The organism is Thioalkalivibrio sp. ALJ21, assembly GCF_000378605.1.
Taxonomy (GTDB): domain Bacteria; phylum Pseudomonadota; class Gammaproteobacteria; order Ectothiorhodospirales; family Ectothiorhodospiraceae; genus Thioalkalivibrio.
The window spans coordinates 56,827-114,497 of record NZ_KB905155.1 but is presented as its reverse complement, the minus strand read 5'-3'; the positions used below and the strand labels follow the sequence as shown (position 1 = coordinate 114,497).

At 66.2% G+C, this 57,671-nt stretch carries 49 protein-coding genes and 2 tRNA genes (2 of these 51 only partly in view); 17 read left to right on the top strand and 34 right to left on the bottom strand.

What is annotated here, in order from left to right; translation table 11 throughout:
• The 19 genes from nuoL to rlmE form a co-directional block, all read right to left on the bottom strand.
• A protein-coding gene (gene nuoL, locus F579_RS0100520) for an NADH-quinone oxidoreductase subunit L (RefSeq protein ID WP_019024741.1) crosses the window boundary here: on the bottom strand, nucleotides 1-1,959 show its 5' portion. 51 nt of this gene lie to the left of the window's left edge; only the first 1,959 of its 2,010 coding nucleotides appear in the window; its start codon is at nucleotides 1,957-1,959; its stop codon lies beyond the left edge, outside the window.
• A gap of 6 nt (nucleotides 1,960-1,965) precedes the next feature.
• A complete protein-coding gene (gene nuoK / locus F579_RS0100515) occupies nucleotides 1,966-2,271 on the bottom strand; it encodes an NADH-quinone oxidoreductase subunit NuoK (protein WP_012982131.1) in 306 nt (101 codons plus the stop codon).
• Between the two features lie 102 nt (nucleotides 2,272-2,373).
• Nucleotides 2,374-3,027 carry an NADH-quinone oxidoreductase subunit J gene (locus F579_RS0100510; protein ID WP_012982130.1) on the bottom strand — a complete coding sequence of 218 codons (654 nt, stop codon included), beginning with the start codon at nucleotides 3,025-3,027 and terminating at the stop codon, nucleotides 2,374-2,376.
• Between the two features lie 15 nt (nucleotides 3,028-3,042).
• Nucleotides 3,043-3,531 (bottom strand): NADH-quinone oxidoreductase subunit NuoI, encoded by a 489-nt coding sequence (nuoI, locus tag F579_RS0100505; protein ID WP_012982129.1) that lies wholly within the window; start codon nucleotides 3,529-3,531, stop codon nucleotides 3,043-3,045.
• Between the two features lie 10 nt (nucleotides 3,532-3,541).
• Nucleotides 3,542-4,606 carry an NADH-quinone oxidoreductase subunit NuoH gene (nuoH, locus tag F579_RS0100500; RefSeq protein WP_012982128.1) on the bottom strand — a complete coding sequence of 355 codons (1,065 nt, stop codon included), beginning with the start codon at nucleotides 4,604-4,606 and terminating at the stop codon, nucleotides 3,542-3,544.
• A 13-nt stretch (nucleotides 4,607-4,619) separates the two neighbouring features.
• Nucleotides 4,620-7,016: an NADH-quinone oxidoreductase subunit NuoG gene (gene nuoG, locus F579_RS0100495; RefSeq protein ID WP_019024742.1), complete on the bottom strand. Its 2,397-nt coding sequence runs from the start codon at nucleotides 7,014-7,016 to the stop codon at nucleotides 4,620-4,622.
• A 32-nt stretch (nucleotides 7,017-7,048) separates the two neighbouring features.
• Entirely contained in the window at nucleotides 7,049-8,329 is a 1,281-nt protein-coding gene (gene nuoF / locus F579_RS0100490) for an NADH-quinone oxidoreductase subunit NuoF (RefSeq protein ID WP_012982126.1), read from the bottom strand.
• A 1-nt stretch (nucleotide 8,330) separates the two neighbouring features.
• Nucleotides 8,331-8,861 (bottom strand): NAD(P)H-dependent oxidoreductase subunit E, encoded by a 531-nt coding sequence (gene nuoE / locus F579_RS0100485; protein WP_018141819.1) that lies wholly within the window; start codon nucleotides 8,859-8,861, stop codon nucleotides 8,331-8,333.
• Entirely contained in the window at nucleotides 8,861-10,114 is a 1,254-nt protein-coding gene (locus tag F579_RS0100480; protein WP_018138276.1) for an NADH-quinone oxidoreductase subunit D, read from the bottom strand. The genes nuoE and F579_RS0100480 overlap by 1 nt, the downstream gene beginning before the upstream one ends.
• On the bottom strand, nucleotides 10,107-10,826 hold the full coding sequence (locus F579_RS0100475) for an NADH-quinone oxidoreductase subunit C (protein ID WP_019024743.1): 720 nt from the start codon (nucleotides 10,824-10,826) through the stop codon (nucleotides 10,107-10,109). The genes F579_RS0100480 and F579_RS0100475 overlap by 8 nt, the downstream gene beginning before the upstream one ends.
• A gap of 17 nt (nucleotides 10,827-10,843) precedes the next feature.
• Nucleotides 10,844-11,320: an NADH-quinone oxidoreductase subunit B family protein gene (locus tag F579_RS0100470; RefSeq protein ID WP_012982122.1), complete on the bottom strand. Its 477-nt coding sequence runs from the start codon at nucleotides 11,318-11,320 to the stop codon at nucleotides 10,844-10,846.
• Nucleotides 11,311-11,667 carry an NADH-quinone oxidoreductase subunit A gene (locus F579_RS0100465; protein WP_012982121.1) on the bottom strand — a complete coding sequence of 119 codons (357 nt, stop codon included), beginning with the start codon at nucleotides 11,665-11,667 and terminating at the stop codon, nucleotides 11,311-11,313. The genes F579_RS0100470 and F579_RS0100465 overlap by 10 nt, the downstream gene beginning before the upstream one ends.
• A 264-nt stretch (nucleotides 11,668-11,931) precedes the next feature.
• Nucleotides 11,932-12,016: transfer RNA gene (locus F579_RS0100460), tRNA-Leu, on the bottom strand.
• 26 nt (nucleotides 12,017-12,042) lie between these two features.
• A complete protein-coding gene (secG, locus tag F579_RS0100455) occupies nucleotides 12,043-12,423 on the bottom strand; it encodes a preprotein translocase subunit SecG (protein WP_012982120.1) in 381 nt (126 codons plus the stop codon).
• Complete coding sequence (gene tpiA / locus F579_RS0100450; RefSeq protein WP_019024744.1) at nucleotides 12,420-13,187, bottom strand: triose-phosphate isomerase; 768 nt, start codon at nucleotides 13,185-13,187, stop codon at nucleotides 12,420-12,422. The genes secG and tpiA overlap by 4 nt, the downstream gene beginning before the upstream one ends.
• A 183-nt stretch (nucleotides 13,188-13,370) precedes the next feature.
• Nucleotides 13,371-14,711, bottom strand: a complete 1,341-nt coding sequence (gene glmM, locus F579_RS0100445; protein ID WP_019024745.1) for a phosphoglucosamine mutase — start codon at nucleotides 14,709-14,711, stop codon at nucleotides 13,371-13,373.
• 33 nt (nucleotides 14,712-14,744) lie between these two features.
• Entirely contained in the window at nucleotides 14,745-15,638 is an 894-nt protein-coding gene (gene folP, locus F579_RS0100440) for a dihydropteroate synthase (RefSeq protein WP_019024746.1), read from the bottom strand.
• A gap of 88 nt (nucleotides 15,639-15,726) precedes the next feature.
• Complete coding sequence (ftsH, locus tag F579_RS0100435) at nucleotides 15,727-17,679, bottom strand: ATP-dependent zinc metalloprotease FtsH (RefSeq protein ID WP_019024747.1); 1,953 nt, start codon at nucleotides 17,677-17,679, stop codon at nucleotides 15,727-15,729.
• Nucleotides 17,680-17,724: 45 nt separating this feature from the next.
• Nucleotides 17,725-18,351 (bottom strand): 23S rRNA (uridine(2552)-2'-O)-methyltransferase RlmE, encoded by a 627-nt coding sequence (rlmE, locus tag F579_RS0100430; RefSeq protein ID WP_019024748.1) that lies wholly within the window; start codon nucleotides 18,349-18,351, stop codon nucleotides 17,725-17,727.
• 73 nt (nucleotides 18,352-18,424) lie between these two features.
• On the opposite strand from rlmE, the gene yhbY reads away from it, so the two are divergent.
• The gene (gene yhbY, locus F579_RS0100425; protein ID WP_019024749.1) at nucleotides 18,425-18,724 is read left to right on the top strand and encodes a ribosome assembly RNA-binding protein YhbY; all 300 of its coding nucleotides are present in this window, start codon (nucleotides 18,425-18,427) and stop codon (nucleotides 18,722-18,724) included.
• A 21-nt stretch (nucleotides 18,725-18,745) separates the two neighbouring features.
• Here the strand turns inward: yhbY and greA are convergent, their stop codons facing one another.
• The 5 genes from greA to F579_RS0100400 all read right to left on the bottom strand — a co-directional run bounded on the left by greA (nucleotide 18,746) and on the right by F579_RS0100400 (nucleotide 24,671).
• Entirely contained in the window at nucleotides 18,746-19,225 is a 480-nt protein-coding gene (gene greA, locus F579_RS0100420; protein WP_012982113.1) for a transcription elongation factor GreA, read from the bottom strand.
• The gene (gene carB, locus F579_RS0100415) at nucleotides 19,222-22,455 is read right to left on the bottom strand and encodes a carbamoyl-phosphate synthase large subunit (RefSeq protein WP_019024750.1); all 3,234 of its coding nucleotides are present in this window, start codon (nucleotides 22,453-22,455) and stop codon (nucleotides 19,222-19,224) included. Before carB ends, greA begins: the two co-directional genes overlap by 4 nt.
• A 49-nt stretch (nucleotides 22,456-22,504) precedes the next feature.
• Nucleotides 22,505-23,638, bottom strand: coding sequence for a glutamine-hydrolyzing carbamoyl-phosphate synthase small subunit (gene carA / locus F579_RS0100410; protein ID WP_026301084.1), 1,134 nt, complete (start codon nucleotides 23,636-23,638; stop codon nucleotides 22,505-22,507).
• A 507-nt stretch (nucleotides 23,639-24,145) separates the two neighbouring features.
• Nucleotides 24,146-24,236: transfer RNA gene (locus F579_RS0100405), tRNA-Ser, on the bottom strand.
• Between the two features lie 93 nt (nucleotides 24,237-24,329).
• Nucleotides 24,330-24,671 carry a DUF1820 family protein gene (locus tag F579_RS0100400; protein ID WP_018864959.1) on the bottom strand — a complete coding sequence of 114 codons (342 nt, stop codon included), beginning with the start codon at nucleotides 24,669-24,671 and terminating at the stop codon, nucleotides 24,330-24,332.
• 119 nt (nucleotides 24,672-24,790) lie between these two features.
• On the opposite strand from F579_RS0100400, the gene F579_RS0100395 reads away from it, so the two are divergent.
• The 3 genes from F579_RS0100395 to F579_RS0100385 all read left to right on the top strand — a co-directional run bounded on the left by F579_RS0100395 (nucleotide 24,791) and on the right by F579_RS0100385 (nucleotide 28,951).
• Nucleotides 24,791-25,651, top strand: coding sequence for a diiron oxygenase (locus F579_RS0100395; RefSeq protein ID WP_019024752.1), 861 nt, complete (start codon nucleotides 24,791-24,793; stop codon nucleotides 25,649-25,651).
• 327 nt (nucleotides 25,652-25,978) lie between these two features.
• Complete coding sequence (gene mltF / locus F579_RS0100390; protein ID WP_019024753.1) at nucleotides 25,979-27,550, top strand: membrane-bound lytic murein transglycosylase MltF; 1,572 nt, start codon at nucleotides 25,979-25,981, stop codon at nucleotides 27,548-27,550.
• Between the two features lie 99 nt (nucleotides 27,551-27,649).
• On the top strand, nucleotides 27,650-28,951 hold the full coding sequence (locus tag F579_RS0100385; RefSeq protein WP_019024754.1) for an NRAMP family divalent metal transporter: 1,302 nt from the start codon (nucleotides 27,650-27,652) through the stop codon (nucleotides 28,949-28,951).
• 9 nt (nucleotides 28,952-28,960) lie between these two features.
• Here F579_RS0100385 and F579_RS0100380 read toward each other — a convergent pair whose 3' ends face one another.
• Complete coding sequence (locus F579_RS0100380) at nucleotides 28,961-29,878, bottom strand: NAD(P)-dependent oxidoreductase (RefSeq protein WP_019024755.1); 918 nt, start codon at nucleotides 29,876-29,878, stop codon at nucleotides 28,961-28,963.
• A gap of 493 nt (nucleotides 29,879-30,371) precedes the next feature.
• On the opposite strand from F579_RS0100380, the gene F579_RS0100375 reads away from it, so the two are divergent.
• From F579_RS0100375 to rlmKL, 5 genes are all read left to right on the top strand, one after another.
• Nucleotides 30,372-30,821: a DsrE family protein gene (locus F579_RS0100375; RefSeq protein WP_019024756.1), complete on the top strand. Its 450-nt coding sequence runs from the start codon at nucleotides 30,372-30,374 to the stop codon at nucleotides 30,819-30,821.
• Between the two features lie 301 nt (nucleotides 30,822-31,122).
• Nucleotides 31,123-31,566, top strand: a complete 444-nt coding sequence (locus F579_RS0100370; RefSeq protein ID WP_026301085.1) for a DsrE family protein — start codon at nucleotides 31,123-31,125, stop codon at nucleotides 31,564-31,566.
• Between the two features lie 129 nt (nucleotides 31,567-31,695).
• Nucleotides 31,696-32,601, top strand: coding sequence for an ABC transporter ATP-binding protein (locus tag F579_RS0100365; RefSeq protein ID WP_019024758.1), 906 nt, complete (start codon nucleotides 31,696-31,698; stop codon nucleotides 32,599-32,601).
• Complete coding sequence (locus F579_RS0100360) at nucleotides 32,601-33,389, top strand: ABC transporter permease (RefSeq protein WP_019024759.1); 789 nt, start codon at nucleotides 32,601-32,603, stop codon at nucleotides 33,387-33,389. The genes F579_RS0100365 and F579_RS0100360 overlap by 1 nt, the downstream gene beginning before the upstream one ends.
• Before the next feature lie 50 nt (nucleotides 33,390-33,439).
• Entirely contained in the window at nucleotides 33,440-35,644 is a 2,205-nt protein-coding gene (gene rlmKL, locus F579_RS0100355) for a bifunctional 23S rRNA (guanine(2069)-N(7))-methyltransferase RlmK/23S rRNA (guanine(2445)-N(2))-methyltransferase RlmL (protein ID WP_019024760.1), read from the top strand.
• A gap of 157 nt (nucleotides 35,645-35,801) precedes the next feature.
• On the opposite strand, the gene F579_RS0100350 is transcribed toward rlmKL, so the two are convergent.
• On the bottom strand, nucleotides 35,802-36,125 hold the full coding sequence (locus tag F579_RS0100350) for a c-type cytochrome (protein WP_019024761.1): 324 nt from the start codon (nucleotides 36,123-36,125) through the stop codon (nucleotides 35,802-35,804).
• A gap of 62 nt (nucleotides 36,126-36,187) precedes the next feature.
• Complete coding sequence (locus tag F579_RS0100345; RefSeq protein WP_019024762.1) at nucleotides 36,188-37,549, bottom strand: sulfite oxidase; 1,362 nt, start codon at nucleotides 37,547-37,549, stop codon at nucleotides 36,188-36,190.
• A 195-nt stretch (nucleotides 37,550-37,744) separates the two neighbouring features.
• Here F579_RS0100345 and F579_RS0100340 point away from each other — a divergent pair, with 195 nt between their 5' ends.
• From F579_RS0100340 to F579_RS0100330, 3 genes are all read left to right on the top strand, one after another.
• Complete coding sequence (locus F579_RS0100340) at nucleotides 37,745-38,500, top strand: FKBP-type peptidyl-prolyl cis-trans isomerase (RefSeq protein WP_019024763.1); 756 nt, start codon at nucleotides 37,745-37,747, stop codon at nucleotides 38,498-38,500.
• Nucleotides 38,494-40,035 (top strand): S10 family peptidase, encoded by a 1,542-nt coding sequence (locus F579_RS0100335; RefSeq protein ID WP_019024764.1) that lies wholly within the window; start codon nucleotides 38,494-38,496, stop codon nucleotides 40,033-40,035. The genes F579_RS0100340 and F579_RS0100335 overlap by 7 nt, the downstream gene beginning before the upstream one ends.
• 63 nt (nucleotides 40,036-40,098) lie before the next feature.
• Nucleotides 40,099-41,154, top strand: coding sequence for a GTP-binding protein (locus F579_RS0100330; protein ID WP_019024765.1), 1,056 nt, complete (start codon nucleotides 40,099-40,101; stop codon nucleotides 41,152-41,154).
• Between the two features lie 126 nt (nucleotides 41,155-41,280).
• On the opposite strand, the gene F579_RS0100325 is transcribed toward F579_RS0100330, so the two are convergent.
• The 5 genes from F579_RS0100325 to F579_RS0100305 form a co-directional block, all read right to left on the bottom strand.
• Nucleotides 41,281-42,060: a sulfite exporter TauE/SafE family protein gene (locus F579_RS0100325; RefSeq protein ID WP_019024766.1), complete on the bottom strand. Its 780-nt coding sequence runs from the start codon at nucleotides 42,058-42,060 to the stop codon at nucleotides 41,281-41,283.
• 6 nt (nucleotides 42,061-42,066) lie between these two features.
• Entirely contained in the window at nucleotides 42,067-43,047 is a 981-nt protein-coding gene (locus tag F579_RS0100320) for a M14 family metallopeptidase (protein WP_019024767.1), read from the bottom strand.
• Between the two features lie 76 nt (nucleotides 43,048-43,123).
• Nucleotides 43,124-47,029 (bottom strand): EAL domain-containing protein, encoded by a 3,906-nt coding sequence (locus F579_RS0100315; RefSeq protein WP_019024768.1) that lies wholly within the window; start codon nucleotides 47,027-47,029, stop codon nucleotides 43,124-43,126.
• A gap of 21 nt (nucleotides 47,030-47,050) precedes the next feature.
• Nucleotides 47,051-47,485, bottom strand: a complete 435-nt coding sequence (locus F579_RS0100310; RefSeq protein WP_019024769.1) for a response regulator — start codon at nucleotides 47,483-47,485, stop codon at nucleotides 47,051-47,053.
• A complete protein-coding gene (locus F579_RS0100305; RefSeq protein ID WP_026301086.1) occupies nucleotides 47,482-49,569 on the bottom strand; it encodes a PAS domain S-box protein in 2,088 nt (695 codons plus the stop codon). Before F579_RS0100305 ends, F579_RS0100310 begins: the two co-directional genes overlap by 4 nt.
• Before the next feature lie 267 nt (nucleotides 49,570-49,836).
• On the opposite strand from F579_RS0100305, the gene hisI reads away from it, so the two are divergent.
• From hisI to F579_RS0100280, 5 genes are all read left to right on the top strand, one after another.
• On the top strand, nucleotides 49,837-50,280 hold the full coding sequence (gene hisI / locus F579_RS0100300) for a phosphoribosyl-AMP cyclohydrolase (protein ID WP_026301087.1): 444 nt from the start codon (nucleotides 49,837-49,839) through the stop codon (nucleotides 50,278-50,280).
• Nucleotides 50,277-51,701: a cysteine--tRNA ligase gene (gene cysS / locus F579_RS0100295; protein WP_019024772.1), complete on the top strand. Its 1,425-nt coding sequence runs from the start codon at nucleotides 50,277-50,279 to the stop codon at nucleotides 51,699-51,701. The genes hisI and cysS overlap by 4 nt, the downstream gene beginning before the upstream one ends.
• 2 nt (nucleotides 51,702-51,703) lie before the next feature.
• A complete protein-coding gene (locus F579_RS0100290; RefSeq protein ID WP_019024773.1) occupies nucleotides 51,704-52,360 on the top strand; it encodes a DUF1007 family protein in 657 nt (218 codons plus the stop codon).
• Between the two features lie 89 nt (nucleotides 52,361-52,449).
• Nucleotides 52,450-53,562: a nickel/cobalt transporter gene (locus F579_RS0100285; RefSeq protein WP_019024774.1), complete on the top strand. Its 1,113-nt coding sequence runs from the start codon at nucleotides 52,450-52,452 to the stop codon at nucleotides 53,560-53,562.
• A gap of 80 nt (nucleotides 53,563-53,642) precedes the next feature.
• Entirely contained in the window at nucleotides 53,643-55,451 is a 1,809-nt protein-coding gene (locus F579_RS0100280) for a long-chain fatty acid--CoA ligase (protein ID WP_018174716.1), read from the top strand.
• A 21-nt stretch (nucleotides 55,452-55,472) separates the two neighbouring features.
• Here the strand turns inward: F579_RS0100280 and F579_RS0100275 are convergent, their stop codons facing one another.
• Entirely contained in the window at nucleotides 55,473-56,357 is an 885-nt protein-coding gene (locus F579_RS0100275) for a uroporphyrinogen-III synthase (protein WP_019024775.1), read from the bottom strand.
• Nucleotides 56,354-57,671, bottom strand: partial view of a siroheme synthase CysG gene (gene cysG / locus F579_RS0100270; protein WP_019024776.1) — the 3' portion only. 149 nt of this gene lie beyond the right edge of the window; 1,318 of the gene's 1,467 nt are visible here — the last part of the coding sequence; its start codon lies off the right edge, out of view; the stop codon is at nucleotides 56,354-56,356. Before cysG ends, F579_RS0100275 begins: the two co-directional genes overlap by 4 nt.

Here is a 57,671-nt window from a genome sequence, read left to right as displayed (position 1 = left end):
CGCGTAGTGGTAGAGGAAGCCGGACTGCATGTGGCGGATGCGCGCCGAGATCCAGCCCACCGAGCGCGCGGTGCCATTGACCAGCAGCCCGTCGATGATCAGCGCATCACCATAGCGCCACAGCGCACGGCCCAGACGGACGGTCCCGCCTGCGAAGAACCAGTCGTTGAAGCGGTCGAAGCCGTACTTGTCCTCGAGGACGCGCACACCCAGCTTCAGGCGTTCGGCGATCACGCCCGGCAGCTCGGGCCGCTTCATGTACAGGTACCAGGCCGTGCCCAGACCGGCCATGGCGAGCCAGAACGCGGGCAGCATCAGGCCATGCAGCACGAAGCCGATCACGCCGGTGTAGGTCTCGCCCTTGGTCGCCAGCACATCCTGCTCCGGCAGCACGAACAGGCTGTCGGCAAAGAAGTCGCCGAACAGCATCGGGCCGATGAAGTAGCCGGCCACGACCGACGGGATCGCCAGCAGAATGAGTGGCACGGTCACCACCCACGGCGATTCCTTTGGTTGCAGCGGTCCGTGGTGATGGTCGTCGCCATGCTCGTCGTCGTGTTCATCGCCATGGTCGGGCATGTACTTGTGCGCCTGGTCATAGCGCTCTTCGCCATGGAACACCATGAAGAACATGCGGAACGTGTACAGCGCGGTCACGAACACGCCGGCCAGCACCAGCCAGTAGGCGAATGTCGCCCCCGGGATCTGCGAGTAGCCGACCGCCTCGATGATCGCGTCCTTGGAGAAAAACCCGGAGAAGAACGGGAAGCCGATCAGCGCCAGCGAGCCGATCAGCGCGGTCGCATAGGTGATCGGCATGTGCCGGCGCAGCCCGCCCATCGCGCGCATGTCCTGCAGGTGGTGCATCGCGATGATCACCGAGCCCGCGGCCAGGAAAAGCAGCGCCTTGAAGAAGGCATGCGTCATCAGGTGGAACAGGCCGGCGGCATAGGCGGAGGCGCCCAGCGCCACGGTCATGTAGCCCAGCTGCGACAGCGTCGAATACGCCACCACCCGCTTGATGTCGTTCTGGACGAGCCCGATCAGGCCCATGAAGAACGCGGTGATCGCCCCGATGATCAGGATGAACGACAGCGCCGGGACGGAGAACTCGTACAGCGGCGACATGCGCGCCACCATGAAAATACCCGCGGTCACCATGGTCGCCGCGTGGATCAGCGCGGAGATCGGGGTCGGACCTTCCATGGAGTCCGGGAGCCAAACGTGCAGCGGCACCTGGGCGGATTTGCCCATGGCGCCGATGAACAGGAAGATCAGCGCCAGATCCAGCAGGCCGAAGGTCCAGCCCGGCCAGATGGTTATGGTCGCCTCGCTCATCGACTGACCTTCGGCGAACACATCGGCGTAGTTCAGGCTGCCGGTGTAGAACACCAGCGCGGCGATCCCGATCAGGAACCCGAAGTCTCCCACCCGGTTGACGATGAACGCCTTCATGTTCGCGTAGATCGCGGTCGGGCGCTTGTACCAGAAGCCGATCAGCAGGTAGGAGACCAGGCCGACGGCCTCCCAGCCAAAGAACAACTGCATGAAGTTGTTCGCCATCACCAGCATCAGCATCGAGAAGGTGAACAGCGAGATGTAGGCGAAGAAACGCTGGTAGCCGGGGTCGTCCTGCATGTAGCCAATGGTGTAGATGTGCACCATCAGCGAGACGAAGGTGACGACCAGCATCATCATCGCGGTCAGGTTGTCGACCAGGAACCCGACCTCGAACTGGATGCCGTCGGAGACCATCCAGGTATAGACGGTCTCGTTGTAGACCCCGGCATCACCGAAGACGTGGGCCCAGAAGACCACCACCGACAGGATGAACGAGACCGCCACCCCGAGGATGGTGACGCTGTGCGCCCCGGTACGGCCGATCTGACGCCCGAACAGGCCGGCGATGATCGCGCCGAACAGCGGCGCCAGGACGATAAGTAGATAGATCGTATCCATGGCCCGTTATCCCTTCATTGCGTCCAGATCCTGGACGTTGATGGTTCCGCGATTACGGAACAGCAACACCAGGATGGCGAGGCCGATGGCCGCCTCGGCCGCGGCGACGGTCAGGATGAAGAACACGAACACCTGGCCCGCGAGGTCCTGAAGGAAGAACGAAAAGGCAATGAAATTGATGTTCACCGCGAGCAGCATCAGCTCGATGCACATCAACAGCACGATCACGTTTTTCCGGTTCAGGAAGATCCCGGCCACACTGATCGAAAACAACAGCGCGGCCAGCACCAGGTAGTGCTCTAGCGTAATCATGTTCTAGCCCTGAGTTCTTTCGGGGGCGCACCCGCCCCCGGTGTCCGGGTCCCGACCTCTGGCCGGAATGCCTAGTTACTCGGTTTGCCTATTTCCGGATTGCTATTTCGACGGGTCGTCCTGCTGCCCATCCGCATCGCCGCCCTGGGCACCACGACGCGGTGACTTCTTCTTCTCGGAGGCCATGGAGACCATACGCACCCGGCCTTCGCGCGACACCGCCATCTGCTGGCCCGGGTCAATCGACTTGTTGTCCGGACGCTTGCGCATGGTCAGCGAGATCGCCGCGATGATCGCCACCAGCAGGATCACCGCCGCGATCTCGAACGGATAGACATATTCGGTGTAGAGGATCGCGCCCAGGGCCTCGGTGTTGGCATATTCCGGCCCCGCACGCTCCGGCACATCCATCGTGATGTAGCGGGTGATCACGGCCACCAGCACGGTGGCCATCGCGACCGCGACCACAATCCCCACCGGCAGGTATTCGGTGAACCCCTCGCGCAGCTTGGCCAGATTGATGTCAAGCATCATCACCACGAACAGGAACAGCACCATCACCGCCCCCACGTAGACGAGCACCAGCACGATGCCGAGGAACTCGGCCTCCGCCAGCAGCCAGACCGCGGCCGCCGCGACAAAGCACAGCACCAGAAACAGGGCCGCGTGCACCGGGTTGCGCACACTGATCATCGCCAGGGCGCCGCCCAGCAGGATCGCGCCGAAGAGATAGAAAAGGATCAACTCGAAGGTCATGGGGCGTTCCCTGCGTTACCGGTACGGGGCGTCGATCGCGCGGGCTTCGGCGATCTCTTTCTCGAAGCGGTCACCAATGGCCAGGAGCTTGTCCTTGGTCATGATCTGCTCGCCCCGGTTTTCGAAGTGGTACTCGAAGATGTGCGTCTCGACGATGGAATCGACCGGGCAGGCCTCTTCGCAGAAGCCGCAGAAGATGCACTTGAACAGGTCGATGTCGTAGCGCGTGGTGCGGCGCGTACCGTCCGCGCGCTCCTCGGAATCGATCGTAATCGCCAGCGCCGGGCAGACCGCCTCACACAGCTTGCAGGCGATGCAGCGCTCCTCGCCGTTCGGGTAGCGACGCAGCGCATGCAGGCCACGGAAGCGCGGCGACATCGGGGTCTTCTCGTCCGGATACTGCACGGTGAACTTTCGGCTTAGCAGGTAGCGCCCCGTCAGACGCAGCCCCAGCAGCAGCTCAAAGAACAGAAAACTCTTCAGATAACGGCGCAACGCTTTCATCACGAACTCCTCAGGCGAACCACGGGCCGACGTTGAACGCGACCAGCACGCCCTCGACAAACAGCCAGAGGATGGTCACCGGGATCAGCACCTTCCAGCCCAGACGCATGATCTGGTCATAGCGATAGCGCGGGAAGGTGGCGCGGAACCACAAGAAGGCGAACAAGAACACCGCCGTCTTGAACAGGAACCAGTGGATGCCGTGGTCCAGCAACGCACCGATGACCGGCAGGTCAAAGGCCGCCTGCGGCAGGATGCCCTGGAACGGCGACAACCAACCGCCGAGGAACAGGATCGCGGTCAGGGCCGAGATCAGGATCATGTTCGCGTACTCGGCCAGGAAGAACACGGCGAACGCCATGCCCGAGTACTCGACGTGGAAACCAGCGACGATCTCGGACTCGCCCTCGGCCACGTCGAACGGCGCGCGGTTGGTTTCGGCAATCCCGGAGATGAAATACACAAAGAACAGCGGCAACAGCGGCAGCAGGAACCAGTGGTACATGCTGCCCGACTGCGCCTCGATGATGCCGCCCACGTTCAGCGTGCCGGCAGCCATCAGCACGCCGACCAGGGCAAAGCCCATCGCGATTTCGTAGGAGACCAGCTGCGCGGCCGAACGCAACGAGCCCAGCAGCGCGTACTTCGAGTTCGATGCCCAGCCGGCGATGATGATCCCGTACACACCCAGCGAGGTGAGTGCCAGCAGGTACAGCAGACCGGCGTTCACATCGGCCAGCGCCCCGCCCTCGAAGAACGGGATTACCGCCCAGGCGGCCAGCGCCGGGGCGATGGTCAGCACCGGGGCACTGAGGAACAGGAAGCGGTTGGCATTGGTCGGGAGGATGACCTCTTTGGTCAGCAGCTTCAGCGCATCCGCGATCGGCTGCAGCCATCCGCGCGGCCCGACCCGGTTCGGCCCGACGCGCACATGCGCATAGCCGATCACCTTGCGCTCGGCGAAGGTCGTGTAGGCCACGGCCAGCATCAGCGGGATCACGATCAGCTGAATGCCGATCAGGATCTGCATCACCGTCGGCAGGCTGCTGTAGAAGTTCATCATCCAGTCGAACATGTCTTACGTTCCCTCAGGCACGCGCGAGCGTGACCGTGGCGTTCGGGGCGCCCAACCGGCCCATGGCCGTCGAGCCCGCAAAGGTCACCGCCAGGCCCACCGGCACGGCGTCGTCCAGGATCAGGGTCAGCTCGGTCTCGGCGCCGGCCTGGCGCAGCTTCACGCGCGACCCGGTGTCAAGCCCGCCCGCGGACTCGGGATGCACGATGACGCACTCGGCCAGCTGGCCCTCGGGGCTGCTCTGGAGCGGCTCGGCGCGGCGCACGATGGCATCCGTGCTATAGAGCCCGGCCGCCTGCACGCGATACAGGTCGCCCTGCGCCGGCTCCGGAATGGAAATCTGCACCTTGTTCATGTTGACCGCGGTATCGAAATTGGCATCCGCCAGCAGCCCCTTCAGTTCGTCGCGCACCGCGCGCGAATCGAGGTAGTCCATGCCGCGCTGTTCCAGCAGGTTGCCCAGCACGCGCCAGACCTTCCAGCCGGGACGCACGTCTTCCGGCGCGCGGGCAGCGGCACGGTAACTCTGCCAGCGACCCTCGGCGTTCACGAAGGTCCCGGAATTCTCGAAGCTGGTGGCGACCGGTAGCAGTACATCGGCCACGGCTTCCAGATCGGCATTGGCATAGGCGCTCAGCGCCACTACGAAGCCAGCCTTCTCCAGCGCGGCGCGCAAGGCAACCGGATCGGCCCCGTCACGCCCGGGCTCGATGCCGGCGACCACGAAGGCGTCCCGGCCCTCGGCCAGCATCTCGGCGGCGTTCCGGCCAGCAGCCTCCAGTTCGGCCCCGGCCGGGCCGCGGTGCGGCAGCACACCGGCGAGCCAGGCGCCCGCGGCACTGGCACCGGCCGGCAGGTACCCGAGACGGGCACCGGTGTGCTTGGCGATCCAGCCGGCCAGGGCCCGCAGGGTCGCAAAGGCCGGCCCATGGATCGCGACCTGGCCCAGCAGCACGTGGCCCTGCTCGGCATCCAGCAGCGACTTCGCAATGTGTTCGAACGCGGCCCGCGTATCGGCGTCATCGGCCTCGGCGGCCTTGACGATCTTTTCCAGCTTCTTGGGCAGCGACTTGCCGGCAGCAGCCAGTTGCCCGGCCACGCCCGCCAGGGCCATCACCTGATCGCGCTCGTGGCCGACCAGCTGGGCCTGCACGGGATAAGTCAGGTCCAGCAGCATGTCGTTGATCAGGCTGACCCGCGCGCCGCGCGAGGCCGCCTTGCGCAGACGGTGGGCGAGCAGCGGCTGTTCGCGGCGCGGATTGCAGCCCACGAGCAGCACGGCATCGGCCGTATCCAGGTCGCCGATGGCCGCGCCCAGGTACGGGAACAGCGGCGCGGCCGCCTCGTCGGAGAAGTCCACCTGATCGAGCCGGTGATCGATGTCGGTGACGCCCATGCCGCGCAAGACCTTCTGCGCCAGGTAGTGCTCTTCCACCGACAGCGACGGCGACAGCAGCGCGCCGATCCGCTCGGGGGCGGTCTCCTTCAGCCCCTCGACCGCATAGCTCAGCGCCGTCTCCCAGGAGACATCCTGCCACCGACCATCCACCTTCATGCGCGGGCGGGTCAGGCGGTCCTCGGCGTACAGGCCGGTGTAGCTGAAGCGGTCGCGGTCGGAGATCCAGGTCTCGTTGACTGCCTCGTTGTCACGCGGCACCACGCGCATCGCGCGCCCATCGTGGGTATGCAGGTGGAGGTTGGAACCGACCGCGTCGTGCGGGGCGATGGTCGCGGCCTGCGACAGCTCCCAGGCGCGCGCGGTGTAGCGCGACGGCTTGGCGGTCAGTGCGCCCACCGGGCACAGGTCGATCACGTTGCCCGACAGCTCGTGGGCCACAGTCTTCTCGACATAGGTGCCGATGCGCATATGCTCGCCGCGCCCGGTCGCGCCCAGTTCGCGCACGCCGGCAATCTCCTCGCCGAAGCGCACGCAGCGGGTGCAGTGGATACAGCGGGTCATCTCGGTCTCGATCAGCGGACCGATATCCTTGTCCTTCACCACGCGCTTGGCTTCGGTGTACTTGGAGACACTGTCGCCGTAGCCCATGGCCACGTCCTGCAGCTCGCACTCGCCACCCTGGTCACAGATCGGGCAGTCCAGCGGGTGGTTGATCAGCAGGAACTCCATGGTCCCCTTCTGCGCGCGCAGCGCCAGCGGAGACTGGGTGTAGACCTTCATCCCGTCCATGACCGGGGTCGCGCAGGCGGGCAGCGGCTTGGGCGCCTTCTCGACCTCGACCAGGCACATACGGCAGTTCGCCGCCACCGACAGCTTCTTGTGGTAGCAAAACCGCGGAATGCGGATATCGGCATCGTCCGCCACGTCGATCAACATCGCGCCCTTGGGCGCCTCGATCGTGCGGCCGTCAATCTCGATGCTGACCAGATCCTGCTTCTGATCCTGACTCATGCTCGATTCCTGCTGCGGATGCGCGGGGGGCGTCAGGCGGCGTCTGCCACCGGGCTCCGACCGTGCTGGATGTAGTATTCGAATTCGTGGCGGAAGTGCTTGATGAAGCTGCGCACTGGCATGGCCGCGGCGTCGCCCAGGGCGCAGATGGTGTGCCCCTCGATCTTGCTGGCCACGTCGTCCAGGCGTTCCAGATCCTCGGGACGACCCTGCCCTTCCACGATGCGGGTCAGCATGCGGTAGAGCCAGCCGGTCCCCTCGCGGCAGGGCGTGCACTGCCCGCAGGACTCGGAGAAGTAGAACCGCGAGATGCGCTGCAGGGCCTTGACCATGTCGGCGGTCTCGTCCATCACGATCACCGCGCCGGAGCCCAGCATGGACCCGGCCTGGGCGATGGAGTCGAAGTCCATGTTGGCCTTCAGCATCACGTCGCCCGGGACCACCGGCACCGACGAGCCACCGGGGATCACCGCCTTCAGCTTGCGCCCGTTCAGTACGCCACCCGACATCTCCAGGAGGTCCTTGAACGGCGTGCCCAGCGGAATCTCGTAGTTCCCCGGCTTGTTCACATGGCCCGAGACGGAGAACAGCTTCTCGCCACCGGACTTGGGTACACCCAGATCGGCGAACCACTGCCCGCCGTTACGGATGATGGCCGGGATCGAGGCCAGCGACTCGGTGTTATTGATCGTGGTCGGCTTACCGTACAGACCGTAGTTGGCCGGAAACGGCGGCTTGAAGCGCGGCTGGCCTTTCTTGCCCTCCAGGGACTCCAACAGCGCCGTCTCCTCGCCGCAGATGTAGGCCCCGGCACCCAGCGACGGGTAGAGATCGAAATCGACCCCGGACCCGAAGATGTCCTTGCCGAGATAACCGGCGTCGTAGGCCTCTTTCAGGGCCGCCGTAAAGCGCGTGTTCACCTCGTCCATGAACTCGCCGCGCATGTAGTTGTAGCCCACCGTCGCGCCGATCGCGTAGCCGGCGATCGCCATGCCCTCGATCAGGGCATGCGGGTTGTACATCAGGATCTCGCGGTCCTTGCAGGTGCCCGGCTCGGATTCGTCCGAATTGCAAACGATGTACTTCTGGCCCGGGGTGTTGCGCGGCATGAACGACCACTTGAGCCCGGTCGGGAAGCCCGCACCGCCGCGGCCGCGCAGGTTGGAGGTCTTGACCTCCTCGATCACATCCTCGGGGGCCATCTTGCCCTTGTAGACCTTCTCCAGGGCCTGGTAGCCGCCGACGCTCTTGTAGGTCTCGAGCGAGGCCGGATCGTCCAGGTAGCGGGTCGCAAAGCAGATCTGGTTGGCCATGCTACTTCTCCAGACCGTCGAGAATCTCGTCCACCTTCTCGGGGGTGAGATTCTCGTAGTAGACGTGATCCACCTGCATCATCGGGGCGCCACAGCAGGCCGCCAGGCACTCCTCTTCCATCTTCAGGTAGAACTTGCCGTCCGGCGTGCTCTCGCCGAGCTTGATGCCGAGACGGTTCTCCAGGTGCTCGATGATCTGTTCCGAGCCGCGCAGCATGCAGGAGATGTTGTTGCACACCATGATGGTGTGCTTGCCGACCGGCTCCAGCTCGTACATCGAATAGAACGAGCCCACCTCGTACACCGCGATCGCCGGCAGGCCGAGGTATTCGGCGACGGCATCCATCTTCGCGGTAGAGAGATAGCCGTCCTCGTGCTGCACCGCGCGCAGGGCGCCAAGCACCGCAGAGCGCTTCTGGTCGTCGGGATAGCGCGCCAGCCAGGCGTCGATCTCTTCGCGCTCGTGGTCGCTGAGCTCCACCTTCTTGCCGGCGGGCTTGTGGAAGGCGACGGTTTTCTGTTCGGCAGCCATCAGCGGTCGATCTCCCCGAATACGATGTCCTGGGTCCCGATAATGGCGACCACATCGGCCAGCATGTGGCCACGCGCCATCTCGTCCAGCGCGGACAGGTGCACAAAGCCCGGCGGACGGACCTTCAGGCGATAGGGCTTGTTGGAACCATCCGAGACCAGATACACCCCGAACTCGCCCTTCGGATGCTCCACCGCGGCGTAGGCCTCACCTTCCGGCAGGCACATGCCCTCGGTGAACAGCTTGAAGTGGTGGATCAGGGCCTCCATGTCGGCCTTCATCTCCTCGCGCTTCGGCGGGGTGATCTTGTGATCCTCCAGCAGCACCGGGCCCGGGTTCTGGCGCAGCCAGTCCACGCACTGACGGATGATGCGGTTGGACTGGCGCATCTCCTCGATGCGCACCAGGTAGCGGTCGTAGCAGTCGCCGTTGACGCCCACCGGGATATCGAAGTCGAGACGGTCATACACCTCGTAGGGCTGCTTCTTGCGCAGGTCCCACTCGATGCCGGAGCCGCGCAGCATCGGGCCGGTAAAGCCCAGCTGCATGGCGCGTTCGGGATCGACCACGCCAATGCCCACGGTGCGCTGCTTCCAGATACGGTTATCGGTCAGCAGGGTCTCGTACTCGTCCACGCACCCCGGGAAGCGCTCGGTAAAGGCCTCGATGAAGTCCAGCAGCGAGCCCTGGCGAACCTTGTTCAGGTCGTCCACGACCTCCTGCGACTTCCAGGACGACGGCTGGTACTGCGGCATCGTACCCGGCAGGTCGCGCGCGACGCCGCCCGGACGGTAATAGGTCGCGTGCATGCGCGCACCCGAGACCGCCTCGTAGCAGTCCATCAGGTCCTCGCGCTCGCGGAAGGCATACAGGAACACCGCCATCGCGCCGATATCCAGCGCATGCGCACCCAGCCACATCAGGTGATTAAGGATGCGGGTAATCTCGTCGAACATCACCCGGATGTACTGTGCCCGCAGCGGGGCCTCGATCTGGAGCAGCTTTTCCATCGCGAGCACGTAGCCGTGCTCGTTGGCCATCATCGACACGTAGTCGAGGCGGTCCATGTAGCCGATGGACTGGTTGTAGGGCTTGCTCTCGGCGAGCTTCTCGGTGCCGCGGTGCAGCAGGCCGATATGCGGGTCGGCGCGCTGCACGACCTCGCCGTCCATCTCCAGCACCAGACGCAGCACGCCGTGGGCGGACGGATGCTGCGGCCCGAAGTTCAGGGTGAAGTTGCGAATCTCAGGCATTCTCGGCTCCTTCGCCCGGCTTCTCGCCCTCGCTGTAGCGATGGTCGTCGCGGATCACCTTGGGCACCAGCACGCGCGGCTCGATGGTCACCGGCTGGTACACCACACGCGCCTGCTCGGCGTCGTAACGCATCTCGACATGGCCAATCAGCGGGAAATCCTTGCGGAACGGGTGACCGACAAAGCCGTAGTCGGTCAGGATGCGGCGCAGGTCCGGATGTCCGGAGAACAGGATCCCGAACAGGTCGAAGGCCTCTCGCTCGAACCAGTTGGCCGAGGCCCAGACCTCCACCAGCGACTCGATCTCGGGGAATTCGTCATCCGCCAGCCAGGCACGCATGCGCAGACGGCGATTGTGCTGGATCGACAGCAGCTGCACAGCCACGGTAAAGCGCGGCCCGTCCCAGAGGCTGTCTTCCGGGGCGTCATCGAAGGTGAATCGCCCGGAGGTGGCCGGCTCGACCCCGCGGGAGAAACCCGTGTTGGTCGCGGACTCCGTGCCCCACTCGTCCTGGCCGTATTCGAGATAGTCCACCCCACACAGGTCGATCAGCATCTCGAAGCCGAACGCGTCACGCAGTTTCTCGGCGGACTCGCGCCACGACTCCGGCCGGATATCGACCGTGACCTCGTCATAGGCCTCGGTGACCGTCTCCAGGGCGTCGCCCAGTTCCGCCCGCAGGGCGTCGATCCAGTTGTCTTGTTCAGCCATCTGAAACCCCGGGTGCGTTAGCGCGCGATGGTGTTCGTGCGCCGGATCTTGTTCTGCAGCTGGATGATGCCGTAGAGCAGTGCCTCGGCCGTGGGCGGACAGCCCGGCACGTAGACATCCACCGGCACGATGCGGTCACACCCGCGCACCACGGCATAGGAGTAGTGGTAGTAGCCGCCGCCGTTGGCGCAGGAGCCCATGGAGATCACCCAGCGCGGCTCGGGCATCTGGTCGTACACCTTGCGCAGCGCCGGCGCCATCTTGTTGACCAGCGTGCCGGCCACGATCATCACGTCGGACTGACGCGGGCTGGGCCGGAAGATGATCCCGAAGCGGTCGAGGTCATAGCGCGCGGCACCGGCGTGCATCATCTCCACCGCGCAGCAGGCCAGACCGAAGGTCATCGGCCACAACGAGCCAGTACGGGCCCAGTTGATGAGCTTGTCAGCCGAGGTGGTGACGAAGCCCTTTTCAAGAACGCCTTCTATTCCCATTCCAGCGCCCCCTTCTTCCACTCATAAATGAATCCGACGACCAGAATGAGCAAAAACACGGCCATCGCAAGAAGCCCGAACAGGCCAATGGCATCCAGCGATACCGCCCACGGGAATAGAAATGCGATCTCGAGATCGAAGATGATGAAGAGGATCGCAACCAGGTAGAAGCGCACATCGAACTTCAGCCGCGAGTCCTCAAAGGCCTCAAAGCCACACTCGTAGGGCGAGTTCTTCGCGGCGTCGGGCTTGCGCGGCCCGACGGCCATCCCGACCACCAGCGGCACGATGCCAATCACGATCCCCACTGCGATGAACAGCAGGATGGGTAGATAACCTTCCAGCATGTCTCTCTCCCGTACACCGCCCTCGGGCGGGTCGGTTCGCAGGGTGCCGCGTGGATCCGGCGCGTCCGCGAGCCGTTCTAGCGTTGCTGGTTGAATGCACCGGTTGGTGGCCACCTCGATGGACGAGGCCGGGGCGCATACCGGGCACGGAGTCTAGGTGAACCGTGAAAACGGTGTCAAGTCTTTGTAATTTTATAAGTTACTGATTTTATTTTGTTTTGACCCCAAGCGCCGATTCTCGAACGTCGCCAGGGGCCTTTGAAATGGTGCAGATGGTGGGACTCGAACCCACACGGCTTTCGCCACTACCCCCTCAAGATAGCGTGTCTACCAATTCCACCACATCTGCCTGTCTAGGAGGCCGCGGTCGCCGGCCTATTCGGGTACGTCGGCCGGGCGATCCGAGGCCGGGGCATCCGATTCGTCGTCCCGGGGTACTGTACCGGGAATGCCTTCCGGAATATCGCCCTCCTCGCGCATCTCTTCCGCCTCGAGCTGATCCATCAGGCTTTCGGCCTGGGGCGTCGAGGAGGCGAGATAGGCCAGCGTCAGGCTGTTCACGAAGAACACCACAGCCAGAAACGCGGTCGAGCGGCTCAGAAAGTTGGCTGACCCGCGCGCACCGAACACGGTCGCGGACGCACCACTGCCAAAGGCCGCACCCGCGTCGGCGCCCTTGCCATGCTGCATCAGCACGAGGGCGATCAGGGCGATCGAGACCGCGACCTGAACGACCAGGAGCAACCCGTAGATCATGCCGCAACCCGCTCGGCCGCCGCACGGGCGATCGCGGTAAAGGCATCGGCGTCCAGCGAGGCGCCACCGATCAGCCCGCCGTCGATGTCTTCCAGCGCCAGCAGGCCTGCGGCGTTGTCCGCCTTCATGCTGCCGCCGTAGAGGATGCGCAGATCCGCAGCGACGCGCGGATCACGACCCGCCACCCGGTTGCGGATAAAGGCATGCACTTCCTGCGCCTGCTCGGGCGTGGCGGTCAGGCCGGTGCCGATCGCCCAGACGGGCTCGTAGGCGATCACGGCGCGATCGAAGGCCTCGACGCCGGCGGCATCCAGTACCGCATCCAGCTGCTCGGCCACCACGGATTCGGTGCGTCCGCCTTCGCGGTCACTCTTCTGCTCGCCGACACACAGGATCGGCGTCAGCCCGGCGGCCTGGGCGGCGATGAACTTGGCTGCCACCCACTCGCTTGACTCATTCTGGCGCTCGCGACGCTCGGAATGGCCAACGATCACGTAACGGCAGCCCGCCTCGGCCAGCATGGAGCCGGCCAGTTCGCCGGTATAGGCGCCCTTTTCCTGGTCCGAGCAATCCTGCGCACCGACCTCGATCACGCTGCCCGACAGGGTCTCGGCGATCTCGGACAGGTAGACGGCGGGCGGACACACCGCAACGTCGACATCCTGCAGGTCGCCCAGACTGCCCTTCAGGGCCGACAGGAGGGCGCGGTTCGCTTCCCGCGAACCGTTCATCTTCCAGTTACCGGCGACCAGCGGCTTGCGCATGCGGATCTTCCTCCTGCGAGAACGGTCGGATCCGCGCGGATACACGGAGTCCGATCATGATGATTAGAGCGGCGGGATGTTACCGGCGCACCCGGTGCAAATCAACCGAGTCCGGCACTGGACAAACGGGCGACCAGTCCCCTGAGGAACGACCAACGGGCCGGGATCGCCCGCAGACCGGGATCAAACAGCCGCGCGGATGCTGTCGGCGATGCGCTCGGCGGCCTGGCGGGTAATGACTTCGTCCTCGGCCTCGACCATCACGCGCACCAGGGGCTCGGTACCGGACGGACGTAGCAGGACACGTCCGTGCGCACCCAGCTCGGCCTCGACCGCGGCGACCTCGGAGCGCACGGCAGGTGCCTCCAGACAGCCATTGGCCTTGCCCGAGATCGGGACGTTCACGAGGCACTGCGGCAGCTTCGGGATCTTCGCCGCGAGCTCCGCGAGCGAGCAGCCTGTGCGATGCATCAGGTGGGCGACCTGCAGTGCCGCAACGGTCCCGTCGCCGGTCGTCGTGTGCTCCAGGCAGACGATATGCCCGGATCCTTCTCCGCCCAGCATCCAGTCGCGCTGGCGCAGCTCCTCGAGGACATAGCGGTCGCCGACCTTCGCCCGCACGAACGGGATCCCGTACTCACCCAGGGCATTCTCGAGCCCAAGGTTGGTCATCAGGGTACCGACCACGCCCCCCCGGAGCAGACCCGACTGCTGGCGATCAAGGGCGAGAATCCCGAGGATCTGGTCACCATCGACCACATTTCCATGCGCATCAGCCAGGATCACGCGGTCGCCGTCACCATCAAGGGCGACCCCGAGGTCGGCCCCGGAGGCCTTCACCTGCTCGGCCACGACCTCCGGGTACAGCGCACCCACGCCGGCGTTGATGTTGTAGCCATCCGGGCGGGCACCCAGAACCTCCACCTCGGCCCCCAGCTCCTCGAATACCGGCGGGGCGACGTTGTAGGTCGCACCGTGGGCGCAATCGACCACGACGCGCAGGCCGCGCAACTCGGAGCGCGCCGGGATCGCGCTCTTGCAGAACTCGATATAACGGCCGGCGGCATCGGCGATACGCACGGCCTTGCCCAAGTGCGCTCCGTCCACCGAACGCTGCGGCTCTTCCAGACGCGCCTCGATGGCCTCTTCCACTGCATCCGCGAGTTTGTCGCCCTCCGGGGTGAAGAACTTGAAGCCGTTATCGTGGAACGGGTTGTGCGAGGCACTGATCACCACGCCGGCGGTCGCACGGAACGTCCGCGTGAGATAGGCCACCGCGGGCGTCGGCATCGGCCCCAGCAGGGCCACATCCAGGCCTGCGGCCGACAACCCGGCCTGCAACGCCGACTCGAACATGTAGCCCGAGACCCGAGTGTCCTTCCCCACGAGCACCGGACCCTGACGCTTGGCCCGCGCGCCCAGCACCTCGCCCACCGCATAACCCAGACGCAGCGCGAACTCGGGCGTCATCGGCCAGTCGCCTGTACGCCCACGAATCCCGTCGGTGCCGAAATAACGCCCCATGCCGCTTGCTTCTCCCTTAATACTGAAAACGGATCACGGCCGGCGGGATCCCCGCCACGCCTGTGGTGTCAGTGCGGAGTATAGCGCCAGCGCATCGTGTGTCCCTGCGACATCGTGCACACGCAGGACACGCGCGCCGGCCTGCACCGCCAGTAACGCCGCAATCGCGGAACCGGCGTCACGTTCCTGGACCGGGCGATCCCCCAGCAGGGCACCGATCATCGACTTGCGCGAGACCCCCACCAGCAGCGGCGACCCCAGATCGGCCAGCGCTGGCAGCGCATGGAAAAGTGCCAGGTTGTGCTCCAGCGTCTTGCCGAATCCGAAGCCCGGGTCCAGCAGCAACTGCTCGGCTGGCACGCCTTCGCGCGCAAACGCCTCGCGCCGATCACGCAGGAACGCGCCCACCTCCCGTGCGACGTCGTCGTAGTGCGGGGCCTGCTGCATGGACTGCGGCCCCCCCTGCATGTGCATCGCGCACAGGGCCACACCCTGCTCGCGGGCGGTAGTGACGGCGGCCTCCCAGGCCCCCTCGGCGCGAAACCCGTTGACGTCGTTCAGCAGCGCGGCCCCCGCCACCACGGCCTCGCGCATCAGTTCGGGCTTCATCGTGTCCACCGACAGCGGGACATCCAGTTCCGTGGCAAGGGCCTCGATCACGGGCAACACCCGCCGCTGTTCCTCCTCCAGTGCGACTGGCTCAGCCCCCGGACGCGTCGACTCGCCCCCGATATCGATCAGGTCGGCGCCCTGCTCCACCATCCTGCGGGCGTGCTCCAGCGCCTGCTCCACGCGCTGATGTTCTCCGCCATCGGAGAACGAGTCCGGCGTGACATTCAGAATGCCCATGATCCGCGGGCGATCCAGCGCCAGCCGGTGCCTTCCGCAGTGCAGGACCGCTGTCGCGCCTTCCGTATCCATGCCCATGTCTTGTCCTCCCCGCCAAATGAAAAGGCCGCCAGAGAAACCCTGGCGGCCCATAGCGGCCTGTTGCCACCCTGTTGAGATCCCCCGGTCAGGACTGCGGGGCAGGCCCGCCGACAACACCCTTGCTGTCGTCGTCCTCGCGGCCGTCGTCGGAATCGGCGGCAGGCTCGTCGCTCGCCTGCGCCGATCCACCGGAACCGCTGTCGCTGTCCCAGTCCGCCGGTTCGCGGGGCTCGCGCCCGGCCATGATGTCCTCGATCTGCTTGTCGTCGATGGTCTCGTACTTCATCAGCGCCTTGGCCATCGCGTGCAGCTTGTCGAGGTTGTCCAGCAGGATCTGCTTTGCGTGCTGGTAGTTCGTGTCGATAATCCGGCGCACCTCGGCGTCGATCTGGCGCGCGGTCTCGTCGGACATCGGCTTGGACTTCGCGCCCATCTGCCCGCCGAGGAACGGGTGCCCTTCCTCTTCGCCATAGTCCAGCGGACCCAGCTTCTCGGAAAGACCCCACTTGGTCACCATGTTGCGAGCGATCTGGGTGGCACGCTCGATGTCGTTGGAGGCGCCAGTGGTCACCTTGTCGTCACCGAAGATGATTTCTTCCGCCAGACGCCCCCCAAACAGGCTCGCCAACTGGCTCTCCAGCCGGGTCTTGGAGTGGCTGTAGCGATCTTCCTCGGGCAGGAACATGGTCACGCCCAGGGCCCGTCCACGCGGGATGATGCTGACCTTGTAGACCGGGTCGTGCTCGGGGACCGTGAGCCCGACGATCGCGTGCCCCGCCTCGTGGTAGGCCGTCAGCTTCTTCTCGTCCTCGGACATCACCATGGACTTGCGCTCGGCGCCCATCATGATCTTGTCCTTGGCGCGCTCGAAGTCGCTCATGTCGACCAGGCGCTTGCCGGCCCGGGCCGCAAACAGGGCCGCCTCGTTGACCAGGTTCGCCAGGTCGGCACCGGAGAAGCCCGGCGTGCCGCGCGCGATCAGGTCCGGACGCACGTCGTCGGCGATCGGCGTCTTCTTCATGTGGACCTTGAGGATCTGCTCGCGGCCACGCACGTCTGGCGGCGGGACCACCACCTGGCGGTCAAAACGGCCCGGACGCAGCAGCGCCGGGTCGAGCACGTCCGGGCGGTTGGTCGCGGCGATCACGATGATGCCCTCCGTGCCCTCGAAGCCGTCCATCTCGACCAGCAGCTGGTTCAGGGTCTGCTCGCGTTCGTCGTGACCGCCGCCCATGCCGGCGCCACGCTGGCGCCCAACCGCGTCGATCTCGTCGATAAAGATGATGCAGGGGGCGTGCTTCTTGGCCTCGGAGAACATGTCACGCACACGCGAGGCGCCCACGCCCACGAACATCTCCACAAAGTCGGAACCGGAGATGCTGAAGAACGGGACCTTGGCCTCGCCAGCAATAGCCTTGGCCAGCAGGGTCTTCCCGGTACCCGGCGAGCCGACCATCAGTACGCCACGCGGGATCTGGCCACCCAGCTTCTGGAACTTGGACGGGTCGCGCAGGAAGTCGACCAGCTCGGAGACCTCTTCCTTCGCCTCGTCGCAGCCGGCAACGTCGCCGAAGGTGACCTTTACCTGGTCCTCGGACATCAGCTTGGCCTTGGACTTGCCGAAAGACATCGCCCCGCGGCCGGCACCACCGCCACCCTGCATCTGACGCATGAAATAGATCCACACGGCGATCAGCAGCAGCATCGGGAACCAGGAGATCAGGATGCTCATCAGCAGCGAGCGCTCGGCATCCTCCTGCGCATTAATCTCTACATTGTTCTGCAGCAGATCACCGATCAGGCCGGTGTCATTGGGATTGACCGTGGTGAAGCGCTGACCCTCGAGGGTCTGGCCGCGGATCTTGTCGCCCTCGATGGTGACGCTGTCGATCCGACCGCCCTGCACATCCCGGATGAACTCGGAATAGGTAATACTCCGCACATCCTGCTGCTGTTGCGGGCTGAAGTTATTGAATACCGACATCAGGACGATCGCGATAACCGCCCAGATGATCAAATTCTTGGCCAGACCGTTCAAAACGCCACCTCGAAAAACTTTTACCTACGTGGATTCTCGCGAGCTTTACACATCCCGAGGGCCACGCGCCAATACGTACACTTCGCGTGACCGTGGGCGCGAGGCTTGCGGTTTGCGCACCTGCACCTTCTCGAACCGGCGCCGTACCTCGGCCAGGTAGGCGTCCGATCCCTCGCCCTGAAACAACTTGACCAGCATCGCACCCCGAGGGTTCAGCACATCGCAGGCCAGCTCCAGCGCCAGCTCGCACAAATGGATCGAGCGCGGCTGATCGATGGCATCCGTACCCGTAAGGTTGGGGGCCATATCGGAAAGCACAAGGTCGGCGCGCTGCCCGTCCAGCGCCTCCAGGATCGCCTGCAGGACTGCATCCTCGCGAAAGTCACCGGTAATGATCGTGGCACCGGGCACGGGATCCATCGGCAGGATGTCGGAGGCCACGAGCACCCCCTTGCGACCGATCTTCTGTGCGGCGTACTGCGTCCAGCCACCCGGCGCGGCCCCCAGGTCCACCACGCGCATGCCCGGTTTGAGCAGTCGGTCACGTTCGTCGATCTCCTGCAACTTGTACACGGCGCGACCGCGATAGCCCTCCTGCTGCGCCCGCTGCACGTACGGGTCGTCAAAGTGCTCCTTCAGCCAGCGCTGACTGGAACGGCTACGCTTGGGCACCGTGGTTCTCCTGGCTCAGGCACGCGATCCGCGTGCTACAATTTGCGTGTTCCAATACCGAATCAAATCCCACGTGAATCTGACCGACGCGCAACGCCGCCACCTGCGCAGCCTCGCCCACCCGCGCAAGCCCATCGTGACCATCGGCCGCAATGGCCTGACGGACGCCGTGGTCAAGGAGCTGGAACAGGCACTGGCACATCACGAACTGGTCAAGATCAAGGTCAATATCGGCGACCGCGAGGTTCGCAATGGTACGGTCGAGGACCTGTGCGAACGCACGGGTGCGGCCCTGGTCCAGCGAATCGGCTACGTGGCGACCCTGTTCCGGCGCAATCCGGACGAGCCCAAGGTTACCCTCGACCCGGCCTGATCCCAGCCGCAGGCCGCTACGTCAGTTGACGTAGCGCACCTCGAGGATCTCGTATTCCGTCTCGCCACCCGGCGCCTGGACGGTCACGACATCGCCCTCTTCCTTGCCAATCAGCGCGCGCGCAATCGGCGAGGACACCGAGATCATGTTCTGCTTGATGTCGGCCTCGTCCTCGCCCACGATCTTGTAGGTCACCTGGCGCCCGTCTTCGGTCGCCTCGAGCACCACGGTCACACCGAACACGACCTTGCCCGTCTGCGGCAGGGCCGTGACGTCGATGATCTGGGCGTTGGAGAGCTTGCCCTCCAGCTCGCGGATGCGCCCCTCGATAAAGCTCTGCTGCTCGCGCGCGGCGTGGTATTCGGCGTTTTCCTTCAGGTCGCCGTGTTCGCGCGCCTCGGCGATCGCATTCACCACCCGCGGGCGATCCTCGCCTTTCAGCTTCTTCAGCTCCGCCTTCATCTTCTCGGCGCCGGTTACGGTCAGCGGGGTCTTGTTCATGCGCTTTTCCCTCCGAGATTCTCCTGGTGGAGGTCCTGCAGCCGGAACACGTCGTTCGCCCCCAGGTGATCCAGGGCCTGCACCGTGGCACGGGCGCCGGCGATGGTCGTGGTGTACCCCACCTTGTGCATCAGCGCCTCGCGGCGAATGGTGTAGGAGTCGGAGGTCGACTGCTTGCCCTCCACCGTGTTGATAATGAAGCTAATCTCGTCGTTCTTGATCATGTCGACGATGTGCGGGCGACCCTCGGTCACCTTGTTCACACGCGTCACGGCGATGTCGGCCTCCTCCAGGATCTTCGCCGTACCGCGCGTCGCCAGGACCTCGAAGCCCAGCTCGACCAGGCGCCGGGCCACCTCGGCCACATGCGGCTTGTCGATCTCGCGCACCGACACGAAGGCCTTGCCGGTGGACGGCAGCAGCACGCCCGCCCCCAGCTGGCTCTTGGCGAAGGCCTCGGCGAAACTGCGGCCGACGCCCATCACCTCGCCGGTGGACTTCATCTCCGGCCCCAGGATCGGGTCCACGCCCTGGAACTTGGCGAACGGAAAGACCGATTCCTTCACCGAGTAGTACTCGGGATACACCGCATCACCCACGCCCTGTTCGTGCAGGGTCTGACCGGCCATGCAGCGTGCGGCGATCTTGGCCAGCGGCCGTCCGACGGCCTTGGACACGTACGGCACGGTGCGCGAGGCGCGCGGATTCACCTCCAGCACGTAGATGTCGTCGCCCTTGATTGCGAACTGGGTGTTCATCAGGCCCACGACCTTCAGCCCCAGCGCCATCTTGCGCACCTGCTCGACCATCTCGTCCTGCAGCTCCAGAGACAGCGAGAATGGTGGCAGCGAGCAGGCCGAGTCGCCCGAGTGCACGCCGGCCTGTTCGATGTGTTCCATGATCCCGCCGATGATCACGCTCTCGCCATCACAGATGGCATCCACATCAACCTCGATCGCGTCATCCAGGAAGCGGTCGAGCAGCACCGGGGCATCGTTGGAAACAGACACCGCGTTCTGCATGTAGCTGCGCAGGTCCTCACGGTCGCGCACGATCTCCATCGCGCGGCCACCCAGCACGTAGGACGGGCGCACCACCAGCGGGTAACCAATCTCGTCGGCCAGCTTCTCCGCCTCTTCCTCGCTGCGCGCGGTGCGGTTCGGCGGCTGCTTGAGCCCCAGCTTGTTCAGCAGGGCCTGGAAGCGCTCGCGGTCCTCGGCCAGGTCGATCGAATCCGGGCTGGTGCCGATGATCGGTACCCCGGCCGCCTCGAGATCCCGCGCGAGCTTCAGCGGGGTCTGCCCGCCGTACTGCACGATCACGCCGGCCGGCTGCTCGGTCGCCACGACCTCCAGCACGTCCTCCAGAGTCAGCGGCTCGAAGTACAGCCGGTCGGAGGTGTCGTAGTCGGTGGAGACGGTCTCCGGGTTGCAGTTGACCATGATGGTCTCGTACCCGTCCTCGCGCATCGCGAGGGCGGCATGCACACAGCAGTAGTCGAACTCGATACCCTGGCCGATACGGTTCGGCCCGCCGCCCAGGACCATGATCTTCTGCTTGTCGGTCGGTTCCGCCTCGTTCTCCTCCTCGTAGGAGGAATACATATAGGCGGTGGTGGTCGCGAACTCGGCCGCGCAGGTATCCACCCGCTTGTACACCGGGCGCACGCCCAGCTTGTGGCGGTGCTTGCGCACGGCCTTCTCGGTCTCGTTGAGAAGCTTCGCCAGGCGCAGGTCAGAGAAGCCACGCTGCTTCAGGCGATACATCTCCTCGGCGGTGATGTCGCCCAGGATGCGATCCTTCAGGCCCTTCTCGACATCCACCAGCTCCTGGATCTGCGCCAGGAACCAGGGGTCGATCGCGGTCAGGTCGAAGATGTCCTTGATCGAGAAGCCGGCGCGGAAGGCATCGGCTACGTACAGCACCTGGTCGGGGCTGGGGTTGGCGAGCTTCGTGCGCAGCTGGTCGACGACGTCGTCGGCCGCCAGGTCAATCCGCTCGTCGAGGCCGTCCATGTCGGTCTCCATCGATCGCAGCGCCTTCTGGAACGACTCCTGGAAGGTGCGGCCGATCGCCATCGCCTCGCCCACCGCCTTCATCTGCGTGGTCAGCCGCGCCTCGGCCTGCGGGAATTTCTCGAAGGTGAAACGCGGGATCTTGGTGACCACATAGTCGATTGACGGTTCGAACGAGGCCGGGGTCAGCCCGCCGGTGATCTCGTTTTTCAGCTCGTCGAGGGTGTAGCCCACCGCCAGCTTGGCCGCGACCTTGGCGATCGGGAAGCCGGTCGCCTTGGAGGCCAGCGCGGAGGAACGCGACACCCGCGGGTTCATCTCGATCACGATCATGCGCCCGTTCTCGGGGTTGATCGCGAACTGCACGTTGGAGCCACCGGTCTCCACGCCGATCTTGCGCAGCACCGCCAGCGAGGCGTCGCGCATGATCTGGTATTCCTTGTCGGTCAGGGTCTGCGCCGGGGCCACAGTGATCGAGTCCCCGGTGTGGATGCCCATCGGGTCGAGATTCTCGATGGAGCAGATGATGATGCAGTTGTCCGCCTTGTCGCGGACCACCTCCATCTCGAACTCCTTCCAGCCGAGCGCGGACTCCTCCAGCAGCACCTGGTTCACCGGCGAGAGGTCGAGCCCATTCTTGACGATGTACTCGAACTCCTCGCGGTTGTAGGCGATACCGCCGCCCGAGCCGCCGAGGGTGAACGACGGCCGGATGATCACCGGAAAGCCAATCTTCGGCTGGATCTCCTGCGCCTCTTCCCAGGAGTGCGCGAGCATCGCGGTCGGGGTATCCAGGCCGATATCGGCCATCGCCGCCTTGAAGTGGTCGCGGTCCTCGGCCATGTCGATCGCCGCCTCGTTGGCGCCGATCATCTCCACCCCGAACTTCTCGAGCACGCCTTCCTTCGACAGGTCCAGCGCGCAGTTCAGCGCGGTCTGACCGCCCATGGTCGGCAGCACGGCGTCCGGGCGCTCCTTCTCGATGATCTTGGCGACCGTCTCCCACTCCACCGGCTCGATGTAGGTCGCATCCGCCATCTCCGGATCGGTCATGATGGTCGCCGGATTGGAGTTCACCAGGATCACCCGGTAACCCTCCTCGCGCAGGGCCTTGCAGGCCTGGGCGCCGGAGTAGTCGAACTCGCAGGCCTGACCGATCACGATCGGGCCGGCCCCGAGGATCAGGATGCTCTGGATGTCGGTACGCTTGGGCATGTGACGGCTCTCGCAGGCTGTCGATATCGGAAATTCGGGAGGAGGAGCTTTAGCGGCGCGCTGCGCGCATCATCTCGACGAAGTCGTCGAACGCCGGGGACACGTCGTGCGGGCCCGGGCTGGCCTCGGGGTGTCCCTGCAGGCTGAAGGCCGGGCAGTCGGTGCGGGCAATACCCTGCAGCGTGCCGTCAAACAGCGACCGGTAGGTCGGCGTCAGCGTATCGGGCAGGTTGTCCTCGTCGATCGCAAAACCGTGGTTCTGCGACGAGATCATCACCCGCCCGCTTTCCTCGTGGCGGATCGGGTGGTTCGCCCCGTGATGGCCGAACTTCATCTTCACGCTCTTGCCGCCGCTGGCGATGCCCAGCAGCTGATGTCCGAGGCAGATGCCGAACAGCGGCAGCTTGCGCTCGCAGATGTCGCGGATCGCGTCGATCGCGTACGTGCAGGGTTCGGGGTCGCCCGGGCCGTTGGACAGGAACACGCCGTCGGGCTTCAGCTCCATCACCTCGTCCACCGGTGTCTCGGCCGGCACCACGGTCACGCGACAGCCCCGGTCCGCCAGCTTGCGCAGGATGTTCTGCTTCATGCCGAAGTCGTAGGCCACCACATGAAATTCGGCCTGCTCCGGGTCCACCCGGGCCGGCTCCTCGCCGAGCTGCCAGGTGCCCTCCAGCCATTCGTAGCGGCTGCGCGTGGTGACCTCGCGCGCCAGGTCCATGCCCTTGATACCGGGGAACTCGCGCGCGGCCGCCAGGGCCGCGGCCTCGTCCACATCGCCGGCCTGGATGCAACCGTTCAGTGCGCCCTTCTCGCGCAGGATGCGCGTCAGCTTGCGGGTGTCGATCCCGCTGATCGCCACAATGCCATGGCGCAGCAGGTAATCCGGCAGCGATTCGCGCGAGCGCCAGTTCGACACCAGCGGCGGCAGGTCGCGGATGATCAGCCCGGCCGCATGGGCGCGGGCGGACTCGTCGTCCTCCGGGTTGGTGCCGGTGTTGCCGATATGCGGATAGGTCAGCGTGACCATCTGCCGGTGGTAGGAGGGATCCGTCAGGATCTCCTGATAACCGGTCATCGCGGTGTTGAACACCACCTCGCCAACCGTCTGGCCCAGGGCGCCAATCGCCTGACCATGAAACACAGTGCCATCTTCCAGGACGAGCAGAGCGGGCGCGGACACGGGGACCTCCGGATGGTCTGGGTCGAGGCCGCCAGGCCATTTGCCGGCGGCGATACTGCGATGCATTCGGGATCTTTGACCCGACCTCGCCCGCACCGTCTACCGGGGCTGGACCCCGCGTTCGGACAACGGTTCGGCGGCTGAGTGACGGGTGCGGTTACGCCTGCAAGTGTACGCGAGCGCCGCGCACGACGTCCAACGAGAATAGCCGCTGCGCCCTCGTGGAACGCCTTCAAATGCGGCCCCGCCGGGGAGGATCAGATCACAGCACTCCGGGGCCAGACATGCGAAAGGGGCCACTCGGGCCCCTTTGCTTGAATCTGGCGGAGAGGGAGGGATTACGCGGCGCTGCGCGCCTCGCCCTCCGGGTCGTCGCCTGCGGCAACGTTCGGGTGCCGCTGTGCGTCACCCGTCGAACCCGGCTTTCTCATGTATCGAGGGTTCGAATCCCGATACGTCAGGGGCCAGACATGCGAAAGGGGCCACTTGGACCCCTTTGCTTGAATCTGGCGGAGAGGGAGGGATTCGAACCCTCGATACGGGGTTACCGTATACACACTTTCCAGGCGTGCGCCTTCGACCGCTCGGCCACCTCTCCGGTTTGTCCCGCGAAGGCACTGGCCTACGCGAAGCGCGAAAGGGTAAACCAGCGGCGGTCGGTTAGCAATGCAGACCGCCGCCACGGGCACCATCAACCGTCCGAGGGCTTGCCCGGACCGCGACTCGGCAGCGACGGGAAGGCGTGGACATTGCCACTGTCCTGGCTGGCATCCCGGATACGGGGCGTACCGACGGCCGCGACCTCGTCAATCCGGATCAGCGCGTGCATCGGCACATGGAAGCGCTCGACCCCCTCGAACTCGGTGCGCAGGCGCTCCTCGGAGGGGTCGACAACGACCTGCGAGCGCTCGCCAAACAACAGATCCTCGACGGTGACAAAGCCGTAGAGCTCGTCCTGATAGACCTCACGGGCAAAGATCTCGTAGACCTTGCCCTGGTTGAGGAAGCTGACGCGATAGCGTGTGGTGGGCATATTCACTTGACTCATATTGGGGTAGCAACCGCAGATTGCAACGGGTTGGCGTTGGTCCAGACCGACAATGCCGGTATGATTCGATCGTTTAACCGCCCAGCGCCTTCGGTACGCCTTCGATGAATTCCTCGCAGGAGCTGCTCGATCACTTGAGCCGCAACAGCCAGCCGTACGAGGACCCGCTCACTCACGTGCGCTGGGATGCGCTGTCGCTGGACGATTTCTGGATCCCGGAGGAGGCCGTATCGCTCTTCGGCACCCCGGAATACTCGGCGCTGGACGATGCCCGCAAACGGCGTCTGTCGCAATACGAGTTTCTGTATTTCATCAGTGGGGCGCTGTGGCTGGAAGGCCTGTTCATGGAGCGCATCTCGCGGATCTCCATGCACTCGACCGGTCGCCTGGACCGGCTGAATTATCGCCTGCACGAGCTGCGCGAGGAAGCCGGCCACAGCCTGATGTTTATCGAGTTCATGCGCCGCAGCGGGCTACCCCTGCCGGAACGCCGTTTCCCGAAGCCGAAGCTGGCCACCCTGGTCGGGCGTTTCTCGCCGTTCGAATCTTCGATCTTCTGGATCGCGGTGATGATCGGCGAGGAGGTCCCGGACCGCATGAACCGGCTGATCCGCCAGCACAAGGACTCGATCAGCCCGACGGTAGACGACATCGTGACGCGGCACATGATCGACGAGGCACGCCACATGGCGCATGCCCGCGACACGCTGGAGTCCTATCTGGATACGCTCCCGTCCTGGCAGAAATGGGCCTATCGCCCGCTGATGCGGCGCGTATTCCGCCAGTTCGTGCATGCGTTCTACTACCCCACCCGCGACATCTACGAACTGGCCGGCCTGCCCAAGGGGCCGGACTATCGCCGCATCGCCCGCGAAAACCCGCGCCGTGCCTCCTTCATCGACACCTGCGTCGACCCCGCGCTCAAGATCCTGCGCGACCAGGGTCTGGTGCTGAACTGGCGCTAGGGAAACACGGATGAATCTACACGCTCGCGCTCGAGTCGCTTTTGCGTGCGAACAAGGCGCGGTGACTGCCGTGCAGTCATTCTGCACAAGGGAGCCGCAATGCTGTGCGCATGCAAAAGCGGTCGAGCCCCTTCGTTCATTAAGTTGTGGGGTTGGCACCCCAGGTTCCCCGATCCTGCGTTGCGCCGCTTGCAGGTAGAACCTCTACCCGCTGCACGACGCGCCTTGTCTCGGAAAACCTGGGGTACCAACGCGCGTGTGTACATTCATCCGTGTTTCCCTACCATCCCCGGTGACCATCGGGGCAATTGGGTATGATCCAGTGCCATGGGCACGCATCTGAAACTCCGCCCCCCAAGCAGCACCTGGCGCCAGATCGAACTGGGGCTCTTCATCGTGCTGCTGACCGCCATCGTGCTGCGGGTGTACTACAACCCGCCAGCGGCGCTGGAACAACTCACCTTCCGTGACGAGTTGCGAGTGGCCCTGGTCGAGAGCCCCCTGGGCCGCTCCGAGCTCGCCTCCACTGCGGGGCAAGACCAACTCGAGCTGGAGTTGCTGCACGGTCTGGCCGAGGAACTCGGCACGCGCCTGCGCGTGACCCGCGTGGACGATGCCGCCACCGCTCATCGCCTTCTGCGCCAACGCCGCATCGACATCGCCGCCGGCCTGCTCGTACCGCCACACGACCCGTTGATTGAAGCCGGTCCGGAAATCCTGAACGTGAAGCACGTCTTGGTCTTCTGGAACGAAAACGAGCGGGCATCTCCGCTGCTCTCGCTGACCGACGTACCGGCCGGGGCGCGCGTCGGCATGACCGCTCAGGCTCCCGTACCCGAAAGCCTGAGCCAGCCCTTGCTGGCCGAGGTCAGCATGGAACCGGACACCCCACCGGATGCGGCAACCGAGCCCGAGCCAGCGCCCGAGGAGGGGCCGGTCGACCTGATTTCGACACCCCCGGGCCGCGAAGCCGAACCGGACCCGAACAATGGCGAACTCATCCCCTACACCAACGCCGAGGCCCTGCGCGAGGCCCTGGAGCGTGGCGAGATCGACTACGCAGTGATGAATTCCCTGGAGTACCGTCGCCTGCGGCGCATGCACCCGAACCTGCGCCAGGCACACGAGCTGGAACGCAGCGCCGAGGTCCGCTGGCTCTTCCCGGCAGGCTTTGATCGCAGCCTGATTGACGCAGCGGAAGCGTATATCGCGCGGCTGCGTGACAACCGCGAGCTGGAGTTACTGCTCGATCGCTACCTCGGCCATCTGGAGACCCACGATCTGGTCGATGCCCTGACCTTCGCGCGCCGCGTCGAACATCGCCTGGAACAGTTCCGCCCGCTGTTCGAGGAGGCCGGAGAGACCTACGATCTCGACTGGCGTTTCATCGCCGCGGTGGCCTACCAGGAATCACACTGGAATCCCGATGCGGTTTCTCCCACCGGCGTGCGTGGACTGATGATGCTGACCCAGGTCACCGCCGAGGGGCTGGGCGTCGAGGACCGCACCGACCCGGCCGCGAGCGTCGACGGTGGCACGCGGTACCTGATCGACCTGCGCGAGCGGCTGCCGGAGTCGATCTCCGAGCCCGACCGCACCTGGATGACACTGGCCGCCTACAACGTGGGGCTGGGGCACCTCCACGACGCCCGGCGCCTGGCAGCCGCCAACGGCGACGACCCGGATCGCTGGCTGGATGTGATGCAATGGCTGCCGCGTCTGGCCCAGTCCGAATGGTACGAACAGACCCGCTACGGCTACGCCCGCGGTTGGGAGCCGGTCCACTATGTGCGGAACATCCGCAGTTACTACGACAAGCTGGTGCAGCGCTTCCCGGAATCCGACGAGCTCAAGCCGCCCGCCCCCGAACTCTACCGCCGCACCCCGCTGGCGCTGTAACGACGTAACAGCGGGCTCACGGCCATGGCCGCTGCCGGATGGCGGTCGCGGGCTATTCCCCTATAATCGCGGGCCGAATTCCCGATGAAAGGAACCTGGATGAGTCCGTCCACTCGCGCCTCGCTGCGGGCCGCCATTGGCCCGGGGCTGCTGATGGCCGGTGCGGCCGTGGGGGTCTCGCATCTGGTCCAGGCCACCCGGGGCGGCGCGGAGTACGGGCTTCTGCTGATCCCGATCGTGCTACTGGCCTGCCTGTTCAAGTACCCGTTTCTGGAGTTCGGCCCGCGCTATGCCGCCGCCACCGGGCATCACCTGCTGACCGGCTACCACCGCCTCGGCAACTGGGCACTGGGCCTGTACATCGCGGTGACCGTAGGCACGCTGTTCACCATACAGGCGGTGGTCACACTGACCACCGCCGGGCTGGTCACGCTGGTGTTCGACCTGGATCTCTCGGTTACGCTGGTCTCGGCGCTGGTGCTCGCCGCCTGCATCGCCTTCCTGATGATCGGCGCCTACCGTGGCCTGGACCTGGGCATGAAGATCATCATGGCGGCGCTGAGCGTATCCACCGTGGCCGCGGTCGCTCTGGCCTTTCGCGAGGCCCCGGACCTAGCCACCCTCTCCGGTGCCCAGGAGTGGTCGAATCTCTGGACCCTGGCCGGATTCGCCTTCATCCTCGCCTTGCTTGGCTGGATGCCCATCCCGCTGGACGTGGCCGCCTGGCACTCGATCTGGACCCAGGAGCGCGCCCGCCAGACCGGGCACGCCCCGACCGTGCGCGAGGCGATCTTCGACTTCCGCCTGGGGTATCTCGGGGCCGTAGTCATTGCCGTGGCGTTCATGCTGCTGGGCGCGGTCCTGATGTACGGCAGCGGCATTGGCTTTGCCGCCGGGGCCGCCGCGTTCTCGGCCCAGCTGGTGGACCTGTACGCCCAGAGCCTGGGCGAATGGAGCCGCACCCTGATTGCCGTGGCGGCCCTGACCACAATGTTCTCGACCACCCTGGCGGTCACCGATGCCTACCCCCGCGTGATCGTGGCGATCATCCGTACCCTGCGCGAGGACGGCCACGCGCCGCAGACCATGGACCCGTCGCGCAAGGGCGAGCGTGGACTGGAGTGGTGGGGCTACCGCATCGCGCTGCTGGCCGTCGCCAGTGGCGCGCTGCTGCTGATCTCGCAGGCCGGTGAGCACTTCACGCGGCTGGTGGATATCGCCACGCTGCTGTCCTTCCTCTCCGCCCCGGTGCTGGCATGGATCACCTTCAAGGTGGTCATGTCGCCGGACATGCCGGAGGCGGCGCGCCCGGGGCGTGGCCTGCGCGGTCTGGCCTGGTCCGGTATCGCGTTCAGCCTGATCTTTTCGCTGCTGTACATCCTCTGGCGACTGTTCGGCTGACCTCGCGCGTCAATCCCTGGTGCCCTCGCCACGCGCATGCAGGCAGAAACGCGCCAGGATCGCGACATCGTGGTCGGCCTGCCCGGCCTCCAGCGCCTTGCCCACCGCGTGCCGCACCGGCTCCAGCCCGTCCAGGCTGAGGCCCACCTGCTCGCCCAGACCGGCCACGATGCCCAGATCCTTGTGGTAGAGCCCGGTCTGAAAACCGGGCTCGAAGTCGCCGTCCAGCAGGCGTTGACCGTGCACCTCCAGGATACGCGAGGCGGCGAAGCCACCCATCAGCGCCTCGCGCAGCCGCGCCGGATCAACCCCGGTCTGCTCCGCCAGCGCGAAGGCTTCGCCAATGGCGACCAGCGTCTCGCCCACCACCAGCTGGTTACAGGCCTTGGTGATCTGACCGGCCCCACTGGCCCCGACATGCGTCAGCTTCGAACCCACGATGTCGAAGATCGGCCGCAGCCGATCGACTGCCTCCTCCGGGCCACCAACCATCAGGCTGAGCGTGCCGTTGCGTGCGCCCGGCTCGCCGCCGGAAACGGGCGCATCCACGAACGTCACCTCCCGCTCCGCTGCCGCCTGCGCAATCGCGCGGGTGCGGATCGGGTCGATCGTGCTGTGGTCGACCACCAGCAGCCCCGGACGGGCATGCTCGAGCACCCCATCCGCGCCCAGCATCAGTTGCTCCACATCGGGGGTGTCGGAGACGTTGAGTATCAGCACGCGCAGGCCGGGGACCAACTCCACCAGACTGGAGGCGGCCCCGGCACCCTCCGCCACCAGGGCCTCGGCCGCTTCCGGCCGACGTGCCCAGACCCGGATATCCGCCCCGGCACGCAGCAGATTGCGGGTCATCGGGGCCCCCATGATACCCAGGCCCACGCAGCCGATCGGCTGCAGTGCTTCGGGGAGGCTGGATGCAGTAGTCATGGCGAGGGCTCCTGGCGAGGGACGGCCGTCGAGCATCCGTCCCGTTGATTTGAAAACCTCACACTCTAGCAACCCACACCGATGGAGGGTGGGGACGCGACCGATCGCAAATGCCCGCCGGATCGGCTCGCTCCTGGCGCTATCAGCGTCATAGCGGGCTCTCGCCCTTGCCCAGCAGACTCACATCGACCGCACTCCTCCTCGTCTTTGCGCCCTACCTCCGCCACACCGCTGCGACCTCCCAGAAACGAAAATCCCCGGTATATGGCCCCACCGAAAGCAATCAATCCAGTTGATCATAATTTTATTATTTACCGTATTTAGTAGTTCATTTATCTTTATTTAGATCGGAATAATTACCCTGCGTTCCCGTCCTACCCCCAACTGGATTCAAAAAGCCACGGAAGCAAAAGAGTCCAGTGTGCTTCCTGGAAGCGCGGCATACGCCATACCGCATATTTCAAAGAACGGGAAAACCGCGAGGAGCCAAGACATGAAAAAATCCTTTATCCTGCCGATCGCCCTGACCGCCGCCGCCTTCGTCCTTCCGGGGACCGCCGCCGCGACCGACTTCGACTATGGCGAACACAAGGTTGTGTACCACGTAAACTATGACGACACCGCCCGCTACATGGCCGCTATGGGCAACATCCAGAACCACATCAATGCCGTGGGCGCCGAGAACATGGAGATCAAGGTCGTGATGCATGGCGATGGCCTGGGACTCCTCAGCACCGCCAAGGAACACGACGACCTGCGGGCCCGGGTGGACAACCTGAAGATGCAAGACGTTGATTTCCAGGTCTGCGCGAACACACTCGCGGGCCGTGACATCGATCTGCACGAAGACCTCTACGACGCCTCCGAGGACGATGTCATCCCCAGTGGCGTTGCTCATATCTCCTACCTGCAGGACAAGGGGTTCACCTACAGCAAGCCGTAACCCCGGGGGCGACAAGACCTCCGCATCGCCGCGTTCTCCCGGCGATGCTTTAGGGCCCAGTATTCCCGGGCCCTTTTTCTTGGCACCGGAGTATCTCCAAAGGAGCCAAAACTCCAACGATCCTTTGTGATTTTTATTGCCAAAGATCCGTCTCAAGTGCGGAATAAAGGGAACTTACCTCCGTCTTATTTAGTAGCTGGCCACTCCTCCAAAAGGAGGCCTGACCGGCGCGCCCCTAGCGCAAAAGACCGCACGGCACACTGCCGGACGGACCTTTACGGAACGAAGAGGAAACGGAACGATGAAAGCAATGAAGCTTGTCGCCCTGAGTCTGATTGCCCTCGCCCTGAGCGTACCGGGCATGGCATCTGCTTTTGACTACGGCACCCACAAGGTCGTTTACCACGTGAACTATGACGACGAGCGCCGTTACATGGCCGCCACGGGCAACATCCAGAACCACATCAATGCCGTGGGCGCCGAGAACATGGAGATCAAGGTTGTGATGCACGGCGACGGCCTGGGCCTGCTGCAGCGCGCGAAGGACAATGAAGACCTGAAGGCCCGCATCGACAACCTGAAGATGCAGAACGTCGAATTCATGGTCTGCGCGAATACGCTGGCCGGTCGGAACATCGACCTGCACAACGACCTCTATGACGCCTCTGAGGATGATGTGATCCCCAGCGGCGTCGCGCACATCTCCTACCTGCAGCACAACGGCTTCACCTACAGCAAGCCGTAAGCCACACTCCGTCATCACACGGGGATGCCCGGGCCAGCAGGCCCGGGCTTTTTTATGGCCATGGCTCGGCCATTGGGGAAGACTCGGGGAAAGGGTATGGTAGGCATCCCTCAAACCCCGGGACCGCCATTGTCCGCCATCCGCATTCAGCAACTGTGCAAGACGTACGACGGGATCGCGGTGGTCGACGGCGTGGACCTCGAGATCGCCACCGGCGAGTTCTTCGGGCTGCTTGGGCCCAACGGCGCGGGCAAGACGACGACCCTGCGCATGTTGCTGGGACTGACCCCGATCGACGGCGGGCAGGTGGAGGTACTGGGCCTGCCGATGCCGGAGGGCGAGCGTGAGGTGCGCAAGCGCCTGGGCATCGTGCCGCAATTCGACACCCTGGACCCGGACTTCACCGTTATCGAGAACATGCGCACCTATGCCGCCTATTTTGGTCTCTCCGGCGCAACGGTCCAGGCGCGCATCGATCACCTGCTGGAGCAGGTCAACCTGAACGACAAGCGCGGCGCGCGCATCAATGCCCTGTCCGGCGGCATGAAGCGCCGGCTGACCCTCGCACGCGCCCTGATCAACGAACCCGAGGTCGTGGTGCTGGACGAGCCGACCACCGGGCTGGACCCACAGGCGCGCCACCACCTCTGGCGCCAACTCCGGCAGCTGCGCGCCTCCGGCGTCACCCTGGTGCTGACCACGCATTACATGGAAGAGGCCCAGGAGCTGTGCGATCGCATCGCGATCATCGACCACGGCCGCATCATCGCCTGTGACCGACCCAGCCGCCTGATTGCCGAACACATCGAACCCTGGGTAGTCACCGTCGGTGGTTCCGAGGCCGGCACCGCGATCGAGCAGGAAATCGGCGCCCGGGATCGCGCCCATCAGGTGGCAGATACCTGGCTGGTGTACACGGCCGAGCCGGACCGGCTGCGCGAACGCCTGCGCGCACGGGGCCTCGAACCCACGCTGCGCGAGGCGGACCTGGAAGACGTGTTCCTGAAACTCACCGGCCACGAGCTGCGCGACTGATGCCCGAGCCGACCTCGACCTGGCTCCCCCGCCCCAGCCTGCGCTTTATCGCGGTCTGGCGGCGCAACCTGCTGGTCTGGCGCAAGCTGCTGGTGCCATCGATGCTCGGCAACTTCGGCGAACCCATCCTCTACTTGCTCGCGTTCGGCTACGGCTTCGGCCGTCTGGTGGGCGACCTCGACGGCATGAGCTACATGGTGTTCATCGCCTCCGGGATCATCTGCTCCTCGGCGATGTTCACCGCCAGCTTCGAGGGCATGTATTCCGCCTACACGCGCATGGCGGAGCAGAACACCTGGCTCGGGATGCTGGCCACACCGCTGACGCTGGACGACATCGTTTTCGCCGAGGCGATCTGGGCCGCGAGCAAGGGCCTGATCAGTGCCACCACCATCCTCGTCGTCGCCGCAGTCCTGGGGCTGGTGAGCGACGCTCGCGCCCTGCTCGCCCTGCCGGTGATCTTCCTCGCCGCGTTCACCTTCGGCGCGCTGGCCCTGGTCATCACCGCGCTGGCGCGCAGCTACGACTTCTTCCTGTACTACTTCACCCTGGCGGTGACCCCGATGCTCCTGCTCTCCGGAGTGTTCTTCCCGCTACAGGAGCTGCCCAACTGGGTGCAGACCCTGGCGCTGGCCCTGCCGCTGGCGCACGTGGTCGAGATCGTGCGTCCGCTGATGACCGGCAGCTGGCCCGCCAGCGTCTGGCCGCACCTGGCGGTGATCGTGGGCTACGGCGCGGCGGCTATCATCCTGGCGACCGCGCTGATCCGACGCCGCCTGCTGCGCTGACCCCAACGGCGGCTGTGGCAAGATAGGCCCCCGTCCCAGGAAGACACCGCATGGCCACGCCCGAGAACGATCCCAGTACCCCGCAGGAATACCGCGCCACAGTCGCCCGCGGGCTCGGCCCCCTGCTGGCCGAGGAACTGGTTACCCTCGGCGCCGCCGACGTGCGCGAGGAGGGCGGCGCGGTGCACTTCTCGGCCGATCTCGAGACGCTGTACCGCGTACTGCTGGGCAGCCGCATCGCCAGCCGTATCCTGCTGCCACTGGCGCGCTTCGAGCAGCCGGACGGGGATGGCTGCTACACCGCCGCCCGCGCGATCGACTGGCCCGCGCTGCTGGACCCCGGCGCGACCTTCGCGGTCGAGGTCGGCGGGAAGAGCCGCCACATCCGCCATACCCACTTCGCCGGAGTGCGCATCAAGGACGCGGTGGCCGACGCCTTCCGCGAGGCGACCGGCGCCCGCCCGGACGTGGATCCGAAACGCCCGGACGTGCGCATCCTGCTGCAACTGCAGGGCGATCACGCCCGCCTCTCCGTGGATATCGGCAATGGCGGCCTGCACCGGCGCGGCTACCGCGGCGCCGGCGGGGCCGCCCCACTGCGCGAGAACCTCGCCGCGGCCCTGCTGGCCCGTGCCGGCTGGCCCGCACGCGTCGAGGACGACCCGGAACAGGCGCAGCTGCTGGACCCGTTCTGCGGCAGCGGCACCCTGGTGATCGAGGCCGCCCTGATCGCCACGCGGACCGCGCCCGGACTGCTGCGCCACGACTTCCGCCCGCAGGGCTGGGCCGGGCACGACGCCGCCCTGTGGCAGCGCTGTGTGGACACCGCCCGGGCGGCGGTTCGCCCCTGGCAAGGCCCGGCGCTGCGGGGGTCGGATCGCGACCCGCGCGCGGTGCAAGCCGCTCGCCAGGCGGCCCGGACGGCCGGGGTCGCCGCCTGCACCCGCTTCGAGGTCGCCGACGTGCTGACCCTCACGCCCCCCGCACCGAACGGGCTCCTGATCAGCAACCCGCCCTACGGCGAGCGCATCGGCGACCAGCCTGAACTGATCAAGCTCTACAGCCTGCTGGGCGAACACCTGAAACAGGCCTTTGGCGGCTGGCAGGTGGCCCTGCTGGTCGCGGACACTACCGACTCCCGCCGCCTCGGGCTGCGGGCCACGCGCAAATACCGCGTGCACAACGGCCCGATCGACTGCCAGCTGCTGGAGTTCGACATCCATGCCCGCGAGGGGCAGGCCGAGGCGACACCCCCGGCACCCGAGTTCGCCAACCGCCTGCGCAAGAACCTGAAGCACCTGGACCGCTGGGCGCGGCGCCAGGGCGTGACCTGCTACCGCATCTACAGTGCGGACCTGGACGAATACCCACTACTGATCGACCGCTACCAGGCCACCGATGGCTCCGTGCACCTGCACCTGCAGGAGTTCGCGGCTCCGGCGTCGGTCGAACCCGCGCGTGCCGAGGCGCGCCTGCGCGGGGCGCTGGCCGCGACCGTGGAAGTCACCGGCGTCCCGCCCGCCCACCTGCACTACAAGCAGCGGCGCGCCCAGAAAGGTCGCTCGCAGTATCAGCGTGCCGAGACCGCACAACCCGCCCCCTTCTGGGTTGAGGAACATGGCTGCCGGCTCAAGGTGGAGCTGGATGCCTACCTGGACAGCGGCCTGTTCCTGGATCACCGCCCGATGCGGCGCCGCCTGCAGGAAGAATGCCGCGGGCTACGATTGCTGAACCTGTTCTGCTACACCGCCGCGGTCAGTGCCCATGCCGCCGCGGGGGGTGCCCGCCAGACCGTCTCGGTGGACCTGTCCAATACCTACCTCGACTGGGCCGCCGACAACCTCGCGGCCAACGGTTTCGAGGCCACCGTGCGCGACGGGCGCAGTCGGCGCCGACCGGATCCCCACGCCCTGCTGCGCGCCGACTGCATCACCTGGGTGCGGGAGGCCGCCGACGACCCGGCGCTGCGCTTCGAGCGGATCTTCCTCGATCCCCCGACCTTCTCGAACTCGAAACGCACCGAGGCGGACTTCGAGGTGCAACGCGACCATGTCGAACTGATCCGGGATGCCGCGCGCCTGTTGACCGAGGACGGCATCCTGTACTTCTCGACCAACCGCCGCCGTTTCGAGCTGGATACCGAGGCACTTGCAGGGCTGGAAGTACGCGACATCACGCGCGATACGCTGGACGAAGACTTCCGCCGACCGCCGCCACCCCATCGCTGCTGGGCCATCTCGCACGCAACGGATTGAGGCCACGAAACCCAAAAGGACACCGCAGCCAGCACGGGCTGCTGATCAGTGCAAAGGAGCGGGCCACGGATCGCAGCGCACAACCCAACACACAAAAAAGGCGCCCCGAGGGGCGCCTGGAAATACTGCTCCTGACAGCGGAGCGGTCCTGTACGGCTTAGTCACCGTAACCGTAGTTCTCCACCAGGAAGTCCACGATGTCATCACGCTGCTCGTCGGTGAGCCAGGTCATGCCGTAGTCTTCCATGTCGTCCATAACCCAGTTCCAGTCAGCACGATTCAGGTTCTGGTTGGTGGCCTGACGGATGCCGTGGCAGGCAGAACAAGTCTGCTCGAACAGTTCCTTTGTCGCCGAGACCTCTTCGGCCTTCTCTTCCTGGGCTTGTTGTTCTTCCTCTGATATCGCTTCGTCGGCAACAACGGGCGAAGCCAGGGCCGCGAACGCCAACCCCAGCAGCGAAAGCATTACAAAACGCTTCATGCGTACTCCGTTCTAATCAAAAAGAAACCCGGGGCGAATGATGCCCCGGGCATAAAGGTTTGTCACGCAGCGACCGTGACCGGGATCTTGTGGACGATGTTGCCGTCGTAGCCACGCGGGTTCCACGGCTGGACGATGGGCTGGGTATTGCCCTTGTCGTCCACGGCGCGGGCCCAGATCTCGTAGTAACCGCGATTCTCGAAGGACAGCTCCTTCTCGAAATGCACCCAGGCGTACTTGTTGACCGGGTCGCCCTTGAGATCGGCCTTTTCCCAATTGAGACCAAAGTCGGTGGAGATCCAGACTTCCGCGACTTCGTCCTCGCCCGCCCAGGCATGGCCGGTGACTTTGACGGTCTCGCCACGCTCCAGACCGGTGTCTTTCTTCGGACCGGTAATCACGGACTTGATCAGCCACGGGCCGCCGACCTTCATGTCCTCTTCCGGCGGGCGCTCGCCCGGGGCCACCGGGTACTTCGGCATGCGGTAGGAGTAGCCGGTCATGCCACGACCGTCGTGTTCCTGATCACGCAGGGTGATGTTGGTCAGCCACTTGTGCGAGCAGGAGCCGTACCAGCCCGGCACGACCAGACGCACCGGGAAACCATGGGCAGCCGGGATGTCTTCGCCGTTCATCTGGTACGCCACGATGGTGTGCTCTTCCATCGCCTTGTCGATCGGCACGCCACGGGAGAATGGACCGCGATCGCCCAGGATCGGCTCGTAGCCCTCATGCGCGGTGTACACAGCGCTGTCCTTCACGCCGGCCCGCTCGAGGATGTCCTTCAGCGGTACGCCGGTCCACCTGGCGTTACCCACCGCACCGCGGTCCCAGGGGTTGCCGCGCGGCTGCGGGTCGAAGTTGGCGCGCCCGTTACCACCGCACTCGATGTGCAGGACCAGTTCCTTGCTGTCCATGCTCTTCAGGTCGTCGAGGCCGATCTCGAGCTCTTCATGCACCTCGCCGTCGATCTTCAGCGACCAGCCATTCGGGTCGCGATCCAGCGCCTGCTGCGGGATCAGGTCGTTGTTGCGGATGAAATGACGGCTGGCCGGGGTAACCTCGTCTTCCAGCAGGTGCGGCGGGGTCTCGACGTTCAACGGGCGATCGTTATGGACGATCAGGCCGTCCTCCTTGCCGGCGTCGGACATCGCGGACTTCGCCTGCTCGTCCTCGAGGCCATTCGCCTCGTCCGCCCAGGCGGCCGGGATCAGGCCACGCCCGAACAGGCCGCGCATCGCGGCGTCGGTGCCGGCACCAAAGCCGAACAGCGTCAGGGCAGCGCCGCCCACGCCCATGCGGCCCATGAAACGACGCCGGGAGACAGCTTCGTCAAAGATCTCGAGGGTCTGAGGGTCCGCCCCGGCGTCTTCCGTTACGCCCCGCAGTCGGTCCCAGAACTGGTTTTCTTGTTTCTTGGTCATTATTGCTCCTCCGTCGCACGGATCCTTGCGGTTAAGATCCCTTCAACAAGGCCTTGTCGAATCGGGATCCATGACCCTTTTAGACCAAGTTCAAATACATTTCAAAGCGTTTTTTGGGGAATTTTGGAAGGAAATTTCTGGTCCTGTAAAAGCCCCTCAGTAAAACAAAAACTTGCACTTTATAAGGATAAAATGATGAAAGCCTGGTTTCTGTTCGCCCTGTTCCTGACCCCGGCCTTCGCACTGGCCGACAGCCTCGAGATTCGCGACATCGAGGAGGGCGAGGGCCCCGAACTCGTACGGCACGACACGGCCCTGGTCCACTACGTCGGGCGGCTCGAGGAAGACGGCTCCGAATTCGACTCCAGCCGCGGCGGCCAGCCCCTGTCCGTGACCATCGGCTCCGGCCAGACGATCCCCGGCTTCGAACAGGCGGTCAAAGGTATGCGCGAGGGCGGCAAGCGCGAGGCGATCATCCCGCCGGAGCTGGCCTACGGCGAGCGCGGTGCCGGCAACATCATCCCGCCGAACGCCACGCTGCGTTTTGAACTGGAGGTCGTCGAGGTCCAGCGCGCCCCGTTCACCGGCCTGGACAACGAGGAACTGGCCGAGAAGCTCGACGAGGGGGTTACCATCGTCGATATCCGCCGCCCGGACGAGTGGGCCGAGACGGGCGTGGTGGAAGGCAGCCACCGCATCACCGCGTTCGAGGAAGACGGCAGCCTCAACCCGGAGTTCGGCCGCCAGTTCACCGCGCTGGTCGACTCCGACGACGAGGTGATCCTGATCTGCCGCGTCGGTAACCGCACCAGCGCGCTCGCCCAGGCCCTGTCGGAGGGACTCGGCTACGACAAGATCTACAACGTGACCGACGGGATCATGGAATGGCTGGACGATGACCGTGTCGTACGCCATGACTGCCCCGATCACGAGGAGACCGCTCAATGCTGATAACGGCGCCGCCACGACGCCCGCTCAAACCCGCAACTGCATCACGTACCGCCGCCAGCCCGCTCTACGGGCTGGCGCTCGGCCTGCTGATCGGTCCCGGGATGTCCGCCCCCCTGCTGGCGAACGAATCCGAACCGACGCCGCCTCTGCCCGACCCCGTCACCACCGAGCACTCGCTGGAACTGCTCGACGGCAAGATGCTGGAGTACCAGGCCACGGTCGGCTATGTCCCGCTGGGCGAGTCGATGGACGAACCCGATGCACGGGTCTTTACCGTCAGCTACACGGTGGACAGCGATGAAGACCGCCCGGTGACCTTCATGGTCAACGGCGGCCCGGGCGCAGCCTCGGCCTACCTGAACGTGGGCGGCCTGGGCCCGCGGGTGCTGGAGACCGACGACAAGGGTCTGGCTTCCTCCACCCCGCCCCGGCTGGTCGACAATCCCAAGACCTGGCTGGCGTTTACCGATCTGGTCTTTATCGACCCGGTCGGGACCGGCTTCTCGCGCGTGATGGGTGGCGAAGCCGATCAGTACTACTCCCGCGACGGCGACCTGGCCGCAATGGAGGAGACACTCGAGCGCTGGCTCGACGAACACGGCCGGCGCGGCAACGCGGTGTACCTGGCAGGTGAGAGCTACGGGGGCTACCGCGCCGCGGCGCTGCCGGCACGCATCGCCAAGGGCTCCGGTATCAGCCTGAGCGGCACGGTGCTGATCTCGCCCGCGCTGGACTACGGCATGCTGGAACACGGTACCGCCCGCCCGATCGGCTGGGCCCTGAGCCTGCCGGCGATCACGGCCGCCGCGAAGGCCCAAGGTCGTCTGGGCGACGATCCGCCCAGTCTGGAAGAGGCCGAGGCCTTCGCGCTGGGCGATTACCTGCAGGGCTTGATCCACCCCGGGCAGATCGACGACGACTGGATCGACGAGGTCGCCCGCTTTACCGGCCTGTCGCGCGACCGCCTGAAGGCCACGCGCGGGCGCATCACGCTGGATATGACCCAGCGCGGCCTGCTGATGGACGAAGGTCGGCTGGTCAGCCTGTACGACGGCGGCATCGACAACCTCGACCCGGTGCCCACACACCTGCAGCCACAGGCGGACGCCATCCTCGATGGCCTGACCGCCCCGCTTTCCACCGCGATGCTGGACCACCTGCGCAACACCCTGGACTGGGAACACGGGCACCAGTACCGCCTGCTCAGCCGCGACGTGTTCCGCGCCTGGGACTGGGAGGCCAGCGGCCGCGAGGGGTACTTCACCGCGATGGACGAGCTGGCCACCGCCCTCTCGCTTAACCGCGACTTCCGCATCTTCAGCGTGCACGGCGAGGCGGACCTGATCACGCCCTACTTCACCACCGAGTGGCTGCTGGGCCAGATCGCGTTCGCCGCCGGCGACGAGGCCGACTCGCGCATCATCCCGCGCGCCTACCCGGGCGGGCACATGCTGTACATGCGGGCAGACACCAACGAGGCTCTGTTCAACGACGCCGCGGCGTTCTATCGGGGCGAACTGCGCGCCGACGACTGAACCGAAACCAATCGCGTGGCGGACCCGCTGCCCAGGTCCGCCCGCCAACCTGGCCAACACCACATGACCACCCACCACGACATCCCCACCCACCTGGTTACCGGCTTTCTGGGGGTAGGCAAGACGACCACCATCCGCCAGCTGCTCGCGCTGCGCCCCGAGGGCGAGCACTGGGCTGTGCTGGTCAACGAGTTCGGCGAGATCGGGGTGGACGGCGGCCTGCTCGCGGACACGGGCGTTGCGCTGGAGGAGATCCCAGGCGGCTGCCTTTGCTGCGTCTCCGCGCAAATGTTCACCGTCGGCCTGAACCGGCTGATCCGCTCGCAGCACCCGGACCGCATCCTGATCGAGCCCACCGGGCTCGGGCACCCGGCCGAGATCATCCGCACCCTCACCCAGCCCCCCTACGACGGCGTGCTGGACCTGCGCGCGACAATCACGGTCATGGACGCCCGCCACCTGTCCTCGCCACGCCACCGCGAACATCCAAACTGGAACGACCAGATCGCACTGGCCGATATCCTGCTGGCCAACAAGGCCGACCTCTACAGCGAGGCGGACCGCGAGGCCCTGCAGGCGTTTGTCGCTGCCATGCCGCCACCACGCCCGCTGGTGGTCGAGACGACCCAGGGGCGCGTGGAATCGGGGTGGCTGGACCGCCCCCGGCTGGAACGCGGCGGGGCCCTGTTCCCGGAGGCCCGGGCCTTTCTGTCCGCCGGCGACCACGCGCACGATCATGCCCACGATCACGACCATGAGCACGATCATGCGCCACACGAACACGGGGACGAGCCGGTCACCATCGACACCCGTGGCGATGGTTATCTAGGCCGCAGCTGGCTGCTGCCCGAGGCACAGGCGCTCGATCACGCGGCGCTTGAGGCGCTGGTGAGCGGCTTTACCGGAGAACGCCTCAAGGGCCTCGTGCGGACCGATCAGGGGTGGCAGCGCATCAACCGCGTGGACGGCGACGGCGGTCTCGAGGCCATGGAAGCGCCCCCCACCGGCACCCGCCCCCGCATCGAGGCCATCCTGCCAGAGACCGACGCCCGGGCACTGGACACCTTCGACCACGCGCTGCAACAGGCTCAAACCGACGCTCAGCACACCACGCCATAAGCCTCGGGGATGGCCCGGGCAACCGATGCGATTCGCTGCGCTCATCGCATCCTTGTGTCTTGCGGTTCACGGATGACCGCAGGATGCAATGAGCACCGCGAATTGCATCAACCCAACGCCAGAGAACTACCCCAGCCAGACCGGATCGACGAAGAAAAGCACCGTGGTGCCGGCACCCACCAGCGTGACCAGATGCCGGTACCACGGTTCGGGCAGAACCCCCAGTAGCCCAATCCCGACCCGGGCGCCGAGAATGGCCCCGGCCCCGACGGCCAGCAGCCCGGTCGCGACCACCTGCCCGCCCGCTACAAACACCACGACGGCAATCAGCGTCAGCACCGTGGAGAGCAGGTTCTTCAAGGCATTGGCCTGTGCCAGGTCGACCATGCCCTGTCCCAGCAGAATCGCCAGCAGCAGGATGCCGACCCCGCCGTTGAAATAGCCACCGTAGACACAGCCAAGCCCCGCGCCTGCCACCCGGGCCAGTGCCGGACGGGCCGCATGGGCCGCGCGGCGCTGCAGCCACGGGCCCAGCGCAAACAGCAGTGTCGCCAGCAACAGCAACCAGGGGATGAAGGCCCGAAAACGCGCGTCCCCCGTCAGCAGGAGCAGGGCCGCGCCCAGCGCCCCGCCCAGCGCCCCCACGACCAGGAACAGCGCCAGCAGGCGCATGCCCAGATCCCGCCCCAGGATGCGCAGACGACGGTGATCGACGAGCAGGCTGGCCGCATACCCGGGCAGCAATGCGGCGGTCCCGGTGGCGTTGGCCGCCACCGGCGGGACACCCACGGCCATCAGGGCCGGCAGGGTCAGAAAACTGCCGCCCCCGGCCAGGGCATTCAAGGCACCGGCGAAAAACCCGGCCGCAAAAAGTAGCGCGGCAACGCCGGAGAAGACGAACTCCACGGGAGGTCAGATCACGCGGCGATCACTGAACTCGGCGCGATAAAACCATTCGTTGCCCGGCAGCGAGTTGGGGTTGGGGAACACAATGAAACCGTCGGCCGGGGCCTTCACTTCGGTCCCGTCCGCGCGAACACCGATCACGTCACCCTCGTGCAGGGGATCGAAGCTCTTCCACTCGCGCACGAACCGGTCATCGGGGTGGTCGCGGTCGATCACCTCGACCAGGCGCAGGACCTCCGGATCATCCTGCCCGGGCGTGGCCGGGGCCTCGATCATGCCGAGGTGGGCCAGGGTATTGAGGATCGCGTTGTAGGCGACCACCGGGGCCTGCGGGTCGTCGTGCTGGCCGCATTCCAGCGTCACCCCGTAGCCGCCCTGCGAGCGCATGTACTCGGTGGTGCCGATGCCGTAGCTGGGGTCGGTGGAGAGCATCTGCGCGCGGTGGCTGGCGTTCGGGTTTTTCATGCGCCGGGCGACCCCACGCGCGTAGGTATCCAGCCAGCCCTCGACCATGCGCCTCGGGCCCAGACAGGCGGCCAGGGCCTCTTCCTCGCGGGCACGGGTAAAGCCCTCCAGCCCGCCCTCGTTGTTCCGCGGGCCAAGCATGATGAACGGCTGGCCGCCGGTATGAAACGAGTGCAGATCCAGCAGGACGTCGTGCGCCGCCAGCAGCGGGCACAGTACGTTGGCGATGCGGTCCTCGAAGTCCTGCGGGTCCTCGGTCACGCGCAGGTTGCGGTTCAGGTTGCGCTCGCCCATGCGCTGCCCCAGCTGGTAGGCCAGCGGATTCGTGCGCGGGACCAGCGTCAGCGTCCCGCACTGCAGGCGCCGCTCGCCGCGCTCCAGCTCGTCATGCAGCCGCTCGGCCGCCTGCGTGCCGCAGGTCTCGTTGCCATGCACCGCCCCCAGCACGATCAGCCGCGGCCCCGGGGTCAGGCCGTGGAAGATCAGGGAACGCATGGCGGTAGGATGCGGCTGGGACGACATAACGACAGCTCCGGCGAACGGGTAAACAGCCCGCCATTGTACGCACGCAACCCGCGAGCGCGAGCCTGACGTCGCCTCAAACGGGCGAGGTCACTCGCCGTGCGGCCCACTCCAGCAGTTGCTTGGGCGGCAGTGCGGGGCTGTACAGGTAGCCCTGGCCGAACTCGCAGCCATGCTCGATCAGAAAGCGGGCCTGCGCCTCGTTCTCCACGCCTTCAGCGACGACCTCCAGCTGCAGGTTGCGCGCCATCGCGATGATGGTCGATGCGATCAGCCGATCGGTCCCCTCTTCGTCCATCCGATCCACACCGTCAACGAAGCTGCGGTCGATCTTCAGCACATCCAGCGGGAAGGTCTGCAGCACGGCGAGCGACGAATACCCGGTACCAAAGTCATCGATGGCCACCCGCACGCCCAGCGATTTCAATGCCTTGAGTCGCGTGACGGCCTGATCCCCCTGCTGCATCAGACCAGTCTCGGTAATCTCGAACTCCAACTGACGGGCGGGAAATCCCGTTTCCTCCAGGATCATGGCGACCTGCTCCACCAGGTTGCCACGCCGCAGCTGCACCGGGGACAGATTGACCGACATCACCAGGTCCGGGCTCACCTCGTCGAGCAACCGGCGACCCTGGCGGCAGGCCTCGCGCAGCACCCATTCGCCAAGCGGGACCACCAGCCCAGTCTCCTCCGCGATCGGAATAAAGCGATCCGGACGGATACTCTCGCCCGACCCGGTACGCCAGCGCACCAGGGCCTCCACCCCCGTAACCCGGCCATCGACCAGCCGGACCTGCGGCTGAAAATGCACCGCCAGCCCGTCATTCTCCTCGTTCAGGGCATGACGCAGGCGATTCTCCAGATCCAGCCGCTCGGCGGCCGCCTGGGTCAGGTCCTCGGTATAAAAGCTCCAGGTCTCGCGTCCCAGCGCCTTGGCCTGGTACATCGCCGCGTCGGCATGTTGCATCAGGTCCACCACCGTATCGCCATCTCCCGGGAAGCGGCTGACACCGATGCTGGCGTTGACGTAGACCACCTGCCCGTCGTCCAGCACGAACGGGCGCTGCAGCACCTCGAGCAGTGCCCGGGCTCTTTCCTCTGCCAGTTCGTGCGTGTCGGCGGACTCGAGGACCGCAAGGAACTCGTCCCCACCCAGTCGTCCGAGCAGGTCCGGGCTTTCCAGCACATCGGCCAGGCGCCGCGCGACCTCCAGCAACACCCGATCGCCGACCGAATGCCCGAGGCTGTCGTTCAGCGTCTTGAACCGGTCCAGGTCCAGGCAGAGAACGGCCAGACCGCGCCGCTCCGCGCGCGCCCGCTCGAGTGCGCGCCCCAGCAATGTCTGCAACTGGCTGCGGTTGGGCAGGTCGGTCAGCGAGTCATGCTGGGCGAGATATTCCAGTTCGTTCTGGGAGCGCTTGAGCGCGGAGAGGTCGGTCAGTACCCCTGCGTAGTACTGCGGCTCACCGCCCTCGTCGCGCACCACATCCAGGCTCAGCCACTGCGGGTCGGTCTCGCCGGTGGAACGGCGGTTCCAGACCTCGCCCTGCCAGTGCCCGGTGGCCACCAGGCTCGCCCACATCTCCTGGTAGAACTCGGCGTCGTGCCGCCCCGACTTCAGAAAGCGGGGATTTCGGCCCAGGGCGTCGTGCTCGGAAAACCCCGTAATCTCGCTAAAGGCCGGGTTGACCGCGACGATGCGGGCCGACAGGTCGGTGATCAGGATCCCGTCGCGGGTACTCTGGAACACGGCCGCCAGCCGGCGCAGCCCGGTCAGCGCGCGACGACGCTCCAGGGCGGCCCCGAGGTTCGCGGCGACGATACGGACCATGTGCTCGTCGGCGGCGCCCCAGATTCGCCCCTGGCGTACACGGTCCAGACCGACGAACCCCCGATACTCCCCGCGCACAAACAACGGCGCCAGGAGCAATGCCCGGGTCTGAACCGATTCGAACAGTTCCCGCTCGCCATCCGGCAGGTCAACGATCCGGGCCTGAATAATCTCCCCGGCCCGCAGACGCTCGTCCCACTGAGGCAGCACGGACTCGAGGCTCAGGTGGCGCAGGCTGGGTGGACGGATCGGAGGCTCCCCCTCGGGGTTCACCCAGAAGAACCGATGCTGCTCCAGGGTCTCGCGCTCGGAATCGGAGCCGGCATCCATCATCACGTAGGTACGATCAGCGCCCGTAACCCGGCCCAGCTCGCCCAGCAGGCGGCTCATCACGACCGACGGGTTTTCATTGCGCAGCAGGTTCAGGCTCAGGCCCGCAGCAGCCTCCAGTGACCGCTCGCGCTGTTCCAGCGCTTGCCAGGCGCGCAGCTTCTGCACCGCCAGCGCGGCCAGACGCGCAAACTCCTCGAGCTGATCGCGTTCCTCCGGACGCGGCAGTCGCGCATCGGCCAGGTAGACCGCAAACGTCCCCAGTACGTAGCCATCGGCGTCGCGAAAGGGAAACGACCAGCAGGCTCGAAACCCGGCCTGCGCCGTCGCCTCTTCCAGCCCGGCCCAGTAGGGGTGCGACTGCGTATCCTCGACCAGCACCGGCTCGCCGGACCAGGCCGCGGTGCCGCAGGACCCGACCCCATCCGCCACCGGGATGGGGCTGGTCACCGACCGCAGGCTCTCGGGTATGCGCGGACCAGCCGCGCCGACCAGCTGGTCCCCATCCGCATCCAGCAGCATCACACAGCCGTGCAGGTCCGGATTCAGGGACTCCAGCCCCAGCACCAGATCCTCCAGCAGTGCGGGATCACGCTCGCCCGTGGCGATCCGGTCCAGGATGTTCGCCCGGATCTCCTGAATACGCTGGTTGCGCACGCGTTCGGTGACGTCGATCAGCGTGCCGGTGAATGGCCGCTCGTCCCGCTCGGACTGCCGAGCGCGCAGTCGCAGTTCGCACCAGCGAATGCCACCTTCACGACTTTGCAGACGCACATCGCCGATGCCGCGTGTCTCGCCGGTCTCCAATACCTCGCGAACAAGCTCGCCGACGCGCCCCCGGTCTTCCGCCACCACGAAATCGACCAGCGGCCGCCCCAGGGTCTGTTCCAGCACAAACCCGGTGATCTCGGACCAGGCGGGATTGACAAAGACCCAGCGCCCCTGCTGGTCCAGATGAAAAAAGACATTGCCCGCCTGATCAATCACCTCGCGGTAGCGCCGCTCACTCGCGGCCAGGGCGGCACGCTCGCGGCGCAGGCGGGCGTGCACATGGACCTGGTCGAGTACGGCGGGCAGGCCCTTGAGGTACCCCTCGCTTTTCAGCACGTAATCGTCGACGCCCATACGCAGGGCCCGGGCGGCCAGTTCCTCGGTGCCCTGCCCGGTCAGCAGCACGACGGGCAGATCCAGTCCGCGTTCATGGCGGACGATACGCGCCAGCTCCAGACCGTCCATCGCGGGCAGACGATAGTCGACCAGCAGCAGGTCCAGCGCCAGTGGTTCCTCCGGCGAACTCGGCAGGACCTCCAGGGCGGCCTCCGCCGTACGTTGCACCGTGAGGTGGATATTCGGGGCGCGCCGCGCCAGCTCGCGACGCGCCAGGCCGATATCGAACTCGTTGTGTTCGACATACAGGACTGCCAGCGGCTCGCGCGGGTCCGCCACGCGCAGATCACGGTGCGAGCGCGCATCGACGATGCGCGTGGGCAGTCGCTCGAGATAGCCTTCGGCCTTGGTCAGGTAGTCGTCCGCCCCGGAGCGAAAGGCAGCGATCACGGTCTCCTGCTCGCCATGCCCGGTCAGGACGATCACCGCCTCGGGGCGCCCCTGGTCGCGCAGCTCGGCCACCAGATCCAGCCCGTTGCCATCCGGCAGACGCAGGTCCACCAGCGCACAATCGAACGTCTGGTCTGCCAGTGCTTCGCGCGCCCCTGCGAGGGTGTCCGCCACGACGACCTGAGCCGAAGGGACGCCGCGCTCGATGGAACGGCGCTGCAGATCGGCATCGGCAGCCTGGTCTTCGACCACGAGTACATGCATAGGGGGGATTCCGTCAGGGCGTCAGCGTGGGTGCTGGTTCAGCAGACACCAGTACAGTTCGACGTGTTCGGCGACCTCCATGAACTTCGTGAAGTCGACCGGCTTCACGATGTAGGAGTTGGCCCCGGCATCGTAGGCGGTATGGATATCGCGATCCTCGCTGGACGAGGTCAGCATCACCACCGGGATACGCCCGAACTCCGGGTGCGATCGCACCGCGCGCAATACCTCCAGGCCACTGATCTTCGGGAGCTTGATATCCAGCAGTATCACGGCGGGTGGTTCCTGCTCGCCGGACTCCCAGCGCTGCAGACAAGCCAAGGCCTCCTCGCCGTCGCGGGCGATCTCCAGCGGATTGGCCAGGTTCCGGCGGTCAAAGGCCCGTTGCATCAGGTCGATGTCCACGGGGTTGTCTTCGACCACCAGGATGGCCGGCTGACGCGCGTTCGGACTCATAGGGGAAGCTCCAGTCGGAAGGTGGCGCCGGCATCGGGGCGCCCTTCGCACTCGATGCGGCCCCCAAGACGCTGCAATGCCCGGCGCACTAGTGCCAGACCGACCCCGGTACCCGGATAGTCTTCGGCACGATTCAGGCGCTGGAAGATCTCGAAGATGCGTTCCTGGAATGCCATGTCGAATCCAATCCCGTTGTCGCTCACGGCCAGGTGGAGGGTCTCGCCCCGAGGTTCGGCCGTCACCGCAATGCGCGGCTTTTCGCGCGGTGCGCTGAACTTCAGGGCATTGTCGAGCAGGTTGCGCAGGGCCAGGCCCAGCCCGTCCGGGTCGGTCTGCAGTTCGAGATCCGGTGGCATATTGACGGCCACCTCGGCACGTTCACGCAGCGCGGGATCAAGGCCGTCGAGCACCTCCTCGATCAGCGGTTGCAGACGCACGCCGCGTTGTTCCAGGGGACGGCGTTCCATCCTCGAGTAGTCGAGCAGGTCACCGATCAGCTCGTTCATCTGCGCGACCCCGGCCCGGATGTTGCGGATGAACATCTGGCCTTCCGCGTCCAGCAAATCGACGTAATCCGCCTCCAGCAGCTGGCTGTAACCGTCGATCCCTCGCAAGGGCGCCTTGAGGTCGTGCGAGACGGCGTAGGAAAACGATTCCAGTTCCTGGTTCGCTGCCTCCAGGGCCGCCGTACGCTCGCGCACCCGCTCCTCCAGTTCGGCGTTGAATTGACGTAGCTCACTCTCCGCCTGCTGCAGGTCCGTAATATCCAGCATGGTCCCCTGAACCGCATGCAGCCCGTCGTCGCGCTCCGCCACGGAATCCACCGTCAGGCTGAACCAGCGTTCGGTACCGCGTGACGGGTGGCGCAGCAGCCGAAACCGCCGGCCGATACCTTCATGGCCCGGGGAAAGCTGTTGCAGCACTTCCTTCAACTGTTCCGCGTCGCCCGCATCCGGGTCGAACTGCACCTCCCAGACATCGCCCAGGCCGGGCGCATAGCGTTGCGGTTCGAGGCCCATCAATTCGTACAGATGATCGGACCACCACAGCTGCCCGGTCTCGATGACGTATTCCCAGGAACCCAGGCCCGCATGGCGCTCGGCATGGGTCAGGCGGTCCATCTGCCGGTTCAGGGCCTGCTCGGCCTTCTTGCGCGGCTCGATGTTGCGCAGGGTCACCAGCAGCAGGCGCTCGTCGGCGATCTCGGTCGCCTGCAGGTTCGCCTCCACCCAGAAGACGTGGCCGTCGCGGTGGCGCGCGCGCCATTCAAACACGATCTGCTCGCCCCGCCGGGCGCGGTCAATCAGGACCTGCTGGCGCTCGACCTCGTATCCGGGCTCGCGCGCGCTGAGATCCGTGACGGTGCAGCGCAGGATCTCCTCGCGCTCGTAGCCATACATGGCCAGCGCCGCGGCATTCGCCCCGACAAAGGCGCCCGTCTCGAAGTCCTGCAGCAGGATACCCTCCTGCACATTATCGAAGATGGCGCGAAAGCGCTTCTCGCTGTCACGCAGATTGCGCTCGGCCTGCACCCGTTCGGTCACGTCCATCAGCAGGCCGTGAAAGCGGCGAACCTCTCCCGCGCGGCCGCGCTCCAGCCAGGTCCGGTCCTCGACCCAGATCCAGCGCCCACCCCCCACATCCAGGCGGTAGTACTGCAGATACTCGTCCGGCCCGCGCTCCATGTGCCGGGACACGTCCTCGACGATGGCCTCGCGGTCTTCGGGATGAATCCTCTGGGAATAGTCGGCCGCACCGGACAATAGCGCCTCCGGCTCTATCCCCCAGCGCCGCACGTTCGGGGAGACATACACCACGGGCCAGCCCGGACGCGCGGCCCACTCGATGGTGACCACCGGCGAGCGATTGACCACCTCGGTCAGATAGCGCGCTTCGGCCGAGGCCCGGTCACGGGCCGCGAGCACCCAGTACAGCAGCAGGAACAGCACGACCGCGGTCACGCTGACATAAAGAAAACCCTTGACCGTCTGCAGCCAGCCCAGCACCTGGACATCATCCACCAGCCACAACAACGCCTGATCGGATAGCCCGATCCAGAGCAGTCCGACCGCCAGGTAGACCAGCGCCACCCAGCTGGCCGTGCGCCAGGCGCTGAACGCCTTGCCGGTGGATGGGCCCCTATCCCGTGCCTCGCGCTCCAACCCATTCCCCTGCCCGCGCGGAAACCCGCTTGTGTATTGCTACTTTAGTCTGAGAATCGACCACCCGCACCGGGGTTGCAAGAACTATCGACGCGCGCGCCTGATGAGCACTCTCACCGCGCGTATTGATCTGCTCATCACGAGCGCGGGATGGTACCCTTGGCGCTGGTTTCCGCTATGCCGGCGTACATGTTCAAGACACTGGAAAAAGCCTCGCGCAACACCCGCCAGCCAGCCGCCGAGGTGCTGGAAAAACTCAAGCTCAATCCGGACGGCCTGATCCCCGCGATCGCCCAGCAGTTCGACAGCGGCGAGGTCCTGATGATGGCCTGGATGAACCGCGAGGCGCTGGACGAGACCCTGCGCACCGGGCGCGTGTGCTACTACTCGCGCTCGCGCCAGGCGCTGTGGCGCAAGGGCGAGCAGTCGGGTCAGGTGCAGCAGCTGCAGTCCCTGCACCTGGACTGCGACGGCGACACCATCCTGCTGAAGGTCGATCAGACCGGCCCCGCCTGCCATACCGGCCGGCGCAGCTGCTTCTACGTGCAGATCGACAACGACGAGGCCGTGATCACCAGCGATCCGGAGATCGCCCCCGAGACCCTGTACGGCCACAAGGACGACCCGCAATGAGCGCCACCCCCGGTCGCGAGCTGATCCTGCACAACACGCTTGGCGGACGCAACGAGCCCTTTCGTCCACAAGACCCCGAACGCGTCACGCTCTACGTCTGCGGCCCCACCGTGTACAACCGGGTGCATGTGGGCAATGGCCGCCCAGTGGTGGTATTCGACGTACTCTTTCGCGTACTGCGCGAGCTGTACGGCCCGGAGCACGTGATCTACGCACGCAACATCACCGACGTCGACGACAAGATCAACAAGGCCGCGGCGGAGAACGGCGAACCGATCGGCGCGCTGACCGAGCGCTTCACCCGGGCCTTCCACGAGGACATCGCCGAGCTGGGCACGCTACCGCCGACCATCGAGCCGCGCGCCACCGATCACATCCAGCCGATGGTCGAGCTGATCGAACGGCTGATCGAGCGCGGCCATGCCTACCCGGCCGAGGGGCACGTGCTGTTCGACGTCACCTCCTACCCGGACTATGGCGCGCTGTCCGGGCGCACGCTGGAGGACATGCAGGCCGGCGCCCGGGTCGAGGTCGCCAGCTACAAGCGCCACCCCGGCGACTTCGTGCTGTGGAAGCCGGCCGCCGAAGGCGAACCGGGCTGGGACAGCCCCTGGGGCTATGGCCGCCCCGGCTGGCACCTCGAATGCACCGCGATGATCCGCAGCCACCTGGGCGCGATGATCGACATCCATGGCGGCGGGCACGATCTCGTCTTCCCCCACCACGAAAACGAGATCGCCCAGGGCTGCGCGGCGGAGGGTTGCGCCGAGCACGGCACGCACTACGCCCGTTACTGGGTGCACAACGGGCACGTGACCATCGACGGCGAGAAGATGTCCAAGTCGCTGGGCAACTTCCAGCTGCTGCACGACCTGCTGCAGGCCTATCCGGGCGAGGTCCTGCGCATGGCGCTGCTGTCGCGCCACTACCGCGCGCCACTGAATTTCTCCGAGGACACGCTGAACCAGTCGCGCAATGCCCTGAACGGGCTCTACCGCGTGCTGCGCGACCACGCCGATATCGAACCGCCCCCCGTGGACGCCGCCGAGACCCCGGTGTTCACCGCGCTGCTGGACGACCTGAATACCCCCGGCGGCATCACCGCTCTGCACCGCCTCGCCGATGGCCTGGCCGCCGCCAGCGACCCGGCCGAACGCGCCCGCCTGAAGGGCGAACTGATGGCCGGCGCCGGGCTACTCGGACTGCTGCAGCAGGACCCGACGGCCTGGTTCCAGGGCGATGGCGAGGACGGCGAACTCTCAGCCTGGGTGGAGGAGCGCATCGCCGCCCGGCAGGCCGCGCGCAAGAACCGCGACTTCGCCACCGCCGACGCCATCCGCGACGAACTCACCGCCCGCGGGATCGAGCTCGAGGACACCCCGGAGGGGACACGCTGGCAGCGCAGCGGGAGCGTCGCCTGAACATGGCCCGACGCCTCATCCAGCGACTCCTGCTGGGCCTGGCGTTGCTGATCCCTGGCCTCGCGCTGGCACACCCCCACGCCTGGATCGACCTGCGCGTGGGGCTCGTGTTCGATGACAACGGCCAGCTGGAGCGCATGCAGCAGGCCTGGCTGATCGATCCGACCTACAGCCACATGCTGCTGGAAGAGATGACCCGGGACCTGGACGGCGATATCGGCATCGACGAGGCGCTGGATCGGGTCGCGGAGCGCATGCTGGAAAATCTGGCCGCCTATAACTACTTCACCGAACTGCGCCACGACGACGCGGAGCTTGCGGTACCCCGGGCGGAAAACGCCCGGCTATCGCTGGAGGATCGGCGGCTTTATCTGCGCTTCGACCTGCCACTGGCCGAACATGACCTCGACAATGCTAACGGCTTCACATATCGCGTATTCGACCCGACCTACTGGATTGAAGTCCTGCATGACGCGGACGACGTGGTCCATATCGAAAATCGCCAGGGCTGCGAGGTGCAGATCGAAGAGGCGCGCCCGGACCCGCAGTTAATGCGCTATGCCGCCACCCTGGAACGTCAGGACCGCAGCCCGGTCGACAATCTCGGACGCTACTTTGCCGAGACCGCCACCCTGCAATGCCGGAACACCTCGGACTAGGCGAAGCACTGATCGATGTGCACGCTCGCACAGGATTCGAACGAAAAACCGGTCGATGCACCCGCAGGACAGCGTTATAGTATAACGATATGATCGTCGCCCCCGCCTATCGACTGAACGGCCTCACGGGCCCCCTGGTCCTCCTGGCCTTGGGGTTCTTCCTGTTGCTGGGTGTTTTCAGCGCCCACGCCGGCGAATCGGCCCATCCGCTGGGCGGCGGTGCACCCGCGGGCGAGGCCGAGGAGCGCGAGGCCATGCCGGATACCGCGACCGCACCGGTGCCGGAAACACTCGCCGATCCGCCCGGGGCACTGGAGCGTGTTACCGCCTGGATGCTGCAAACCCAGCGCCAGCTGCATCGCGACCTGACCCAGGGACTGCATGCCCTGCGCGACGCCCCCACCGCCCAGACGGCCGGGGCCCTGATCCTGATCAGCCTGCTGTACGGCGTCTTCCACGCGGCCGGCCCGGGCCACGGCAAGGCCGTGATCAGCGCCTACCTGCTGACCCAACCACAGAACCTGAAGCGCGGCATCCTGCTCTCCACCGTCTCGGCACTGGCCCAGGGGGTCACGGCCATCGTGCTGGTCGGGGTGCTGATCGGCCTGCTCGGCTGGCTGGCGCGCGATACGCTGGGCCAGGTCCGCACTCTCGAGATCGCGAGTTTCGCGCTGGTCGCCCTACTGGGGGTCTGGCTGATGCTGCGCGCCCTGCGCCACGCCTGGCGCCTGCACAAGGCCCACGCCCAGGCCCGCGCGGAGGCCCGGCACGAGCACGCAGGCCATCACCACCATGACCACCACACCCACGACGACCACTGCGGTTGCGGCACCCCACATCATGTCGACCCGAACCACAGCGGGACCTGGTGGGGCACGGTCGCGGCTGTGGGCATCCGCCCCTGTTCCGGCGCGGTGCTGATTATGGCGGTCTCTGCGGCGCTGGGCCTGGCCTGGGCCGGTGTCCTGGCCGTGCTGGCGATGTCGCTGGGGACCGCGGCCACGGTATCCGTTCTGGCCACACTGGCCGTCTCCGCACGCGACTGGACCCGCCGCTGGCTGGGCCCGACCCGCGTCGGCCGCCTGACCTACGTGGGCCCGGCCTTCGGGCTTGCCGGCGGCGGCATCATCGCGCTGATCGGCATCAGCCTGGTGATCGGGGCCGTCGCCTACCGGCCCGCCGCCCACCCGCTGGGACTGTAGAACGCCACAGACGCCAAGGTTGCCGCGCAGGACCGGGTCCTCTAACGTCCCGAACATACTCCAAGCTGCGAGACGCGCCGATGTCCGATTCCGCGATCCGTCCCGACCAGGCCCCGACCCTCCCCTCGCTGTTCCGTGTCCGTGTCGAACAGACACCGGATGCCCCGGCCTACCGCCACTACAACACCGCGCGCGAGGCGTGGCAGCAGACCTCCTGGCGCGAGATGGGCGCAATGGTGGATCGCTGGCAGGCTGCACTGGCCGCGGAGGGCCTAAAGCCCGGCGAGCGTGTCGCGCTGATGCTCGGCAATTCGCGCGAGTGGGTCGCCTTCGACCAGGCCGCGATGGGGCTGGGTCTGGTCCCGGTCCCGCTGTACACCGATGACCGTCCGGACAACGTCGCCTACATCATCGGCCAGACGCAGGCGCGCATCCTGCTGCTGGGCGAGAGCGCCCACAGCCGCCGGCTGTCCGAGCACTTCGAGAACATGCCGTCGCTGCGGCGCATCGTAAACATCGGCGGCGAGGACACGGAGCCGGAAGACGACCGCGTAGTCGAGCTGGAAGACTGGCTCGCACAGCACGAGGGTACGGATGTCCACTATCCGGATCTTGACCCGGAGGCCATGGCCACGATCGTCTATACCTCCGGCACCACCGGGCGCCCCAAGGGCGTAATCCTCTCGCACCGCAACATCCTGGAGAACGCCTGGGCCTCCTCGCAGGCCGGCCCGCTGTCGCCCGCCGACCGGTTTCTCTCGTTCCTGCCGCTGTCGCACATGCTGGAGCGCACCGCCGGGCTGTACATGCCCATGCTGATCGGTGCCGAGGTCGCCTTCGCGCGCTCCATTCAGGCCCTGGGCGAAGACCTGGTCAACGTGCGCCCCACCGTGCTGATCTCGGTGCCGCGCATCTACGAACGCGTGCACGGCCGCATCCAGGCCGGCCTGAAACAGAAATCGGGCCTCGGCCGCGCCCTGTTCAAGGCGACCGTCAACATCGGCTGGAAGCGCTTCGAGCACCAGCAGGGCCGCGGCGGCTGGTCCCCCGGCTTTCTGCTCTGGCCCCTGCTGGAGCGCATCGTCGCGCGCAAGGTGCTGGACCGCCTGGGCGGCGAGCTGCGCTTCGCGGTCTGTGGCGGCGCGCCGCTCCCACCGCCGATCGCCCAGTTCTTCATCGGCCTGGGCCTGCCGGTCCTGCACGGCTACGGGATGACCGAGGCCAGTCCGGTGGTCACCGTGAATACCCCGGACAACAACCTGCCCGCCTCGATCGGCAAGCCGCTGCCCGGGGTGGAGGTGAAGATTGGCGAGATGGACGAACTGCTCACCCGCAGCCCCTGCGTAATGCTCGGCTACTGGAAGAACGAGGAGGCCACCCGCGAGACCATCGACGAGGACGGCTGGCTGCACAGTGGCGACCAGGCCCGGATCGACGACAGCGGGCATGTCTTCATCACCGGTCGCATCAAGGACATCCTGGTGCTGACCAACGGCGAGAAGGTCCCGCCGGCCGACATGGAGATGGCGATCGCACTGGATGCGCTGTTCGACCAGGTGATGATCGTCGGCGACAACCGCTCTTTCCTGACCGCGCTGGTCGTTCCGGAGCCGGAGGCCTGGGCCTCGTTCGCCAGCGACCACGATCTCGAAGCCGAGGCCGATGGTCGCCTGCCGCGCAAGGCCGAACGCGCCCTGCTGCAGCGCATCCAGTACCAGCTACGCGACTTCCCCGGCTACGCCAAGATCCGCCATGTGCATGTAACGCACGAGGCCTGGTCTGTCGACAACGGCATGCTGACCCCGACCATGAAGCTCAAGCGCCCGGTGATCGTCGAGCACTACAGCGAAGCCATCGAGGCGATGTACGCCGGCCACGACGGTCACTGAGACCCGCGCCGGGCCCGCCATTCAGCCGCCATGTGCACCCAGGTGGCGCGCGAGCGTCGAGACCAGGGGTTTCATGAAGTACTGCCCGTCAGGGACCACTGTCGGGTGCACCCCGTGGGCGCGCAACTCGTCGGCCACCACCGGACCGATCGCGGCGACGACGGTGCGACCGAGCGCTGCCAGCAGCGCGTCCTCGCGCCCCGCGTCGCGGGCGACGCGCAGCAGGCGCCGCACCTGGGCCTGACTGGTGAAGGCAATCGCATCCACGTCCCCCGCGATCAGGGCCTCGATCAGCCCGGTCACGCGCCCGGTCTCGGCGGCGTCCGCATAGCGGTAGGGCCAGACGGGAAAGACCTCGGCGCCCGCCTGCTCCAGGAACTCGAGCAGGCGGCGGTTGGGTTCCGCGCCGTAGAGCTGCACCCCGATACGCTGCCCGGCCAGATGCTGCCCGGCCCGATCCTGTCCGGCCCGATCCTGTCCGGAAAGGGTTTCGATGATGCCCTCGGTCGTCGGTGCGGCCGCGATCGCATCCGGCCGCACGCCGAAGGGCTTCATTGCCCGCCCCGGCTTGGGGCCGCGCACCAGGGTCGGCGTCCGCACCACGGCGGCCAGCCAGGCGTCCTCGCGCCCGGCACTCCGGGCAAAGCCAGTCAGGCGGGTGAAGCCCTCGCCGGTCAGAAAGATCAGGCGGTCGAACGGCGCCTCGATCGCCCTGTGCAGCCAGGCCTCGATCGCCGTGCGGTCGGGGCTGTCGTGGATCGCGATCAGGGGGCAGCGCCAGACCTCGGCCCCGCGCCGCTCCAGCAGACCGGCGAAGACCTCCAGCGCCCGGCTCTCCGGCAAGGCCACCCGGCGACCCGCGAGGCCACTGGCCGCCGCCTCCGGCAGGACGGATGCGGCCGTCACGCCGCGCTCGCCGCCGCGGCACGCGGCCCCGACATCGGCATCGGCATCGGCTGTGGAAACACCGTGGCGGCCCCGGCATCCGGCTGGAACCAGGCCAGACGCGCGTGGCAGGCCGCCACCTCGCCGATCACGATCAGGCTGGGCGAGCCCACCTGCTCGCGCTCGGCACGCGCGGCCAGCGTATCCAGCGTGCCGCTGACCACGCGCTGGCGGGCGGTGGTGCCGTTCTCGATGATCGCCGCCGGGGTCTGCCCGGCGCGGCCGGCACCCTTCAGCCCCCGGCAGATCTCGCCCACGCCCTTGCGGCCCATGTAGAACACCAGGGTCTCGCGGGTACTGGTCAGCTGCGACCAGTCCACATCCAGCCGCCCTTCGCGGGTATGGCCGGTGATGAATCGCACCGACTGGGCATGGTCGCGGTGGGTCAGCGGTATGCCCGCATAGGCGGCACAGCCGCTGGCCGCGGTGATGCCGGGGACGACCTGGTAGGCCACGCCGTCGCGCGCCAGCACGTCCAGCTCCTCGCCGCCCCGGCCGAACACGAACGGGTCGCCGCCCTTCAGCCGTGCCACGCGCTTGCCCTCGCGCGCCAGTCGGGAGAGCAGCGCGCTGATCTCCTCCTGCGGCACGCAGTGGTGATCGCGCTCCTTGCCGACATAGAAGCGCTCGGCCTCGCGCCGCGCGAGGTTCACCACCTCGGAGGACACCAGCCGGTCGTAGACGACCACATCTGCCTGCTGCAGCAGGCGCAGCGCGCGAAAGGTCAGCAGGTCGGGATCGCCCGGTCCGGCGCCGATCAGGTAGACCTCGCCCGGCGTGCGGGCCGCGGCGTCCGCCAGTTCCTGTTCCAGGCGCGCCTCGGCCGCGTCCATGCGACCGGCCAGGGCCAGCTCGGTGGCCGGCCCGGCAAAGGCCCGTTCCCAGAAGGCGCGGCGGGCATTCACGTGGTCGAAACGGGCGCGCACCCGGTCGCGCAGCCGCCCGGCGAGATCGGCCAGCCGGCCATAGCCGGCCGGGATCAGGCTCTCGATCTTCGCCCGCAGCAGGCGTACCAGCACCGGGGCGCGGCCACCCGAGCCAATCGCGACGGTCAGCGGCCCGCGCTCCACGATCGCCGGCAGGATGAAGCTGCACAGCTCGGGCTGGTCGGCGACGTTCACCGGGATCGAGCGCGCGAGGCAGTCCTCCGAGACCTGGCGGTTGACCGCCGCATCGTCGGTCGCAGCAATCACGATCGCCACACTATCCAGGCAATCGGTGTCATAGACCCCCGGATCGCGGCTGATCGCCCCCGTTTGTTCGCGCAGCAGGCGC

What these genes read in the sequence shown, in the direction of transcription:
- nuoK (WP_012982131.1), bottom strand. Translation starts at nt 2,271, where the DNA reads ATGATTACGCTAGAGCACTACCTGGTGCTGGCCGCGCTGTTGTTTTCG.
- F579_RS0100510 (WP_012982130.1), bottom strand. Translation starts at nt 3,027, where the DNA reads ATGACCTTCGAGTTGATCCTTTTCTATCTCTTCGGCGCGATCCTGCTG.
- nuoI (WP_012982129.1), bottom strand. Translation starts at nt 3,531, where the DNA reads ATGAAAGCGTTGCGCCGTTATCTGAAGAGTTTTCTGTTCTTTGAGCTG.
- nuoH (WP_012982128.1), bottom strand. Translation starts at nt 4,606, where the DNA reads ATGTTCGACTGGATGATGAACTTCTACAGCAGCCTGCCGACGGTGATG.
- nuoG (WP_019024742.1), bottom strand. Translation starts at nt 7,016, where the DNA reads ATGAGTCAGGATCAGAAGCAGGATCTGGTCAGCATCGAGATTGACGGC.
- nuoF (WP_012982126.1), bottom strand. Translation starts at nt 8,329, where the DNA reads ATGGCCAACCAGATCTGCTTTGCGACCCGCTACCTGGACGATCCGGCC.
- nuoE (WP_018141819.1), bottom strand. Translation starts at nt 8,861, where the DNA reads ATGGCTGCCGAACAGAAAACCGTCGCCTTCCACAAGCCCGCCGGCAAG.
- F579_RS0100480 (WP_018138276.1), bottom strand. Translation starts at nt 10,114, where the DNA reads ATGCCTGAGATTCGCAACTTCACCCTGAACTTCGGGCCGCAGCATCCG.
- F579_RS0100475 (WP_019024743.1), bottom strand. Translation starts at nt 10,826, where the DNA reads ATGGCTGAACAAGACAACTGGATCGACGCCCTGCGGGCGGAACTGGGC.
- F579_RS0100470 (WP_012982122.1), bottom strand. Translation starts at nt 11,320, where the DNA reads ATGGGAATAGAAGGCGTTCTTGAAAAGGGCTTCGTCACCACCTCGGCT.
- F579_RS0100465 (WP_012982121.1), bottom strand. Translation starts at nt 11,667, where the DNA reads ATGCTGGAAGGTTATCTACCCATCCTGCTGTTCATCGCAGTGGGGATC.
- secG (WP_012982120.1), bottom strand. Translation starts at nt 12,423, where the DNA reads ATGATCTACGGGTTGCTCCTGGTCGTTCAGGTCGCGGTCTCGATCGCC.
- tpiA (WP_019024744.1), bottom strand. Translation starts at nt 13,187, where the DNA reads ATGCGCAAGCCGCTGGTCGCCGGTAACTGGAAGATGAACGGTTCGCGG.
- glmM (WP_019024745.1), bottom strand. Translation starts at nt 14,711, where the DNA reads ATGGGGCGTTATTTCGGCACCGACGGGATTCGTGGGCGTACAGGCGAC.
- folP (WP_019024746.1), bottom strand. Translation starts at nt 15,638, where the DNA reads ATGGGCATGGATACGGAAGGCGCGACAGCGGTCCTGCACTGCGGAAGG.
- greA (WP_012982113.1), bottom strand. Translation starts at nt 19,225, where the DNA reads ATGAACAAGACCCCGCTGACCGTAACCGGCGCCGAGAAGATGAAGGCG.
- carB (WP_019024750.1), bottom strand. Translation starts at nt 22,455, where the DNA reads ATGCCCAAGCGTACCGACATCCAGAGCATCCTGATCCTCGGGGCCGGC.
- F579_RS0100400 (WP_018864959.1), bottom strand. Translation starts at nt 24,671, where the DNA reads ATGCCCACCACACGCTATCGCGTCAGCTTCCTCAACCAGGGCAAGGTC.
- F579_RS0100395 (WP_019024752.1), top strand. Translation starts at nt 24,791, where the DNA reads ATGAATTCCTCGCAGGAGCTGCTCGATCACTTGAGCCGCAACAGCCAG.
- mltF (WP_019024753.1), top strand. Translation starts at nt 25,979, where the DNA reads ATGGGCACGCATCTGAAACTCCGCCCCCCAAGCAGCACCTGGCGCCAG.
- F579_RS0100385 (WP_019024754.1), top strand. Translation starts at nt 27,650, where the DNA reads ATGAGTCCGTCCACTCGCGCCTCGCTGCGGGCCGCCATTGGCCCGGGG.
- F579_RS0100380 (WP_019024755.1), bottom strand. Translation starts at nt 29,878, where the DNA reads ATGACTACTGCATCCAGCCTCCCCGAAGCACTGCAGCCGATCGGCTGC.
- F579_RS0100375 (WP_019024756.1), top strand. Translation starts at nt 30,372, where the DNA reads ATGAAAAAATCCTTTATCCTGCCGATCGCCCTGACCGCCGCCGCCTTC.
- F579_RS0100370 (WP_026301085.1), top strand. Translation starts at nt 31,123, where the DNA reads ATGAAAGCAATGAAGCTTGTCGCCCTGAGTCTGATTGCCCTCGCCCTG.
- F579_RS0100360 (WP_019024759.1), top strand. Translation starts at nt 32,601, where the DNA reads ATGCCCGAGCCGACCTCGACCTGGCTCCCCCGCCCCAGCCTGCGCTTT.
- rlmKL (WP_019024760.1), top strand. Translation starts at nt 33,440, where the DNA reads ATGGCCACGCCCGAGAACGATCCCAGTACCCCGCAGGAATACCGCGCC.
- F579_RS0100350 (WP_019024761.1), bottom strand. Translation starts at nt 36,125, where the DNA reads ATGAAGCGTTTTGTAATGCTTTCGCTGCTGGGGTTGGCGTTCGCGGCC.
- F579_RS0100345 (WP_019024762.1), bottom strand. Translation starts at nt 37,549, where the DNA reads ATGACCAAGAAACAAGAAAACCAGTTCTGGGACCGACTGCGGGGCGTA.
- F579_RS0100340 (WP_019024763.1), top strand. Translation starts at nt 37,745, where the DNA reads ATGAAAGCCTGGTTTCTGTTCGCCCTGTTCCTGACCCCGGCCTTCGCA.
- F579_RS0100335 (WP_019024764.1), top strand. Translation starts at nt 38,494, where the DNA reads ATGCTGATAACGGCGCCGCCACGACGCCCGCTCAAACCCGCAACTGCA.
- F579_RS0100330 (WP_019024765.1), top strand. Translation starts at nt 40,099, where the DNA reads ATGACCACCCACCACGACATCCCCACCCACCTGGTTACCGGCTTTCTG.
- F579_RS0100320 (WP_019024767.1), bottom strand. Translation starts at nt 43,047, where the DNA reads ATGTCGTCCCAGCCGCATCCTACCGCCATGCGTTCCCTGATCTTCCAC.
- F579_RS0100315 (WP_019024768.1), bottom strand. Translation starts at nt 47,029, where the DNA reads ATGCATGTACTCGTGGTCGAAGACCAGGCTGCCGATGCCGATCTGCAG.
- F579_RS0100310 (WP_019024769.1), bottom strand. Translation starts at nt 47,485, where the DNA reads ATGAGTCCGAACGCGCGTCAGCCGGCCATCCTGGTGGTCGAAGACAAC.
- hisI (WP_026301087.1), top strand. Translation starts at nt 49,837, where the DNA reads ATGTTCAAGACACTGGAAAAAGCCTCGCGCAACACCCGCCAGCCAGCC.
- cysS (WP_019024772.1), top strand. Translation starts at nt 50,277, where the DNA reads ATGAGCGCCACCCCCGGTCGCGAGCTGATCCTGCACAACACGCTTGGC.
- F579_RS0100290 (WP_019024773.1), top strand. Translation starts at nt 51,704, where the DNA reads ATGGCCCGACGCCTCATCCAGCGACTCCTGCTGGGCCTGGCGTTGCTG.
- F579_RS0100285 (WP_019024774.1), top strand. Translation starts at nt 52,450, where the DNA reads ATGATCGTCGCCCCCGCCTATCGACTGAACGGCCTCACGGGCCCCCTG.
- F579_RS0100280 (WP_018174716.1), top strand. Translation starts at nt 53,643, where the DNA reads ATGTCCGATTCCGCGATCCGTCCCGACCAGGCCCCGACCCTCCCCTCG.